Annotated in this window: 53 protein-coding genes (1 of these 53 running past the window's edge); 26 read left to right on the top strand and 27 right to left on the bottom strand. The window is 68.1% G+C overall.

Features of this window, described 5'->3' with window-relative positions; genetic code table 11:
* On the bottom strand, positions 1 to 652 hold the 5' portion of the coding sequence (murI, locus tag HB724_RS11845; RefSeq protein ID WP_213981148.1) for a glutamate racemase. The gene continues 146 nt to the left of window position 1, outside the view; only the first 652 of its 798 coding nucleotides appear in the window; its start codon is at positions 650 to 652; its stop codon lies beyond the left edge, outside the window.
* Between the two features lie 81 nt (positions 653 to 733).
* Between murI and plsY the strand changes: the two genes are divergently transcribed.
* From plsY to topA, 4 genes are all read left to right on the top strand, one after another.
* Positions 734 to 1,339, top strand: a complete 606-nt coding sequence (gene plsY, locus HB724_RS11840; protein ID WP_213981147.1) for a glycerol-3-phosphate 1-O-acyltransferase PlsY — start codon at positions 734 to 736, stop codon at positions 1,337 to 1,339.
* The gene (gene dprA / locus HB724_RS11835) at positions 1,332 to 2,414 is read left to right on the top strand and encodes a DNA-processing protein DprA (RefSeq protein WP_213981146.1); all 1,083 of its coding nucleotides are present in this window, start codon (positions 1,332 to 1,334) and stop codon (positions 2,412 to 2,414) included. Before plsY ends, dprA begins: the two co-directional genes overlap by 8 nt.
* 11 nt (positions 2,415 to 2,425) lie before the next feature.
* Positions 2,426 to 3,076 carry a glycerophosphoryl diester phosphodiesterase membrane domain-containing protein gene (locus HB724_RS11830; RefSeq protein WP_213981145.1) on the top strand — a complete coding sequence of 217 codons (651 nt, stop codon included), beginning with the start codon at positions 2,426 to 2,428 and terminating at the stop codon, positions 3,074 to 3,076.
* 90 nt (positions 3,077 to 3,166) lie between these two features.
* Positions 3,167 to 5,695: a type I DNA topoisomerase gene (gene topA / locus HB724_RS11825; RefSeq protein ID WP_213981144.1), complete on the top strand. Its 2,529-nt coding sequence runs from the start codon at positions 3,167 to 3,169 to the stop codon at positions 5,693 to 5,695.
* Positions 5,696 to 5,835: 140 nt separating this feature from the next.
* Here the strand turns inward: topA and HB724_RS11820 are convergent, their stop codons facing one another.
* Both HB724_RS11820 and panC read right to left on the bottom strand, forming a co-directional pair.
* Positions 5,836 to 6,132: a hypothetical protein gene (locus HB724_RS11820; RefSeq protein WP_213981143.1), complete on the bottom strand. Its 297-nt coding sequence runs from the start codon at positions 6,130 to 6,132 to the stop codon at positions 5,836 to 5,838.
* An 88-nt stretch (positions 6,133 to 6,220) separates the two neighbouring features.
* Positions 6,221 to 7,054, bottom strand: a complete 834-nt coding sequence (panC, locus tag HB724_RS11815; RefSeq protein WP_213981142.1) for a pantoate--beta-alanine ligase — start codon at positions 7,052 to 7,054, stop codon at positions 6,221 to 6,223.
* Between the two features lie 78 nt (positions 7,055 to 7,132).
* On the opposite strand from panC, the gene HB724_RS11810 reads away from it, so the two are divergent.
* From HB724_RS11810 to HB724_RS11800, 3 genes are all read left to right on the top strand, one after another.
* Positions 7,133 to 7,927 (top strand): division plane positioning ATPase MipZ, encoded by a 795-nt coding sequence (locus tag HB724_RS11810; protein ID WP_213981141.1) that lies wholly within the window; start codon positions 7,133 to 7,135, stop codon positions 7,925 to 7,927.
* Positions 7,927 to 8,196, top strand: coding sequence for a J domain-containing protein (locus HB724_RS11805; RefSeq protein ID WP_213981140.1), 270 nt, complete (start codon positions 7,927 to 7,929; stop codon positions 8,194 to 8,196). Before HB724_RS11810 ends, HB724_RS11805 begins: the two co-directional genes overlap by 1 nt.
* Positions 8,197 to 8,267: 71 nt before the next feature.
* On the top strand, positions 8,268 to 9,656 hold the full coding sequence (locus HB724_RS11800; protein ID WP_213981139.1) for a phosphomannomutase/phosphoglucomutase: 1,389 nt from the start codon (positions 8,268 to 8,270) through the stop codon (positions 9,654 to 9,656).
* Between the two features lie 201 nt (positions 9,657 to 9,857).
* On the opposite strand, the gene HB724_RS11795 is transcribed toward HB724_RS11800, so the two are convergent.
* Complete coding sequence (locus tag HB724_RS11795) at positions 9,858 to 11,351, bottom strand: AarF/UbiB family protein (protein ID WP_213981138.1); 1,494 nt, start codon at positions 11,349 to 11,351, stop codon at positions 9,858 to 9,860.
* 110 nt (positions 11,352 to 11,461) lie between these two features.
* Here HB724_RS11795 and HB724_RS11790 point away from each other — a divergent pair, with 110 nt between their 5' ends.
* Positions 11,462 to 12,226, top strand: coding sequence for an exonuclease domain-containing protein (locus HB724_RS11790; protein ID WP_213981137.1), 765 nt, complete (start codon positions 11,462 to 11,464; stop codon positions 12,224 to 12,226).
* On the opposite strand, the gene HB724_RS11785 is transcribed toward HB724_RS11790, so the two are convergent.
* The 4 genes from HB724_RS11785 to HB724_RS11770 all read right to left on the bottom strand — a co-directional run bounded on the left by HB724_RS11785 (position 12,223) and on the right by HB724_RS11770 (position 18,711).
* Positions 12,223 to 12,831 carry an alpha/beta hydrolase gene (locus tag HB724_RS11785; RefSeq protein ID WP_213981136.1) on the bottom strand — a complete coding sequence of 203 codons (609 nt, stop codon included), beginning with the start codon at positions 12,829 to 12,831 and terminating at the stop codon, positions 12,223 to 12,225. The genes HB724_RS11790 and HB724_RS11785 overlap by 4 nt on opposite strands.
* 85 nt (positions 12,832 to 12,916) lie before the next feature.
* A complete protein-coding gene (locus tag HB724_RS11780) occupies positions 12,917 to 14,323 on the bottom strand; it encodes an efflux transporter outer membrane subunit (RefSeq protein WP_213981135.1) in 1,407 nt (468 codons plus the stop codon).
* Positions 14,320 to 17,517 carry a multidrug efflux RND transporter permease subunit gene (locus HB724_RS11775; RefSeq protein ID WP_213981134.1) on the bottom strand — a complete coding sequence of 1,066 codons (3,198 nt, stop codon included), beginning with the start codon at positions 17,515 to 17,517 and terminating at the stop codon, positions 14,320 to 14,322. Before HB724_RS11775 ends, HB724_RS11780 begins: the two co-directional genes overlap by 4 nt.
* Before the next feature lie 9 nt (positions 17,518 to 17,526).
* Positions 17,527 to 18,711, bottom strand: a complete 1,185-nt coding sequence (locus tag HB724_RS11770; protein ID WP_256731473.1) for an efflux RND transporter periplasmic adaptor subunit — start codon at positions 18,709 to 18,711, stop codon at positions 17,527 to 17,529.
* Positions 18,712 to 18,895: 184 nt separating this feature from the next.
* On the opposite strand from HB724_RS11770, the gene HB724_RS11765 reads away from it, so the two are divergent.
* The 13 genes from HB724_RS11765 (at position 18,896) to HB724_RS11705 (ending at position 33,543) form a co-directional block, all read left to right on the top strand.
* The gene (locus tag HB724_RS11765) at positions 18,896 to 19,480 is read left to right on the top strand and encodes a TetR/AcrR family transcriptional regulator (protein WP_213981132.1); all 585 of its coding nucleotides are present in this window, start codon (positions 18,896 to 18,898) and stop codon (positions 19,478 to 19,480) included.
* Between the two features lie 163 nt (positions 19,481 to 19,643).
* Positions 19,644 to 20,285, top strand: a complete 642-nt coding sequence (locus HB724_RS11760; protein ID WP_213981131.1) for a PilZ domain-containing protein — start codon at positions 19,644 to 19,646, stop codon at positions 20,283 to 20,285.
* 70 nt (positions 20,286 to 20,355) lie between these two features.
* On the top strand, positions 20,356 to 20,739 hold the full coding sequence (locus HB724_RS11755; protein ID WP_213981130.1) for an OsmC family protein: 384 nt from the start codon (positions 20,356 to 20,358) through the stop codon (positions 20,737 to 20,739).
* 44 nt (positions 20,740 to 20,783) lie between these two features.
* Entirely contained in the window at positions 20,784 to 21,506 is a 723-nt protein-coding gene (locus HB724_RS11750) for a response regulator (protein ID WP_213981129.1), read from the top strand.
* The gene (locus HB724_RS11745) at positions 21,503 to 22,840 is read left to right on the top strand and encodes an ATP-binding protein (RefSeq protein WP_213981128.1); all 1,338 of its coding nucleotides are present in this window, start codon (positions 21,503 to 21,505) and stop codon (positions 22,838 to 22,840) included. The genes HB724_RS11750 and HB724_RS11745 overlap by 4 nt, the downstream gene beginning before the upstream one ends.
* An 85-nt stretch (positions 22,841 to 22,925) precedes the next feature.
* Positions 22,926 to 24,038, top strand: a complete 1,113-nt coding sequence (locus tag HB724_RS11740; protein ID WP_213981127.1) for a Gfo/Idh/MocA family oxidoreductase — start codon at positions 22,926 to 22,928, stop codon at positions 24,036 to 24,038.
* Positions 24,035 to 26,290, top strand: a complete 2,256-nt coding sequence (locus HB724_RS11735) for a glycoside hydrolase family 3 N-terminal domain-containing protein (protein WP_213981126.1) — start codon at positions 24,035 to 24,037, stop codon at positions 26,288 to 26,290. The genes HB724_RS11740 and HB724_RS11735 overlap by 4 nt, the downstream gene beginning before the upstream one ends.
* Positions 26,290 to 27,633, top strand: coding sequence for a gluconate:H+ symporter (locus HB724_RS11730; RefSeq protein ID WP_213981125.1), 1,344 nt, complete (start codon positions 26,290 to 26,292; stop codon positions 27,631 to 27,633). Before HB724_RS11735 ends, HB724_RS11730 begins: the two co-directional genes overlap by 1 nt.
* 11 nt (positions 27,634 to 27,644) lie before the next feature.
* The gene (locus HB724_RS11725) at positions 27,645 to 28,655 is read left to right on the top strand and encodes an SMP-30/gluconolactonase/LRE family protein (RefSeq protein WP_213981124.1); all 1,011 of its coding nucleotides are present in this window, start codon (positions 27,645 to 27,647) and stop codon (positions 28,653 to 28,655) included.
* A gap of 205 nt (positions 28,656 to 28,860) precedes the next feature.
* Positions 28,861 to 30,957: a TonB-dependent receptor gene (locus HB724_RS11720; RefSeq protein WP_256731476.1), complete on the top strand. Its 2,097-nt coding sequence runs from the start codon at positions 28,861 to 28,863 to the stop codon at positions 30,955 to 30,957.
* Between the two features lie 16 nt (positions 30,958 to 30,973).
* A complete protein-coding gene (locus HB724_RS11715; protein WP_213981122.1) occupies positions 30,974 to 32,032 on the top strand; it encodes a PepSY-associated TM helix domain-containing protein in 1,059 nt (352 codons plus the stop codon).
* 36 nt (positions 32,033 to 32,068) lie between these two features.
* Positions 32,069 to 32,815, top strand: coding sequence for an NUDIX domain-containing protein (locus tag HB724_RS11710; RefSeq protein WP_213981121.1), 747 nt, complete (start codon positions 32,069 to 32,071; stop codon positions 32,813 to 32,815).
* A gap of 26 nt (positions 32,816 to 32,841) precedes the next feature.
* Positions 32,842 to 33,543: an extensin family protein gene (locus tag HB724_RS11705; RefSeq protein WP_213981155.1), complete on the top strand. Its 702-nt coding sequence runs from the start codon at positions 32,842 to 32,844 to the stop codon at positions 33,541 to 33,543.
* A gap of 30 nt (positions 33,544 to 33,573) precedes the next feature.
* On the opposite strand, the gene HB724_RS11700 is transcribed toward HB724_RS11705, so the two are convergent.
* Complete coding sequence (locus HB724_RS11700) at positions 33,574 to 34,125, bottom strand: hypothetical protein (RefSeq protein WP_213981120.1); 552 nt, start codon at positions 34,123 to 34,125, stop codon at positions 33,574 to 33,576.
* 431 nt (positions 34,126 to 34,556) lie between these two features.
* Here HB724_RS11700 and HB724_RS11695 point away from each other — a divergent pair, with 431 nt between their 5' ends.
* Positions 34,557 to 35,108 (top strand): CHAP domain-containing protein, encoded by a 552-nt coding sequence (locus HB724_RS11695; RefSeq protein ID WP_213981119.1) that lies wholly within the window; start codon positions 34,557 to 34,559, stop codon positions 35,106 to 35,108.
* Positions 35,109 to 35,120: 12 nt separating this feature from the next.
* On the opposite strand, the gene msrB is transcribed toward HB724_RS11695, so the two are convergent.
* The 4 genes from msrB to HB724_RS11675 form a co-directional block, all read right to left on the bottom strand.
* Positions 35,121 to 35,603, bottom strand: a complete 483-nt coding sequence (msrB, locus tag HB724_RS11690; RefSeq protein WP_213981118.1) for a peptide-methionine (R)-S-oxide reductase MsrB — start codon at positions 35,601 to 35,603, stop codon at positions 35,121 to 35,123.
* Positions 35,604 to 35,776: 173 nt separating this feature from the next.
* Complete coding sequence (locus HB724_RS11685; protein WP_213981117.1) at positions 35,777 to 37,000, bottom strand: cytochrome P450; 1,224 nt, start codon at positions 36,998 to 37,000, stop codon at positions 35,777 to 35,779.
* 62 nt (positions 37,001 to 37,062) lie between these two features.
* The gene (locus HB724_RS11680) at positions 37,063 to 38,292 is read right to left on the bottom strand and encodes an ABC transporter permease (RefSeq protein ID WP_213981116.1); all 1,230 of its coding nucleotides are present in this window, start codon (positions 38,290 to 38,292) and stop codon (positions 37,063 to 37,065) included.
* Complete coding sequence (locus HB724_RS11675) at positions 38,289 to 39,209, bottom strand: ATP-binding cassette domain-containing protein (protein ID WP_213981115.1); 921 nt, start codon at positions 39,207 to 39,209, stop codon at positions 38,289 to 38,291. The genes HB724_RS11680 and HB724_RS11675 overlap by 4 nt, the downstream gene beginning before the upstream one ends.
* A gap of 43 nt (positions 39,210 to 39,252) precedes the next feature.
* On the opposite strand from HB724_RS11675, the gene queG reads away from it, so the two are divergent.
* Entirely contained in the window at positions 39,253 to 40,377 is a 1,125-nt protein-coding gene (queG, locus tag HB724_RS11670; RefSeq protein WP_213981114.1) for a tRNA epoxyqueuosine(34) reductase QueG, read from the top strand.
* Positions 40,378 to 40,485: 108 nt separating this feature from the next.
* Here queG and HB724_RS11665 read toward each other — a convergent pair whose 3' ends face one another.
* A complete protein-coding gene (locus HB724_RS11665) occupies positions 40,486 to 40,869 on the bottom strand; it encodes a hypothetical protein (RefSeq protein ID WP_213981113.1) in 384 nt (127 codons plus the stop codon).
* A complete protein-coding gene (locus HB724_RS11660; protein ID WP_213981112.1) occupies positions 40,866 to 41,549 on the bottom strand; it encodes an EI24 domain-containing protein in 684 nt (227 codons plus the stop codon). Before HB724_RS11660 ends, HB724_RS11665 begins: the two co-directional genes overlap by 4 nt.
* A 76-nt stretch (positions 41,550 to 41,625) precedes the next feature.
* On the opposite strand from HB724_RS11660, the gene HB724_RS11655 reads away from it, so the two are divergent.
* Positions 41,626 to 42,624 (top strand): adenosine kinase, encoded by a 999-nt coding sequence (locus HB724_RS11655; RefSeq protein WP_213981111.1) that lies wholly within the window; start codon positions 41,626 to 41,628, stop codon positions 42,622 to 42,624.
* 175 nt (positions 42,625 to 42,799) lie between these two features.
* Here the strand turns inward: HB724_RS11655 and HB724_RS11650 are convergent, their stop codons facing one another.
* The 9 genes from HB724_RS11650 to hisB form a co-directional block, all read right to left on the bottom strand.
* Positions 42,800 to 44,389 (bottom strand): amino acid permease, encoded by a 1,590-nt coding sequence (locus HB724_RS11650; RefSeq protein WP_213981110.1) that lies wholly within the window; start codon positions 44,387 to 44,389, stop codon positions 42,800 to 42,802.
* A 253-nt stretch (positions 44,390 to 44,642) separates the two neighbouring features.
* Positions 44,643 to 45,020, bottom strand: a complete 378-nt coding sequence (locus HB724_RS11645) for a histidine triad nucleotide-binding protein (RefSeq protein WP_213981109.1) — start codon at positions 45,018 to 45,020, stop codon at positions 44,643 to 44,645.
* Positions 45,010 to 45,330 carry a phosphoribosyl-ATP diphosphatase gene (locus HB724_RS11640; protein WP_213981108.1) on the bottom strand — a complete coding sequence of 107 codons (321 nt, stop codon included), beginning with the start codon at positions 45,328 to 45,330 and terminating at the stop codon, positions 45,010 to 45,012. Before HB724_RS11640 ends, HB724_RS11645 begins: the two co-directional genes overlap by 11 nt.
* Before the next feature lie 31 nt (positions 45,331 to 45,361).
* Positions 45,362 to 45,556, bottom strand: a complete 195-nt coding sequence (locus HB724_RS11635) for a hypothetical protein (RefSeq protein WP_213981107.1) — start codon at positions 45,554 to 45,556, stop codon at positions 45,362 to 45,364.
* Between the two features lie 77 nt (positions 45,557 to 45,633).
* A complete protein-coding gene (gene hisF / locus HB724_RS11630; RefSeq protein ID WP_213981106.1) occupies positions 45,634 to 46,392 on the bottom strand; it encodes an imidazole glycerol phosphate synthase subunit HisF in 759 nt (252 codons plus the stop codon).
* A 118-nt stretch (positions 46,393 to 46,510) separates the two neighbouring features.
* Entirely contained in the window at positions 46,511 to 47,242 is a 732-nt protein-coding gene (hisA, locus tag HB724_RS11625; protein WP_213981105.1) for a 1-(5-phosphoribosyl)-5-[(5-phosphoribosylamino)methylideneamino]imidazole-4-carboxamide isomerase, read from the bottom strand.
* Between the two features lie 142 nt (positions 47,243 to 47,384).
* Positions 47,385 to 47,987, bottom strand: coding sequence for an imidazole glycerol phosphate synthase subunit HisH (gene hisH, locus HB724_RS11620; protein WP_213981104.1), 603 nt, complete (start codon positions 47,985 to 47,987; stop codon positions 47,385 to 47,387).
* Positions 47,984 to 48,268: a YciI family protein gene (locus HB724_RS11615; RefSeq protein ID WP_213981103.1), complete on the bottom strand. Its 285-nt coding sequence runs from the start codon at positions 48,266 to 48,268 to the stop codon at positions 47,984 to 47,986. Before HB724_RS11615 ends, hisH begins: the two co-directional genes overlap by 4 nt.
* Positions 48,268 to 48,855, bottom strand: coding sequence for an imidazoleglycerol-phosphate dehydratase HisB (hisB, locus tag HB724_RS11610; protein WP_213981102.1), 588 nt, complete (start codon positions 48,853 to 48,855; stop codon positions 48,268 to 48,270). The genes HB724_RS11615 and hisB overlap by 1 nt, the downstream gene beginning before the upstream one ends.
* A 72-nt stretch (positions 48,856 to 48,927) precedes the next feature.
* Here hisB and HB724_RS11605 point away from each other — a divergent pair, with 72 nt between their 5' ends.
* Positions 48,928 to 49,413, top strand: a complete 486-nt coding sequence (locus tag HB724_RS11605) for a ClpXP protease specificity-enhancing factor SspB (RefSeq protein ID WP_213981101.1) — start codon at positions 48,928 to 48,930, stop codon at positions 49,411 to 49,413.
* Between the two features lie 94 nt (positions 49,414 to 49,507).
* On the top strand, positions 49,508 to 50,899 hold the full coding sequence (gene fumC, locus HB724_RS11600) for a class II fumarate hydratase (protein ID WP_213981100.1): 1,392 nt from the start codon (positions 49,508 to 49,510) through the stop codon (positions 50,897 to 50,899).
* A gap of 152 nt (positions 50,900 to 51,051) precedes the next feature.
* Here fumC and ppc read toward each other — a convergent pair whose 3' ends face one another.
* The 3 genes from ppc to HB724_RS11585 form a co-directional block, all read right to left on the bottom strand.
* Positions 51,052 to 53,724 carry a phosphoenolpyruvate carboxylase gene (gene ppc, locus HB724_RS11595; protein ID WP_213981099.1) on the bottom strand — a complete coding sequence of 891 codons (2,673 nt, stop codon included), beginning with the start codon at positions 53,722 to 53,724 and terminating at the stop codon, positions 51,052 to 51,054.
* Between the two features lie 76 nt (positions 53,725 to 53,800).
* A complete protein-coding gene (locus tag HB724_RS11590; protein WP_213981098.1) occupies positions 53,801 to 54,175 on the bottom strand; it encodes a UBP-type zinc finger domain-containing protein in 375 nt (124 codons plus the stop codon).
* Positions 54,176 to 54,244: 69 nt separating this feature from the next.
* On the bottom strand, positions 54,245 to 56,611 hold the full coding sequence (locus tag HB724_RS11585) for a TonB-dependent receptor (protein ID WP_213981097.1): 2,367 nt from the start codon (positions 56,609 to 56,611) through the stop codon (positions 54,245 to 54,247).
* Positions 56,612 to 56,657 lie beyond the last annotated feature (46 nt).

Here is a 56,657-nt window from a genome sequence, read left to right as displayed (position 1 = left end):
GGGCGATGCCCGGGCCGCCGTCGACGAAGCGCACCGGACGCGGCGCGGCGGCGGCAAGCTCGGCCTCCAGCAGCGGGAAATGGGTGCAGGCATTGACGATCACGTCGAGCCGATCGCCGCCGGGCTGCGCGAACAATCCGTCGAGCACGCCGCGCAGCCGCGCCGGGCCCGGCACCGTGCCGGCCAGCTTCGCCTCCGCCATCTCGACCAGCTCGGCCGAGCCGTGGCGCAGCACCGTGCAATCGCCCGCGAAGCGCGCCGCGAGATCGTCGACATAGGGCTGGCGCACCGTCGCATCGGTGCCGAGCACGCCGATCACCCGCGTCTCGCTCAGCAGCGCGGCGGGCTTGATCGCGGGCACGGTGCCGACGATCGGCAGGTCGAGCGCGGCGCGGACCGCCGGCAGCGCGATCGTCGAGGCGGTGTTGCACGCGATCACGATCAGCCGGGGATTGAAGCGCTCGGCCAGCCGGCCCAGCAGGGCAGGCACGCGCGCCGCGATCTCGGCTTCGCTGCGCGTGCCATAGGGGAAGCCCGCCGAATCGGCGACGTACACTAGCGGCGCGCGTGGGAGCAGCTTCGCCGCCGGCGCCAGCACCGATAGCCCGCCCACGCCGGAATCGAAGAACAACAGGGGCCGCGCGTCAGTCATCGGAAACGGATCGATCCAATAAATCCAGATTGTTGCACGCGCTTAACGGAGCGCCTAGCTAAGAGGCAAGAAGGGGGATCGGTGCAAAGCGACACACTCTGGCTCGGCCCCACCGCGGCGCTGCTGCTCGGCTATCTGCTGGGCTCGATTCCGTTCGGCGTGCTGCTGACCCGCATGGCCGGCGCGGGCGACCTGCGCCAGATCGGATCGGGCAATATCGGCGCGACCAACGTGCTGCGCACCGGCCGCAAGGGGCTGGCGGCGGCGACGCTGCTGCTCGATCTCGCCAAGGGCGCGGCCGCCGTGCTGCTTGCCGAAAAGCTGTTCCCGGGCATGGCGATGCTGGGCGGCATCGGCGCGTTCATCGGCCATTGCTATCCGGTGTGGCTCAAGTTCCGCGGCGGCAAGGGCGTGGCGACGCTGATGGGCATTGTCGTGGCGCTGCATTGGCCCTCGGGGCTGGTCTATGCCGCGGTGTGGCTGGGGCTGCTGGCGATCCTGCGCATCTCATCGCTCGCGGGCATCAGCGCGGCGATCAGCGCGCCGGTGAGCGTCGCGTTCTTCGGGCGGATCGATCTGGTGCTGATGCTGCTCGCGCTGGCGCTGATCGTGCTGTGGAAGCACCGCGACAATATCGACCGGCTGCTGAGCGGCACCGAGCCGCGCATCGGCCGAAAACGTGAGTGAGAGCCGCGAGGCACGGCTAAGGCTGCTGCGCTCCGCCAATATCGGCCCGGTCACCTATCGGCAGCTTGTCGCCCGCTTCGGCTCGGCGTCGGCGGCGCTGGAGGCATTGCCGATGCTCGCGGCGCGGGGCGGGGGCAGGGCGCCCGTCCTTGCCGATCCGGCCTTGGTCCGGCGCGAGATCGCCGCGGTCGAGCGGCTGGGCGCGCGGTATCTGTTCCTTGGCGATCCGGGCTATCCCGCGCTGCTCGCCGAGATGGAGACCGCGCCGCCAGCGCTGATACTGCGCGGCGATTTGGATCTCGCGCAGCGAACCTGCATCGCGATCGTCGGGGCGCGCAATGCTTCGGCTGCGGCCTGCCGTTTTGCCCGCCAGCTCGCGCTGGGGCTGGCCGAGGCGGGGGCAACGGTGGTCTCGGGGCTGGCGCGCGGCATCGATACGGCGGCGCATATCGGCTCGCTGGGCGGTGGGACGATCGGCGTGATCGCCAGCGGCATCGACGTGACCTTTCCGCCGGAGAATCGCGAGCTTCAGGAGCGGGTCGCGACCGAAGGCCTGTTGCTGGCCGAGCAGCCGCCGGGCACCGAGCCGCTCGCGCGCTTCTTTCCCTCGCGCAACCGGATCATCGCCGGGCTGGCGATCGGTACCGTGGTGGTGGAGGCGGCGCCGAAATCGGGTTCGCTGATTACCGCCCGCATCGCGGCGGACGCGGGGCGCGAGGTGATGGCCGTGCCCGGCTCCCCGCTCGATCCGCGTGCGCAGGGCTGCAACCTGCTGATCCGCGAGGGCGCGACGCTGGTGCAGTCGGTCGAGGACATCCTCGAAGCCGTGCGCCCGATCGATCCGCGCGCGGTGCGCTCGCCCGTCCGGGGCTTCGAAGGCCCGCCGCCCGAGGATGCGAGCGATGCACAGCGGCGTGCGATCGTCGCCCTGCTCGGGCCGGTGCCGGTGGCTGCGGATGAGCTGATCCGGCAATCGGGTCTGGCGCCCGCGGTGGTGCAGACGGTGCTGCTGGAGCTCGAATTGGCGGGGCGACTGGAGCGGCATGCCGGCGGGCGCATTAGCCGTATCGATTGACGGGGGTGCAAATGGAAGAACGGATGAAGCCAGGCGGGCTGATCGGCGTGACGCTCGAACTGTTGCGGAACAATGCGGCGGCGGCGATGGCGGCGTTCGCCGGGCTGGTCGCTGTCTCCACGGCATTCGATGTGCTGCGGCCGGAAAGCTACACCAATCTGCCGGCGAGCATCGCGGGTATGCTGGCGCAATTCATACTGACCAAGATCGCGCTCGATCGCCTCGGCGTCGTCCAGCGTACCTCGCGCGGCACCGGGCCGGCCTTTATCGGCCTGTCGATCCTAACCAATCTGGGCATATTGGCGGGGCTGGTGCTGCTCGTGCTGCCGGGCATCTATCTGGTGATGCGCTGGTCGGCGAGCGTGCCGATCCTGATCGCCGAAGAAAGCGGTCCGATCGAGAGCATCGGCGAGAGCTGGCGGCGCACCAATGGCCATGTCGTGCCGATCACGATCGCCTATCTGTTTTCGCTGCTGCCCCTGCTGGGCATTCTCGGTATCGGCTTGGTCGAGGGCGTTTTCCCCGACCTTGCCGGTCCGGCCACGGCGCTGGGGCTCAATCTGTTCGTCTATGCCTGGCTGATCCTGAGCTGGTATCTCTCGATCGCGATCTATCTTGCGGTCAGCCGCGTTCCGGACGATCTCGAACAGGTTTTCGCATGAGCCGTCGAAATGGTATCGCGCCGCCCGCTTGACGGCCCCTGCGAACCCTCCCCACCTTACACGCGTACACGTGAGGATCATCTTACCCCCATGCAGCTTGTCATCGTAGAATCGCCGGCCAAGGCGAAGACCATCGAGAAATATCTCGGCAAGGACTATCGCGTCCTGGCCTCCTACGGCCATGTCCGCGATCTGCCCGCGCGCGACGGATCGGTGAACCCCGACGAAGGGTTCGCGATGGAGTGGGAGACCTATGCCGACAAGTCGAAGCAGCTCAAGGCGATCTCCGATCTCGCCAAGACCGCCGATCGCCTGATCCTCGCGACCGATCCCGATCGCGAGGGCGAGGCGATCTCGTGGCACGTCCAGGAGGTGCTGCGGAACCGCAAGGCGCTACCCAAGGAAGTCGAGCGGGTCACCTTCAACGCGATCACCAAGCCCGCGATCCTTTACGCGATGGAGCATCCGCGCGAGCTCGATATCGACCTGATCGATGCCTATCGCGCCCGCCGCGCGCTCGATTATCTGGTGGGGTTCACGCTCTCGCCGGTGCTGTGGCGCAAGCTGCCGGGCGCCAAGTCGGCGGGGCGCGTCCAGTCGGTCGCGCTCAGGCTGATCGTCGAGCGCGAGCGCGAGATCGAGGGCTTCACCCCGCAGGAATATTGGTCGGTCATCGCCGACATGGAGCAGGACGGCACGCCGTTCCAGGCGCGGCTGGTCAAGTGGAAGGGCGACAAGCTCGACCGGCTCTCGATCGGCGACGGCAAGAGCGCCGAGGCGGCGAAGAAGGCCGTCGAGGAAGGGCGGTTCACGGTCGTCTCGGTCGAGACCAAGCCGGCGATGCGCAACCCGCCGCCGCCCTTCACCACCTCGACGCTCCAGCAGGAGGCGGCGCGCAAGCTCGGCTTCTCGGCCAGCCACACGATGCGGGTCGCCCAGGGGCTCTACGAGGACGGCGCGATCACCTATATGCGTACCGACGGCGTCCAGATGGACGGCGGTGCGATCCAGGAGGCCCGCAAGGCCGTCGCGACGCGCTATGACGGCAGCTATGTGCCGGACAAGCCGCGGGTCTATACCACCAAGGCCAAGAACGCCCAGGAAGCGCATGAGGCGATCCGGCCGACCGACTTTTCGAAGGACAAGGCGGGATCGGGCGATCATGGGCGGCTGTACGAGCTGATCTGGAAGCGCGCGCTCGCCAGCCAGATGGCCTCGGCCCGGATGGAGCGCACCACGATCGACCTGGAGGACGGCACCGGCCAGCACGGCCTGCGCGCCACCGGCCAGGTCGTGCTCTTCCCCGGCTATCTCGCGCTCTATGAGGAAGGCCGCGACGACGACGCTGATGAGGATGCGCGCCGCCTGCCGCGGATGAGCGAAGGCGCGGCGCCCGCCAAGAAGGCCGTGAACGCCGAGCAGCATTTCACCCAGCCGCCGCCGAGGTTCTCCGAAGCCTCGCTGGTGAAGCGGCTGGAGGAATTGGGCATCGGCCGCCCGTCCACCTATGCTTCGATCATCCAGGTGCTCAAGGACCGCACCTATGTCCGTGTCGAGAAGAACCGCTTCTTCGCCGAGGAGAGCGGGCGGCTGCTGACGGCGTTCCTCGAACGCTTCTTCCAGAAATATGTGAACTACGACTTCACCGCTGATCTGGAGGAGGAGCTGGACGACGTCTCGGGTGGCCGCGCCGCCTGGCAGGCGGTGCTCGAAGCGTTCTGGAAGGACTTCAAGCCGCGCACGGCCGAAGTGATGGAGCAGAAGCCGTCGGACATCACCGCGGCGCTCGATCAGTTCCTGGAGCCGTACCTGTTCCCGCCCAAGGCGGACGGCAGCGATCCGCGGCTCTGCCCGGTGTGCGGCAACGGGCGGCTGGCGCTTCGGGGCGGGCGGTTCGGCGCGTTCGTGGCCTGCTCCAACTATCCCGAGTGCAAATATACCCGGCGCTTCGCCCAGCCGGGCGGGGAGGGCGAGGAATCGAGCGGGCCGGAAGTGCTCGGCAACGATCCCGACACCGGGCTGCCGGTCGAGCGCAAATCGGGGCGGTTCGGGCCGTATATCCAGCTCGGCGAGGGCAAGGATGCGGCGCGGGCCTCGATCCCCAAGGATATCGAGCTCGACCTCGAATGGGCGCTGAAGCTGCTCAAGCTGCCGCGCACGGTCGGCAACCATCCGGAGACGGGCAACCCGATCACCGCCTCGATCGGCCGCTACGGGCCGTATCTGGCGCATGACGGCAAATATGCGCGGCTCCAGTCGACCGCCGAAGTGTTCGAGACGGGCATGAATGCGGCGGTGGTGAAGCTGGCGGAGGCGGCGGCAAACGGCGGCCGTCCGGCGCGGGGGGCAGCGCGTGAGCCGTTGAAGGTGCTGGGCAAGCATCCGCGCACCGAGGCGGAGATCAAGCTGATGGAGGGGCGCTACGGTGCCTATGTCACCGACGGCGAGACCAACGCGACCTTGCCCAAGTCGATCGACAAGGACCAGTTGACGCTGGAGGAGGCGGCACAGCTTATCGACGCCCGCGCCGCTGCGGCGCCCGCCAAGGGCAAGGCGAAGAAAAAGGCCGCGCCGAAGAAGAAGGCGCCGACGAAGAAAGCGGCTGCGAAGAAGGCGTAAAATTCCTCCCCGGAACGGGGAGAGGGACCATGCGCAGCATGGTGGAGGGGGAGAGCCGCGAGGGATTCTGGTGGGGAGAGCCCTCTCCGCCACGCGGCTTCGCGTCGCGGTCCCCCTCCCCGTGCCGGGGAGGATCGAAATTATGCCGCGCGCATCTCCAGCCCGCGCAGCCAGGCGCGGGCGGCTTTCTGGGCGTCGATGATCTCGCGTGCCGTCATGTCCTCGGCGATCTCGGCGCGGCAGAGCTGCGCTGCCGAGCTGCCGGTCACGGCCGCGATGTTGAACCATTTGTGCGCCTCGACCAGGTCGATACCGACTCCGTCGGCGCCGCTGGAATAAACCATGCCTAGATCGAAACAGGCGTCCGCATCGCCGCGTGCCGCGTCGCGAAGCCGGCTCTCGATAAGGAAACGCGCACTTCGAAGGCTATTGCCCATGTCGCCTACCCCCTGGTCAGTCTTCTTCTGACCTTGGGTTCTGGGGGCGAGTCGCGAATAAATAGTTAACGCGGTTAACCGTAGTTTTTCAGGCGACCGGGATATTGTCGATCAGCCGCGTGCCGCCGATGCTCGCCGCGGCGAGCAGGCGGCGCGGACGACCGGGCACCGGATCGCCCAGCGTCTCGGCATCGGTCAGCGTGACATAATCCACTTCGAAGCCCGCCGCGGCCAGCGTCTCGCGTGCCTGGGCAAGCGCGGCCTCGACATCGCCGCCCTCGGAGATCGTCCGCTCGGCGGCGCCCAGCGCGCGCGGCAGGGCGATGGCGCGGGCGCGATCCTCGGGCATCAGATAGGCGTTGCGCGAGGAGAGGGCGAGGCCGTCGTCCTCGCGCTGGACCGGCACGCCGATGATCTCCACGGGCATGTCGAGATCGGCGACCATGCGGCGGATGACGGCGAGCTGCTGCCAGTCCTTCTCGCCGAACAGCGCGACCTGGGGCTGGACCTGGTTGAACAGCTTGGTGACGACGGTCGCGACGCCGTCGAAATGGCCGGGCCGGTGCGCGCCGTCGAGCACTTCGCTGATGCCCGAGACGGAGACCTTGCTGGCGAAGCCTTCCGGATACATCACCTCGACCGGCGGCATCCACAGCAGGTCGATGCCTGCGCCTGCCAGCATCCGCGAATCGGCCTGCTCGCGGCGGGGATATTTGGCGAGATCCTCGTTCGGGCCGAACTGGATCGGATTGACGAAGATCGACACGGCGACTCGGCTGCCGGCGCGCTTGGCGGCCTCGACCAGCGCCATATGCCCGTCATGCAGCGCGCCCATGGTGGGAACCAGGGCCACGCTCTCGCCGGCTTCGCGATAGGCTCCGATCGCCTCGCGGAGTTCGGTTAACTGGCGGACAGTTTGCACGCTTGGTCTCTTTCGATAAGACAGAAAGCGCGGCCTTCTATGGGGGGCGGGCCGATCGATCAACAAAGGAAGTTTGCGTTGAGTGATGGATCGAAGCGGTTGCACGTTCTGGTGTTCGCCAATGAGAAGGGCGGCACCGGAAAGTCGACGACTGCCGTCCATGCCGCGATCGCCCTCGCCTTCAAGGGCGCGCGGGTGGCGTGCTTCGATCTCGACCACCGCCAGCGGACGATGGGCCGCTATCTCGACAATCGTGCCGCGACGATAAAGCGCACCGGCCGGGCGCTGCCGATGCCGGTCTATGAGACGCATGACGGCGAGACGATGGGCTTTTTCTCGGAAACGCTCGAGCGGCTGAGCGAGAATGCCGATTTCCTGGTGATCGATACGCCGGGCCGCGACGACAAGTTCGCCCGGCTGGCGGTCACCAATGCCGATACCTTGGTCACGCCGATGAACGACAGCTTCGTCGATTTCGACCTGATCGGCCAGGTCGATCCCGAGACGTTCCGGGTCTCGCGCCCCAGCTTCTATTCCGAGCTGATCTGGGAATCGCGCAAGCGCCGGGCCAAGGCGGACGGCGAGACGATCGACTGGGTGGTGCTCCGCAACCGCATGCAGCATATCGAGGCGCGCAACATGCGCCGCGTGTCCGAGGCGATCGACCAGCTTTCCAAGCGCGTCGGCTTCCGGGTGATCTCGGGCCTGTCCGAGCGCGTGATCTATCGCGAGCTGTTCCCCCAAGGGTTGACGATGCTCGATTCGCGCGAGTTCGGAGAGATGGGCCTCAGCCATGTCGCCGCGCGGCAGGAACTGCGCGAGATGATGGCGGGGCTCGCGCTGCCCGAGGCCGCGATGCCGCTGTTCGCCTGATGTTTCAGTTCCTGGTAGCGGCGCTGCTGGTCGGCGCGGTCTGGTATCATTGGGGCAAGCCGAAGAAGAAGCCGGCGAAACCCGCCCCGGCACAACCCGAGGAGGAGGCGCGCGCGATCCTGGGCGTGGGACCGGATGCGGGCGCCGAGGAGGTCCGCGCCGCGCACCGCCGGCTGGTGACCGCGCTCCATCCCGACAAGGGCGGATCGGCCGAACTGACCCGGCGTATCAATGCGGCACGGGACACGCTGTTGCGCGGGCGCGACTGAATTCACGCGCCGTGATTGAACTTTGCCCACCCTTGGGGGATTAGGCGGCGAACATTCCCCCGGGAGGCATCATGGCACATCGTTTCGACCCCACTTCGCTGCGTGAATATGATATCCGCGGAATCGTGGGGGAGGCGCTGGGGCCGGACGATGCCCGCGCGATCGGCCGGGGCTTCGCGACGCTGCTGCGCCGCGCGGGCGGCAAGCGAGTCGCGGTGGGCCGCGACGGCCGGCTTTCGTCGCCGATGCTGGAGGCGGCGCTGGTCGAGGGGCTGACCGCATCGGGCTGCGACGTCGTCCGTATCGGCATGGGGCCGACGCCGATGCTCTATTATGCCGAGGCGACGCTAGAAGTGGATGGCGGCATTCAGATAACCGGCAGCCATAATCCCGGCAATTACAACGGCTTCAAGATGGTGTTCGAGCACCGCCCGTTTTTCGGCGAGGACATCCAGACGATCGGCAGGCTTGCGGCCGCGGGCGACTGGGACGATGGCGACGGCAGCGAGACCGTCACCGATGCCGACGTCCTCGATCTCTATGTCGATCGGCTGGTCGCGGGCTATGCCGGCGGCGCCTATCGCATCGGATGGGACACGGGCAACGGCGCCGCCGGCCCGGTGGTCGAGAAGCTGGTGAAGCTGCTCCCGGGTGAGCATCACACGATCTTCACCGAAGTGGACGGCAATTTCCCCAACCATCATCCCGATCCCACCGAAGAGAAGAACCTCGCCGATCTGAAGGCGCTCGTCGCGAGCAAGAATCTCGATTTCGGACTGGCTTTCGACGGCGACGGCGATCGGCTGGGCGCGATCGACGGTCAGGGCCGGGTGGTGTGGGGCGATCAGCTTCTCTCCATATTGGCGGAGCCTGTGCTGCGCGTGGAGCCGGGCGCGACGATCATCGCCGATGTGAAGGCCAGCCAGGCGCTGTACGACCGGATCGCCGAGCTGGGCGGCACGCCGCTGATGTGGAAGACCGGCCACAGCCTGATCAAGACCAAGATGAAGGAGACGCACGCGCCGCTGGCCGGCGAGATGAGCGGCCATATCTTCTTCGCGCAGGATTATTACGGCTTCGACGACGCGCAATATGCGGCGGTGCGGCTGATCCAGGCGGTGCATGTGATCGGCAAGTCGCTCACCCAGCTCAAGGATGAGATGCCGGCGATGGTCAACACGCCGGAGATGCGCTTCCAGGTGGACGAGAGCCGGAAATTCGCGGTGATCGACGAAGTGCTCGACCGGCTGGAGGCCGAGGGCGCCGATGTGAACCGCACCGACGGCGCGCGGGTGAACACGCCCGACGGCTGGTGGCTGCTGCGCGCATCGAACACGCAGGACGTGCTGGTGGCGCGGGCGGAGGCGAAGTCGCAGGAGGGCCTCGACCGGCTGATGGCGATGATCGACGCCCAGCTCGCCGCGAGCGGGCTGGAGCGGGGGCCGCAGGCGGGGCATTGATCCGCCGGGCGGTACGGCCATCTCGATCGGATCGGCACCTGCGATGGGGCTGGTGAGCGTGAAAGCCTTCCCCGTCACCCCGGCCGCAGTGCCGGGGGCCACTCCTCCGCAAGCGAGCCCCTCACGCCTCCAGCGGCTCTCCCAGCATCCCGGTGGACCTCGGCACTGCGGCCGGGGTGACGGGAGGGGAGAGATGCGGCCCTAACGGACCAGTAGCGCCGCCGCGATCAGCGCGGCGGAGGCGAGCGCCGATGCGGCGAGCCAGCGGATCGCGCGGGCGATCGTCGGTGCGGAGGGTTCCGGGGCCGGCGCCGGCTCGCTCTCCAGCTTGCGCGCCAGCGCGCGGATCAGCCGTGGCGCATCGTCGCGCAGCCGTCCGAGTTCGAGCAGCAGCGCTTCGCCGCTCCGGCCCGGCAGGAGGCGCGACAGCATCAGCCGGCCCTTTGCGCGTTCGAGCGCGGCGGCCAGGTCGAAGCCGGGCTGGATCGCGCTCAGCACGCCGTCCATCGTGACCAGCGCCTTGAAGATCAGCAGCAGGTCGGGCGGCAGCACCAGCCCTTCCTGGCGCAGCAGCGGGAAGAAATCGGCGACGAGCGTGCCGAGCACCAGCGGGCCGCCGCCATGGCGCGCCGCCAGCCGCTCCGACGCGGCGAGGATGCGTTCACGCGGCGTATCGCTCGCGGCGGACCATAGCGCCAGCGTGTCGGCCAGCGCGGCCGAATCCCCCGAGCGGAGCGCCAGGATGAAGCCCAGGAACTCCTGCTGGCGGCGCGGGCTGACATGGCCGATCAGCCCCAGGTCGAGTAGCGCGAGCCGGTTGCTGGGCAGGCAGAGCAGGTTGCCGGGATGCGGATCGCCGTGGAAGCGTCCATGGACGAGCACCATTTCGAGCACCAGGTCCGCGCCCAGCTCGGCGATCACGGCCGGATCGATGCCGGCGGCGCGCAGCGTCTCGCCGTCGCGCGGCGGCACGCCGGCGACATGGTCCATCACAAGCAGCGAATCGCTGGTCCATTGCCAGTGGATTTCGGGGATCGCCACGCGCGGATCCCGGGCGAAATCGGCGCGCAGCCGATCGGCGTTGCGGCCCTCGATCGTGAAGTCGAGCTCGTCGAACAGATCCTGCGCGAGCTGCTGGACCAGCGCGGCAGGCTGGAAGCGGCGGGCCTCGCGGCTGCTCGCCTCGACGATTCCCGCCAGGTGCCGGATCAGTCGCAGATCGGCCTCCATGCGGCGGCGGATGCCGGGGCGGCGGATCTTCAGTACCACCTCGCGCCCGTCCTGGGTGCGGGCGCGGTGCACCTGCGCGATCGAGGCGGCGGCGAGCGGTTCGGGATCGAACCGGGCGAAGACCTGCTCGGGCGGTTCGCCCAGCGCGGCCTCGACCTGTTCGCGCAGCATGTCGAAGGGGAGCGTCGGCGCCTGGCTGTGGAGGTGCTCGAATTCCTCGATCCAGGCATCGGGCAGCAGGTCGCGGCGCGTGGCGAGGATCTGGCCGAGCTTCACATAGGTCGGCCCCAGCGCCTCGATCGCCTGGCGGGTGCGGCGGGGCAGGTCGATCGGCTCGGCTTCGCCGCCGCCGCTTTCCAGCCCCATGCGCGCGATCAGCATGCCGATGCCGAATCGCGCCGCCACGCTGCTGATCTCGGCGAGTCTTGCATGGTCGCGCGCTGCCACCGCTATCGTCTTGAGCATCGGTCCTCCGCTGTCGCCAGCAGGGCAACCCCTGCCCGGGCTTTCCGTTCCGGGAGGCGTCCGGGACTTTTGACTCGCTTTTCGGGCGCCGAGTCCCCACATCCGGGGCCATGGCGCCGCCACCTCCCTCCATCATCCGCGTCATCGATCTAGAGACCACCGGCCAGGCCCCGCCCGCGCATGGCGTGTGCGAGATCGGCTGGCAGGACGTCGGGCTGGGCAAGGACGGGCGTTGGGAATTGCAGGGCGAGGGGGGCAATCGGCTGGTCAATCCCGGCCGACCGATCCCGCCGCTCACCATGGCGATCCACCATATCCGCGACGAGGACGTCGCCGATGCGCCCTGGTGGCACGATGTCGCGCGGCCGATCCTGGACCCCTGGCCGCGCCGTGTCGCGCTCGCCGCGCACCGGGCGAGCTTCGAGGAGCAATTCTGCACGCCCTCGCTCACCCGCGGTGCCGACTGGATCTGCACCTGGAAATGCGCGCTGCGGCTATGGCCCGATTCGCCCGGATTCTCGAACCAGATGCTGCGATACTGGCGCAAGCCCGAGGGGATGGTGCATGAGCGGGGCCTGCCCGCGCACCGCGCCTTTCCCGACGCCTATGTGACCGCCTATCATCTGCGCGACATGCTCAACGAGGCGAGCGTGGCGCAGCTGGTCCAATGGTCGAAGGAGCCGGGGCTGCTGCCGCGCGTCCGCTTCGGCCCCGATCGCGGCAAGGAATGGAGCGAGATCGACGACGATTCGCTCGCCGGCTTCCTGAACGATCGCGACGAGGATGTGCGCCATACCGCCCAGACCGAGCTCGCGCGGCGCCGTGGCGGCGGTCCGGTGGGCCGCGATGCTTCCGAGGAACGGCTGCTGCTTTAACCCCGCCGCAACAGGAAGGGGCGCATTCCCAGGGCATCGGCGACGCGCATGTCGCGCTCGACCATGTTCGCGGTGAAGCGCTCGATCGCGCGGCGGGTGCGGCTGAGCGGACTGTCGATCGCGGCATGGCCGCCGATCACGACCCGGCTGCCCCAGCTCTCGGCGAGCGAACGGACCTGCGGGCGCAGCCCCGCGCGCACGGTCTCGCCGCCCAGCACGATCGAGGGGAAGGGCAAAGCCGAACGCGGCGAGGCGAAGGTATCGAGCAGGCCGTCGACGCTGCCTTCGTCCTTCTCGATCGGCTCGAAGAACAGCGCGCCCGCGACGCGCGAGACATAGGAAGTGGGGGACAGGCGCGCCCACCAGGCGGTCGCGAAGCAGCCCGCGCCCTGGGCGAGCAGCAGCACGGCGCGATCCGCCTGCATCACCGCGGCGTCCAGCTTGGCGGCTAGCACGTTGCGCTCGGCCGTGGTGCGCGCCTTGAAGGGGATGTGCGCGTCCGGCTGCGGACCCGATTCGAACAGGGCGCCCCATGCCGATGGTCTACCCTCGGCGATCGTCACGATCGAAAAGCCGCCCGGCAATGCCAGCGCACCGTTTCCCATAGCGCACCCTCATCTGGAGTCGCCGCAAAATCTATATCGACTCGATCGGATATCAAACCGGTTTTGCGACAAGGCGCCGCCGCGATCAGCCGGGGCTCTGCCAGCCGCCTCCCAGCGCGAGGAACAGCGTGATCGTGGAGTCCGAGAATTGCGCCTGGGCCTGGGCGAGCAATGCCTCGGTGGCCGCGAGGCTGCGTTCCGAATCGAGCACGATCTGGAAGTTCTCGGCGCCGGCACGGTAGCGCAGGCGGGCGATGCGCGCGGCTTCCTCGCCCTGGGCGGTGGCGCGGCGCAGCGTCTCGACCCGGGTGCCCGCCGCGACATAGTTGGCGAGCGCGGTCTCGGTGTCCTGCAGCGCGGTCAGCCAGGTGCCGTCGAAGGTGGCGAGCGCGGCGTCGGCGCCGGCCTCGGCCTGCGCGATCTGCGCCTTGGCGGCGGCGATATTGGGGAAGGTCCAGGAGATCAGCGGCCCGATGCCGAAACGGAAGCCCTTGTTGGAGAACAGGTCGTCCGGCGACAGCGCGGTCGAGCCGATCGAGCCGCCCAGGCTGATGCTCGGATAGAGATCGGCGGTCGCCACGCCGATCCGGGCGGTGGCGGCGGCAAGGCGGCGCTCGGCGGCCCTGACGTCGGCGCGGCGCTTGAGCAGGCCCGCGCCGTCGCCGACCGGGATCGGGCTGGTGACGGTCGGCAGCGTCTCGCAGGCGGCGACGTCGGCGGGGAATTCCGCAGGCGGCTTGCCGGTCATCACCGCGAGGCGGAACAGGGCGCCCTTGCGGGCCGCCTCGAAGCTCGGCACGTCGGCGCGGGTCTGCTCGAGCTGGGCCGAGGCGCGGCTGGTGTCGAGCCCGGTGCCGCGGCCGCCCGCTTCCAGGCGGCGGGTGAGGTCGAACGTCTCTTCCTGCACGCGCAGGCTCTCCTGGGCCACCTTGAGCTGGCGGCCGGCGGCGCAGGCATCGGCATAGGCGCGGATCGTCTCGGCCACGACGGTCACGCGGGTCAGGTCGTAGGTCGCCTGGCTCGCGGCGACGTCGGCGCGGCCGGCCTCGATCGCGCGGGCAATCTTGCCGAACAGATCGATCTGGTAGCTGGCGTCGAGCCCGGCGTCATAAACGTCCAGATCGCTGCCCGGCGCGCTCTGGCCAAACGAGGCGCCCGATTGGCGGGTGCGGGTGTAGCCGCCGCTGAGCGTGGTGCTGGGCAGCCGCTGGGTGCGGGTCTCGCGCAGCACCGCGCGGGCCTGGCGCAGATTGGCCGCGGCGACGCGCAGGTCGGTATTGGCGGCCAGCGCCTCGCCCACCAGCCGGTCGACCACCGGCTGCTCGAACAGGTGCCACCATTCGACCGGCGGCTCCTCGCCCGCGAAGCTCGGCGCGGCGGATTCGGCGAGCGGCGCCTGGGCCGGGGCCTTGGGGGCGGGCGAGTGATAGTTCGGGCCGACCATGCAGCCCGAAAGGGCGAAGGCGGCCGTGAGGGTCAGGCGGCGCTTCATTGCGCTTCTCCCGCGATTGCGACCGGTGCTTCGGGCGGCGGAGTCTCCTCCTGGCCGCGCGGCTTCGGGCTGAACCTGCGCAGCAGCACGTAGAAGACCGGGGTGAAGATCAGGCCGAACACCGTGACGCCGAGCATGCCGAAGGCGACGGCGGTGCCGAGCGACTGGCGCATCTCCTGGCCCGGACCCGAGGCGATGGCGAGCGGGACTACGCCGAAGATGAAGGCGAAGCTGGTCATCAGGATCGGGCGGAGGCGCGAGCGCGCGGCGTGCACCGCGGCGTCGAACCGGTTCATGCCTTCTTCCTCGCCCTGCTTGGCGAACTCGACGATCAGGATCGCGTTCTTCGCGGCGAGCGCGATCAGCACGACCAGGCCGACCTGGGTGAGGATGTTGTTGTCCATGCCGCGCAGATTGACGCCCAGCAGCGCCGCCAGGATGCACATCGGCACGATCAGGATCACCGCCAGCGGCAGGTTGATGCTCTCATATTGCGCCGCGAGCACGAGGAACACGAACACCACCGCGAGGATGAAGATCAGCGCGGAGCTGCTCCCCGCCGCCTTCTGCTGATAGGCGAGGCCCGTCCATTCGAAGGTGTAGCCCGGCGGCAGCGTCTTGGCCGCCATCGTCTCCATCGCCGCGAGCGCGTCGCCCGAGGAGACGCCCGGCGCGGCCTGGCCCTGCAATTCGACCGCGGGCAGCAGGTTGTAGCGCACCACGCGGGCCGAGCCCGAATCGCGCCGGAAGGTCGCGACCGCGGAGACCGGGACCATCTGGCCGCTCGCCGAGCGCACCTGGAGCCGGCCGATATCGGTCAGGTCGTCGCGCGCCGAAGGCTCGGCCTGGGCGGTGACGCGGAAGGTGCGGCCCAGCAGGTTGAAGTCGTTGACATAGGTCGAGCCGATATAGGTCTCGATCGCCGCGAACACCTGGCCGGGATCGACGCCGAGGAGCTGCGCCTTGTCGCGGTCGATATCGGCGCGGATGCGCGGATTGGCGGTGTTGAACAGCGAGAAGACCTGGCTGACCTTATGCTCCTGCATCGCGGCGCCCATCATCGCGCCGGTCGCACCCTCCAGGCCGCGCCAGCCGGCATTGGCCGAGCGATCCTGGATCATCATCACGAAGCCCGAACCGTTGCCCAGGCCCTGCACGGCAGGCGGCGAGATCATGAAGATGTTCGCGCCGTCGATCGCACCCGCCAGCGCGCCGGTCAGCTTGCCGGCAAGGGCAGTGGCGGAGAGCGCGCGGCCGCGTTCGGACCAGTCCTTGAGCTTCAGGAAGATCACGCCCGCGTTCGACGCCTGGCTGAAGCTCGCGCCGTCGAGGCCGGCGAATGCCGCACCGTCGGTCACGCCTTCGGTCTTGCTGGCGATGTCGTAAGCCTTGTCGACCACCGCGCTGGTGCGGTCGAGCGAGGAGCCCGGCGGCAACTGGACGACGCCGATCAGGAAGCCTTGATCCTGCTCCGGGATGAAGCCGGTGGGCGTCGCGGTCAGCCGCCAGCCGGTCAGCGCGAGCAGCCCGGCATAGATCAATATCATGATGAGGCCGAGCCGGATCAGCCGCGCGGTCACCCGGCCATAGCGATCCGAGAGCCATTCGAAGCCCTGGTTGAACTTGTCGGCGCCGACGCGCACCGGCCGCAGCCAGCGCGGCCCGTCATCGACATGGCTCGTGTGATAGGGCTTGAGCAGCAGCGCGGCGAGCGCGGGCGACAGGGTGAGCGACACCAGCAGCGAGATCGCGGAGGCCGCGGCGATCGTCACCGCGAACTGGCGGTAGAAGATGCCGGGAATGCCCGAGACCATCGCCGTCGGCACGAACACCGAGATCAGCACCAGGCCGATCGCGATCAGCGCGCCGGAGACTTCCTTCATCGTGCGGTGCGCGGCCTCGCGCGGGGGGAGCCCCTCGCGGATATGCTTCTCCACCGCCTCGACCACGACGATCGCGTCGTCGACGACGATGCCCACCGCGAGCACGAGCGCGAACAGCGACAGCGAGTTGATCGAGAAGCCGAGCGCGAGCTGCACCGCGAAGGTGCCGACCAGCGCGATCGGGATCGCGACGATCGGGATCACCGCCGCGCGCCACGTCTGGAGGAAGACCATGACGACGATGACGACCAGCACCACCGCCTCGAACAGCGTGTGCTGCACGGCCTCGACCGATGCCGAGACATATTCGGTGGGATTGTAGGGGATCGAATATTTCAGGCCCTGGGGGAAATCCTTGGCCATCGCGTTCATCTCGGTGAGCACGCGCTCGGCCGCGGACAGCGAGTTGGCGCCCGGCTGCTGGACGATCGCGAGCGCGATGCCGCGCTTGCCGCCGAACGAGCCGCGGATCGAATAATCCTGGCTGCCCAGCTCGACGCGGGCGACGTCGCCCAGCCGAGTGATCGAGGCGCCGGTGGGATCGGCCTTCACCGTGATGTTCGAGAATTGCTCGACCGTGGCGAGGCGGCCCTGGACGTCGACCGGAACCTCGAACGAGGGATTGCCCTTGCCCGAGGGCGCCTGGCCCAGCGCGCCGCCGGCGACCTGGACGTTCTGGCCGCGCAGCGCGGCGACGATCTCGGCCGAGGTCAGGTCGCGCGCGGCGGCCTTGTCCGGATCGATCCAGACGCGCATCGAATAATTGCCGCCGCCGAACACCTGCACGGTGCCGACGCCCTCAAGGCGCAGCAGCCGGTCACGGATCGAGGTGTTGGCATAGTTGCCGATATAGTCGGTATCGAGGCTGCCGTCGGGCGAGGTGAGCGCCACGATCATCAGGAAGCCCGATTCCTGCTTGTTCACCGTCACGCCGATCTGGCGGACCTGATCGGGCAGGCGCGGCACGGCCAGGTTGACGCGGTTCTGCACCAGCACCTGGGCGGCATCGAGATCGGTGCCGGGCCGGAAGGTGACGGTGATCGTCGCCTGGCCCTGCGTCGACGAGGAGCTCATGTAGAGCATGCCCTCGACGCCGTTGATCTCCTGCTCCATCGGCGCGGCGACGGTCTCGGCGATGTTCTCGGCCGATGCGCCGGCATAGCTGGCGGTGACCGCGATCGTCGGCGGCGCGATCTCGGGATATTGCGAGAGCGGCAGCAGCGGATAGCAGAACGCGCCGATCAGCGTGATGAAGACCGCGATCACGCCCGCGAAGATCGGGCGCTCGATGAAGAAGCTCGAAATGTTCATGGCGCTGCCTCAGCGGCCGCCGGCGGGGAGCGCGGTGCCTGCGGGCGGTGCCTCGCTGGAAGGCGGCGCGACGGCGGGTGCCTGGCCCTGCTGGATCTTGCCGGGCTGCGGCGTGACCTTCTGGCCTGGCCGCGCGCGCTGGCCGCCGCCGATGATGACGCGATCGTCGCGGGCGATGCCGCTGCGGATCACGCGCAGGTCGCCGCGCAGCGGGCCGGTCTGCACCGGCTTGGCGGTGACGGTATTGTCCTTGCCGACCACGAGCACGACCTGGCGCGCAGCATCGGCCTGCACCGCGGTATCGGGCACGAGCATCGCCGGATAGGGGCGCGACGCCTCCAGCCGGAGCGAGCCGAACATGCCGGGCTTCAGGAAGCCGCCGGGATTGGCGATGATCGCGCGGGCGCGGATCGTGCCGGCGCCGGCATCGAGCGCATTGTCGATGAAATCGAGCTTGCCGCTGTGCAGATAGTCGCTTTCGTCGCTCAGCTTGACGCGGACCGGCGTGCCCGGGCGGACGCCCGAATCGTCACGCTGATATTTGAGCAGCAGCGCCTCCGATCCCTGGAACACGAAGTGCAGCGGATCGACCGAGACGATCGTGGTGAGGATGGTCTGATCGGCGCTCACCGAATTGCCGACATCGACGCGGCGCTCCGAGACGCGGCCGGAAAGCGGCGCATAGACGCTGGTGAAGCCGAGATCGAGCTTGCGCGCGCGGACGTTCGCCTGGGCCGCGGCGACCTGGGCCACGCCCGAACGCAGCGTTGCCTGGCGCGATTCGACTTCCTCCTGGCTGGCGGCGCGCTGGGCGACGAGCGTCTGCGAGCGCGCGAGCTCGGTGCGGGCATTGGCGAGCGCCGCCTCTGCCTGGGCGAGCTGCGCCTGGGCCTGGGCGAGCGCGGCCTGGGCCGGTCGCGGATCGATCGTGAAGAGGAGCTGGCCCGCGTGGACGGTTTCGCCGTCGCGGAAATGGACGCCCTGGAGATAGCCCGAGGCGCGGGGGCGCACTTCGACATTCTGGATCGCCTCGAAGCGGCCGACATATTCGTCCCAATCGACGACGTCCTGCACCAGCGGCGCGGAAACCGTTACCGGCGGCGGGCCGGGCGGCGGGGGCGATTCGCCCGCTCCGCACCCGCCAAGCAGAAGCGCACCAGCCAGAGTCGCGGCGATAACCGTCTGAGCTTTCATCGAAAACATCCGTATGTTCCTGGTCCAGCGGCCGCCGGCATCCTCCCTCGGGAGGCCTCCTCTGACAAGGGAAACCTTACCGCAGGCTGTGGTGGCTAGGCCGGTGTTTCTCCTTTGTCAACGAGCGTGGACATGCTATGCGCTCGATCATTGACCGGCCATGCGCCGATGGTAGGGAGCGGCGATGATCCCACCGACACAAGGCCCGCGCGTGCGCAACGCGGCTGCGACGCGCGCCGCGATGCTCGAATCCGCCCGGCGCCATTTCGCGCGCGAAAGCTACGAGAATGTGGGATTGCGGGAAATCGCCGGCGACGCGGGCGTCGATCCGGCGCTGGTCGGCCGCTATTTCGGCAACAAGGAAAAGCTGTTCAAGGAAGCGCTGCGCGGCGACGACGAGCATATCATGCACGATGTGGCGCGCGGGGATCTCGCCGCGCATTTCGTGACGCTGATCCTCGACGGCAAGGGTGGGGATGCCGTCGATGAGGAAGCCAAGATCGATCAGTTGCTGATGCTGCTGCGATCGGCTTCGTCGCCCAAGGCGTCGCAGATCATCCGCGAGGCGATCGACGAGGACATATTGGAGCCGGTGGCCGCGACCCTGGGCGGCGCGGACGCGGAGCTTCGCGCCAGCCTGTGCCTCGTCGTGCTGATGGGCACCGGCATATTGCGCTCGGCGATGGCGATCGAGCCGCTATCCAGCGTGGATCCGGATCTCCTGCGCGGGCGGCTGATGGCGCTGTTTTCGGCGGCACTCGCCGATTAGGAGCAAAGTACAATATAAACAGCGCCTATCATTGGATCGTTTCGATGCCCTATTGATGGCGTATTCAATGTTAACCAATATTTTCCTGTAATTTCGGTGAATTACGCAACTTAACGTGCGTTCATGCGTAATGCGTTCTCTGGTAACAGTTGAAGGGGGAGGCATGTGCGCTCAGCTTCACGACTGGTCCCAGTTGGGCGACGACCACGCGACGAACCCGATTGTCGGGGAGCGGCGAAAAAGCCAACGACACATCACGGTTCTGCAAGTCGCCAAGCTGGTGACCGATCATTGCGAAGAACTGTGCATCGTCCGGGACATCTCCGGCGGTGGCCTGAAGGCCGAGTTCTATTGCCCGATGGAAGTCGGCGAGACGGTGGAAATCCAGTTCAAGAGCGGGCAGAAAGTGCGCGGCCATGTCGTCTGGGTCGAGGATCGGCAGGCGGGCATCGAGTTCGAGCAGCCGGTCGAGACCGAGCTGCTGCTGGTGCGGCGCGACCATGATCCCGAGGGACATCCGATCCGCGCGCCGCGGCTCAAGGTGGATATGCCCGGCATGCTGCGGGTGCATGGCGAGCAGGTCTGCGTCCGGGTCAGCGACATCTCGCAGGACGGGTGCAGGCTACGCAGCGACCTGATGCTCAAGCCCGGCACCGGATGCGAGATATCGCTGCCGGGGCTCGGCTATCGCCTCGCCTCGATCCGCTGGTTCCGCGACAATGAGGCGGGCGTGCGGCTCGACGAGCGGCTGAGCTACCAGGATTTCGCGCTCTGGCGCCATCGGCTGATAAGCGGCGGGATCTGAGCGGGGTGCCAGGCGGGGGAAACCCGGCTATGGCGGCCGTCGAACCATCATCGAACGGCCGAGCCTCAGGATGACCCATGCGATTGCCCGGATCGGGCGCGACAAATATGCGACTTCCATCGATTTCGGCGCGCGCGGGCTGACCGCGGACGAGCCGCCTTCGCGCGGCGGCGGCGATGCCGGGCCGGCGCCCTATGAGTTGCTGCTCGCCAGCCTGGGCGCCTGCACGGCGATCACGCTGCGCATGTATGCCGATCGCAAGCAATGGCCGCTCGAATCGATCGAGGTCCAGCTCAGGCTCCACGGCCAGGGCGAGACGTTGCGCATCGAGCGGGTGCTTGCGCCGGTGGGCCTCGATGCCGAGCAGGGGGCCCGGCTGGCCGAGATCGCCGAGCGGACTCCGGTCACGCTGACGCTCAAGAACGGCGTGCCGATTGATACGCGGCTCGGCTAGGCCCATAAGCGCCTGAACACAGACAAGATCAGCACGAGGGCCGCATGTTGAGCGCAAACACCGCAATGGACGATTCGGCGACGCTGCTCGTCGTCGACGACGATCGCGACATCCGCCTGTTGCTCGCGAATAGCCTGGGCGCGCGGGGATATCGTGTCGAGACCGCGTCCAGCGCGCGCGACATGGACCAGATCATGGCGCGCACGCCGATCGACCTGGTGATCCTGGACATCATGATGCCGGGCGAGGACGGGCTTTCGGCCTGCCGCCGCATCGCGCGCCAGGACGGGCCGGAAGTGGTGCTGCTGAGCGCGCTGGGCGAGGAGCAGGACCGCATCCTGGGGCTCGAAGTGGGCGCGAGCCATTATCTGCCCAAGCCGTGCAGCCCGCGCGAGATCCTCGCGACGGTGCGCGCGGCGCTGCGCAAGCGCGGCGCGATCGCGGCGCCGGTGGGCGATGTCTATGCCTTCGAAGGCTGGCGGATCGACCTGGGCAGCCATGAGCTGTTCGATCCCAACGGCGTGCTGGTGGGGCTGACCGACGGCGAGTTCGCAGTGCTGCGCGTGTTCATCGAGCGGCCGCGCCGCGTGCTTTCGCGCGAGGCGCTGCTGGCGGCGGCGCGCGGCCCGGATTCGGACGCCTATGATCGCGCGATCGACGTGCAGGTGAGCCGCCTGCGCCGCAAGCTGCGCTCGGGCGGCGACGAGATCATCCGCACCGTCCGCAACGAAGGCTATCTGTTCGTGCCGCGAGTCGTGCGCGCATGACGCGAGACGGGGGCGCGGCACGTTCGCCGCTGTTCCTGCGCATCTTCCTGCTGATGCTGATCTGCGTCGCGGTGACGCAGCTCCTCAACCTGCTGCTGCTCGTCGCGATCCAGGAGCCGACCGCCAAGCTCTATACCGTGGGGCAGGTCGCCGGCGCCTTGCAGCAGCATCCCGACGACGGCGGCGAGGCGTTCGAGGTGTCGCACGTCGCCAGCGTGACGCCCGCGCCGTGGAATCCGCGCAGCGAGCGTACCCAGATGGCGCTGGCGATGCTGCTGGGTGTGCCGCCCGAGGCCATCGATGTCCGTTTCCCGCTGCCGCTGCTGATGCGCGAGCAGATGTACGATCGGTCGAGCGTGCCGCGTACCGTGCCGCCCGCCAGCCACGCCGCCGCGCGCGACCTTCCCATTGTCGGCGATTTCACTGCTTCGATCCGCCAGCCCGACGGGCGCTGGCTCCGGATCGAGCCGGTGCACGGCTTCGAGCCGTGGCGCTGGTTCGTGCTCATCTGGCTTGTTCTGTCGGCGATCGCGGTGGTGCCCTTCGCCTGGGCGCTGGCGCATCGGCTCGCCAAGCCGATCGGCGCCTTCGCGCAGGCGGCCGAGCGGCTGGGCCGCGATCCCCGCGCGCCGCCGCTCGAGCTCCAGGGGCCGGCCGAGATCGCCGAGGCCGCGCATGCGTTCAACCAGATGCAGGCGCGGCTCAATCGCTATGTCGACGATCGCGCGATCGTGATCGCGGCGATCGCGCATGATCTGCGCACGCCGCTGATGCGCCTGGGGCTGCGGCTCGAACAGGCGCCGCCGGCGCTGCGGACGGCATGCGAGAACGACCTGCGCGAGATGCAGGCGATGATCTCGGCGGCGATGACCTATGTCCGCGACACCAGCAAGCCGGGGGTGCGCCGGCCGCTCGACCTGCGCTCGCTCGCCGAGACGGTGGTCGACGACCTGAGCGACCGCGGCCAGGCGGTGGTGCTCGATACCGGCGAGCCGGTGGTGCTCGACGGCAATCCGGTCGCGCTCAAGTCGATGCTCAGCAACCTTGTCTGCAACGCGGTCAAATATGCGGGGAGCGCCGAAGTCTCGCTCGGCCGGATCGACGGGCATGTCGTGATCGAAGTGCGCGACCAGGGCCCGGGCATTCCGTCCGAGGATCTGGAGCGGGTGTTCGAGCCCTTTTTCCGTGGCGAGCGCTCGCGCAACCGCGATACCGGCGGGATCGGGCTGGGCCTGGCCAGCGCCCGCGCCACGGCGCGCGCGCATGGCGGCGACGTGACGCTCGAAAATCGCGACGATGCCGGATTGCTGGCCCGGGTGACGCTGCCCGTCTGAGTTTCGCTGGCCTGCGGGCGGCTTTGCTGGTAGCGCTATCAACAACGCGGCGGAGACACGTCGGTAGAGCTAGAGGAGCCGGAATATGGGGACTCGTCGAGAGGTGCTGGGCGGAATAGGCGCGGGGCTGGTGGCCGGCGCGATCGGACCCGCCGCCTGGGCCCAGGACAAAAGGATGCCGGGCAAGCGCAAGCTGGGCTATGCGATCGTCGGCCTGGGCTATTACGCCACCGCCCAGATCATGCCGCGGATCAAGGACTGCGAGTTCGCCGAGCTGCGCGCGCTGGTAAGCGGCACGCCGGAGAAGCTGGAGCGCTACGGCGCGCAGTACGGCATTCCGAAGACGCACTGGTATAATTACCAGAATTACGACAGCATCCGCGACAATCCTGACATCGACATCGTCTATGTCGTGCTGCCCAACAGCATGCATGCCGAATATTCGATCCGCGCGAGCAAGGCGGGCAAGCATGTGCTGTGCGAGAAGCCGATGGCGATCTCCCCGGCCGAATGCGAGGCGATGATCGCGGCCGCCAAACAGGCCGGCAAGAAGCTGATGATCGGCTATCGCTGCCATTTCGAGCAGCATAATCTCCATGTGATCCAGCTGGTGAAATCGGGGCTGATCGGCACGCCCAGGGTCATCACGTCCGAGAGCGGCTTCTATGCGCAGCCGGGCATCTGGCGGCTCGACAAGCCGATGTCGGGCGGCGGATCGATGATGGATATCGGCATCTACAGCCTGAACGCCGCGCGCTATCTCTCCGGCGAGGAGCCGATCGAAGTGAGCGCGATGGAATCGACCGACCGCAGCGATCCGCGCTTCAAGACCGTGGAGGACCAGATCGATTTCCAGCTCCGCTTCCCCTCGGGCGTGATCGCGAACTGCATCTCCAGCTACTCCACCGGCCATAATGCCTCGCGCGTGACGGGCACCAAGGGCTGGGTGGGGATGGAGCCGGCCACGCCCTATGAAGGGCATCAGATCTGGCAGCGCATCGCCGGCAAGACCGAGCAGATCATGCTGCCGCCGCCGGCCAAGACCCAGTTCGTGGGGCAGCTCGATCATCTCGCCGAATGCGTGATGACCGGGCGCGAGCCGATCGTATCGGGCGAGGAAGGGCTGCGCGACATGCGGCTGATCGAGGCGATCTACAAATCGGCGCGCGAGGGCCGTGCGATCAAGCTGACCGCATGAGGCGGCGCGATGTGGTGAAGGCGGGCGCGCTGCTGGCGGCGTCCGCCTGGGCGCCGGTTGCGGTGGCGGCGCAGGGCAGCGATCATGGCGCCCGGATCAAGGCGCTGATCGGCCGGATGACGCTGGCGGAGAAGCTGGGCCAGATGACCCAGATCCCCGGCGGGCGGCAGAAATCGCTCAATTCCCGGCTCGATGCGGCGATGCTCGATCGGGTGCGCAAGGGCGAGATGGGTTCGTTCCTGCACGTCGCCGGGGCCGAGCCGCTGCGCGAATTGCAGCGCGTCGCGGTCGAGGAATCGCGGCTGAAGATCCCGCTGCTCTTCGCGATGGACGTGATCCACGGCTATCGCACGATCCTGCCCGTGCCGCTGGCGCTGGCGGCGAGCTGGGATCCGGCGGTGGCCGAGGCGGCGGCGCGGCTGGCAGCGGAGGAAGCCTGGGCGGCGGGGCTGCACTGGACCTTCACGCCGATGGTCGACATCGCCCGCGATCCGCGCTGGGGCCGGGTGGTCGAGGGCGCGGGCGAAGACCCCTATCTCGGCGCGCGCATGGCCGAGGCGCAGGTGCAGGGCTTCCAGGGCGCCGATCTGGCGAAGGGCATGCGCCTGATGGCCTGCGCGAAGCATTTCGTCGGCTATGGCGCCGCTATTGGCGGGCGCGATTATGACAGCGCTGACATGAGCACGCGGACGCTCAACGAAGTCTATCTGCCGCCCTTCCACGCGGCGGCGCGGGCGGGCGCGGCGAGCTTCATGACCGCGTTCAACGATCTGGGCGGCGTGCCGATGACCGCGAACGCGCCGCTGGTGCGCGGAACGCTGCGGGAGGATTGGGACTATCAGGGGCTGATCGTCAGCGACTGGAACGCGATAAAGGAACTCATCAACCACGGCGTGGCGGCGACATCCGCCGAAGCTGCCGCGCTGGCGCTGCGCGCGGGCGTGGACATGGACATGGCGAGCGCCACCTATTCCGAGCATCTGGGCGAAGCGGTGGCGGCCGATGCGACGCTGCTGCCGCTGGTCGACCAGGCGGTGGGGCGGATCCTTGCGGCCAAGGCGCGGCTGGGGCTGTTCGACGATCCCTATGGCTTTGGCGATTCCGCACGCGAGAAGGCGCCGCTGAACCGGCCGGCGGCGCGCTACCTGGCGCGGCGATCGATCGTGCTGCTCCGGAACGAAGGCGGGCTGCTGCCGCTCAAGCCGGGGGCGAAGGTGGCGCTGATCGGCGCGCTGGCGGACGATGCCTCCTCTACGCTCGGTTCGTGGCGCGCGCGGGGGCAGGCGGAGGACGGCGTCACGCTGCGCGCCGCGCTGGGTAATGCGGTGGAATATCAGCCCGGCGTGAAGCCGCGCGGCAGCGATGGATCGGGCATCCCAGCCGCCATCGCCGCCGCGAAGCGCGCGGACGTGGTGCTGCTCGCGATCGGCGAGGATTATGACTTCACCGGCGAGGCGCGGAGCTATGCCGAGATCGGCCTTCCGGGGCTCCAGATCGCGCTGGTCGAGGCGCTGAAGGCGACCGGCAAGCCGATCGTCGCGATCCTGATGGGCGGGCGGCCGCTCGCGCTGGAGAAGGCGCTGACCGGCATCCCGGCGGTGCTCCAGACCTGGCTGCTGGGCGTGGAGAGCGGCCCGGCGATTGCCGACGTCTTGACCGGCAAGGTCTCGCCCGGCGGACGGCTGCCGATCGGGATGCCGCGCGTCACCGGCCAGTCGCCGATCCCCTATGCCCATGCCCCGACCGGGCGCCCGGCCAATCCGGACCTGAGCATCGACAGCGCGCGCTACCGCGACGTCGATATCGGGCCGCTGTTCGCGTTCGGGCATGGGCTCGGCTATTCCGAAGTGACCTATGGCGACTTGTCGCTGAGCGCGGCGGAGATTGCCGCCACCGGCGCGCTGACCGCGACGGTCGCGGTCACCAACACCGGCAAGACGGCGGTGGATGAGGTCGTCCAGCTTTACGCCAACGATCCCGTCGCATCGGTATCGCGGCCGGATCGCGAGCTTCGCGGGTTCGTGCGGGTAACGCTCAAGCCCGGCGAGACGCGCACGGTGCGCTTCACGCTCGCCGCTGCCCAGTTCGGCATCTGGCAGCCGGGCAAATGGGTGGTCGAGCCGGGCGAGATCAAGCTGATGGCGGGTGCCTCTTCGGCGGATATCCGCAGCGAGGCGAGCTTCCGGATCACCGGCAGCGCGACGGGCGACGTGCCGGCGACCTCGCTCGCGACCGGCGTGAAGCTCGGCTGATGGCCGAGCCCTGGCATACGCTGCTGCTCGTCGCGGCGAGCATTGCGGCGGTGATCCTGCTGGTGCTCAAGCTCAAGCTCCAGCCCTTCGTCGCGCTGTTGCTGGTGGCGCTGGTGACGGGCCTTGCGTTCGGCGGCGACCCGCAGGCGGTGATCGGTGCGATCCGCAAGGGCACGGGCGAGGCGCTGGGCTTCGTCGCGGTGGTGATCGGGCTGGGCGCGGTGCTGGGCGGGCTGCTGGAGGCGTCGGGCGGCGTCAATGCCATTGCGCACCGGCTGCTCGATGTGTTCGGGGAGAAGCGTATCCCCTGGGCGCTCACCGCGATCGGCATTGTCGTGGGCGTGCCGCTGTTCTTCGACGTTGCCTTCATCATCCTCGCGCCTTTGCTCACCACGCTTGCGATCCGATCCGAGCGGCGGGTGACCTATTTCGCCTTGCCGCTGCTCGCCGGGCTGATGACGATGCATGCGCTGCTGCCGCCGCATCCCGGGCCGGTTGCGGTCGCCGAACTGCTCCACACCGATTACGGGCGGATGGCGTTCTATGGCCTGATCTGCGGCATTCCCTCCGCGATCCTGGCGGGGCCGGTCTTCGCGACGCTGGCGCATGGCGCGCCGGGGTTCGGCACGCTCGGCCCGCCGCCGATGCTCGACGAGGGCGCGCCGCAGACGCGCCCGATCGGCTTCTGGCCCGCCTTGCTCGCGATGCTGTTTCCGCTTGCGCTGATCCTGATCGCGGCGGTGGCGGGGCAGGCGATGGCGGCGGGGCCGGCGAAGACATTGCTGCTGTTCCTCGGGCATCCCTTTACCGCGCTGATGCTTGCGGCGCTTTCGGTCACGGCGTGGCTGCGGATCGTCGAGAATGCGCCGTTCGCCACGCTTTCGAAGATCATGACCCGCGCGCTCGAACCCGCCGGGTTGATGGTGCTCATCATCGGTGCGGGTGCGGCGTACAAGGAAGTGCTGATCGAATCGGGTGCCGGCACCCAGATCACCCATGCGGTGAGCGCGGCGCAGGTATCGGTGCCGGTCTTCGCCTTCCTGCTCTCGGCGTTCGTGCGGGTGGCGCAGGGATCGGCGACGGTGGCGATGGTCACGGCCGCGGGGCTCGCCGCGCCGCTCATCACCGCCGCGGCGCTCAGCCCCAATCGCATCGCGCTGGTGACGGTGGCGATCGGCGCGGGGGCGACGGTGGCGAGCCATGTCAACGACACCGGCTTCTGGCTGGTGAAGCAATATCTCGGGCTGACGGAGGCGCAGACCTTCCGGAGCTGGACGATCGGCGCGACGATCGCGGGGCTTTCCAGCTTCGCGATGGCGCTGCTGCTCTGGCCCTTTGCATGACGGAGAACAGGATGATCGAGACGACGCGCCGCACCGTGCTGGCCGGCATGGCCGCATTGCCCTTCGTGCCTGCCCTGGCGCGCGCCGACACGGTGGGCGGCATCACGCAGCTTGATCCCGAGCTCGACACGATCCTCGACGCGAACGCGCCGATCGAAGTGATCGCCGACGGCATCCAATGGGCCGAGGGGCCGGTTTGGGTGAAAGAGGGCGGCTATCTGCTCTTCTCCGATCCGCCGGCGAACATCGCCTGGCGCTGGAAGGAAGGCGAAGGGAAGAGCGTGTTCCTCAAGCCCTCGGGCCTGGCCGGGCCGGTCCCCAAGGCGATTCGCGAGGCTGGCTCCAACGGCATGGTGATGGACGCGCAGGGCAGGCTGGTGATGGCCGACAGCGGCACGCGCGCTATCGCCCGGGTGGACCTGGCGACGAAGAAGAAGACAATCCTCGCCGATCGCTATCGGGGCCAGCGCTTCAACAGTTGCAACGACCTGGTGATCGCGAAGTCCGGCGCGATCTATTTCACCGATCCGCCTTATGGGTTGGCCGAGGGCGATGCCTCGCCGCTCAAGGAGCTGAAGTTCAACGGCGTCTACCGGCTGGGCACCGACGGCAAGGTGGCGCTGCTCGATCCCGGCCAGACGCGCCCCAACGGCATCGGCCTCTCGCCCGACCAGAAGACGCTCTACGTCTCGGTCTCCGACGACAAGGCGCCGTATATCCACGCCTATCCGCTGGGCGAGGATGGGCTGCCGCGCGGCTCGCGCGTGTTCGCGGATTTTCGCGACGGCGTCGCCAAGGGGCTGCCGGGCCTGCCCGACGGGATGAAGGTGGGGGCGAGCGGGCATCTGTTCGCCAGCGGTCCCGGCGGCATCCATGTCCTTGCGCCCGATGGCCGGCGGCTCGGGCTGATCTCCACCGGCAAGGCGGCCGCCAATTCGGCGTTCGGCGAGGACGGGCGGACGCTGTTCATCACCACCAGCGACAAGGTGGTGCGCGTGCGGCTGAGGATTTCGGGTTGGTAAGGGGCTTTTGATAAGCATTATCATTCGTTGTCCCCGCGCAGGCGGCTTGCTAGCTGTTGCGATTGACTTGCATTAGAATTTGAGCGCTGCTAGCCGGCGCGCGACAGACCCGCGGGCATGGTGCCGAGCGGGCGGGGGGAACACCATGTCGCGCCGCATTCATCTTTCGCTGCCCTTGTTGGCGCTCGCCGCCACCCTGCCGGGCATGGCCTTCGCCCAGGATTCGGACAAGCAGGAGACGAGCGATGCGAGCGACGAGATCGTCGTCACCGCCGCGCGCACGATCCTGCCGCCCAACGCGCTGCCGCTGACGATCGACGTGATCGACAAGGCGACGCTCGACCAGCAGATGGCGATCTCGGGCTCGGTGACCGATGCGGTGGCGAACCTCACCCCGTCCTTCTCGCCCACCCGCCAGAAGCTGTCCGGCGCCGGCGAGAGCCTGCGCGGCCGTTCGCCGCTCTATGCGATCAACGGCATCCCGCAATCGACCCCGCTGCGCGACGGCAGCCGCGACGGCTTCACGATCGACGGCTTCTTCGTCGACCGGGTCGAGCTGATCTACGGCTCGAACGCGCTCCAGGGGGTCGGCGGCACCGGCGGCATCGTCAACCAGGTGACGGTCGGCGCGCCCAAGCAGGAGGGCATCAGCGGCCGCGCGCTGGTCCAGGGCAGCGCGGACAACGACTTCAGCAAGGACGGCATGGGCGGCAAGGTCGCCGGACTGTTCCAGTACAAGGCGGGCCGTTTCGATGCGACGATCGGCGCCGCCTATGAGAAGCGCGGCGTCTTCTACGACGGCGACGGGCGCCGCATCGGCCTCAACCTCACCCAGGGCGAGAGCCAGGATTCGAAGACGCTCTCGCTGTTCGCGCGGCTGGGCTACCAGGTCGGCGAGACCGGACGGATCGACCTGATCGCCAGCCGCTTCGAGCTGAAGGGCGACGGCGATTATGTCGCGATCCCTGGCAATCGCCTGACCGGCCTGCCGACCAGCGCGGTGCGCGGCGACCCGCCGGGCATCCCCGCCGCCAACCGCACCGAGAGCGTCGCGCTTTCCTATACCGACACGTCGCTGTGGGGCGGCAATTTCGTCAGCCAGCTGTTCTTCAACCGCAGCCGCGACACGTTCGGCGGCGAGATCGCGCCGATCGCGACGTTCCAGGATCCGCAGATCGATCCGACGCTGAACCTGTTCGATCAGTCGCAGAACCGTTCGCGCAAGATCGGCGGCAAGATCAGCTATGAGCGCGCGATCCCCGGCTTCGAGGCGCTGACCGCGACGGTCGGCTTCGACGTGCTGACCGATTCGACCCAGCAGCGGCTGATCGCCACCGATCGCGTCTGGGTGCCGCCCAGCGACTTCCGCAGCTATGCGCCCTTCGCCCAGGCGAACCTCGCGCTGTTCGACAAGAAGCTGCGTCTCGCCGGCGGCGTCCGCTACGAGAATGTCCAGATCAAGATCGACGACTATACGACGCTGGCCTCGGCCGGGCGCACCTTCGTCTCGGGCGGCAAGCCGACCTTCAAGGATGCGCTGCTCAACGGCGGCGTGATCCTGGAGCCGGTGCCCGGCATCCGCGCCTATGCGAGCTATGCCGAAGGCTATACAGTGCCCGACATCGGCCGCATCACCCGCGCGATCAACAAGCCCAATGTCGATCTCGACAATTATCTCGATATCGCCCCGATCGTCTCGAACAACCGCGAGATCGGCGTCGAGGTGAAGCGCGGGCCGCTCGATGCCTCGGCCACTTATTTCTGGTCGTCGAGCGACAAGGGGCAGCTCCTGATCGCCAATCCCGGCGGCATCTTCGACGTCCAGCGGCTGCGCACCGAGATCCAGGGGCTGGAGCTCAATCTGGGCGTGCGCCTGCCGGTGGACGGCCTGCGCGTGTCGGCGGGCTATGCGCATCTCGACGGACGCTATGACAGCGACACCGTGCCGGACGGCAAGGTCGATACCGATCTCGACGGCACCAACATCTCGCCCGATCGCCTCAACCTGGCGGCGGATTATTCCAAGGGACCGTTCTCGGCGCGCATCCAGACGCAATTCTATCTGTCGCGCAGCTTCCAGGGGAGGGTCCGCGACCCGCGCAACGATTTCGGCGGCTACACGCTCACCGACGCCTATCTGCGCTACCAGACCAAATTCGGCGGGCTGACGCTCAGCGCCTCCAACCTCTTCGACAAGCAATATATCGATTACAGCAGCGACACCCGGCTGCCGACGGATAACCTCAGCTATTTCGCGGGGCGCGGCCGCTCGTTCACCCTGGGCTGGGACTATCGTTTCTGATGGATCGGCGTTTCTGATGAAATGGATCGACCTCGCGCATCGCTGGACCGGGGGCGTGCTCGGCCTGGTGCTCGCGATCATGGGGCTGACCGGCGCGATCCTGGTGCATGAGGAGAGCTGGCTGTCGCTGACGCTGCCGCACGCCGCCGATGCGCGCGTCGCCGATCCGGCCGCGATCGCCGCGACGACCGAGAGACTGATGGCGACGCCCAAGGCGCAAGGCATCGTCTATGCGGGCGACCGGTTCGGGCTGCACCAGCTCCGCTTGCCCAAGGGCGCCGGCGCCTATGCCGATCAGGCGGGCAACATCGTCACAAGCTGGAAGAGCCAATGGGCGCGGCCCGAGCTATGGATCTTCGACCTGCACCACCATCTCTTCACCGGCGATATCGGCGAGACGGTGATCGGCGTGGCCGGGCTGGCCGGAATCCTGTTCGTCGTCACCGGCTCGATCCTGTGGTGGCGCACGCGGCGCACCTTCAAGTTCCGCCTCTGGCCCAAGCGAATGAGCCGGCCGATGATCGTGATGCAGCATCGCGATCTGGGGATCGTCGTCGCGCCGCTGCTGCTGCTCTCCGCAGTCACCGGCACGATGATGATCTTCAAGCCCTTCGCGGCGATCGTCGTCGCGCCGTTCGGCTCGCTCGCGCAGGGCAGCGTCGTGCCGAAGGTGAAGAGCGGCCCGCTGTCGCCCGCGCCCGACTGGCGGGCGATGATCCTCGCCGCGCATGCGCGCTTTCCCGACGCGCAGATCCGCCTCCTCTCGATCCCGCGCAAGCCCGGCGATCCGATCACGATCCGGATGAAGCGGGCAGGCGAATGGCTGCCCAACGGTCGCTCGACGCTGTCGTTCGACGCCGCCGACGGCCATCTGCTCGCCGCCAACGATGCGCTGGCATTGCCCAGGGCCGCGCAGGTCTTCAACGGCGCCTATCCGCTCCATGCCGCCAAGGTGGGCGGGCTGGCCTATCGGCTGCTGATGACCTGTTCGGGGCTGGCGCTGGCGATGCTCGGCAGCCTCGCCGTGTGGAGCTTCTGGTTCAAGCGACGGAAGCCGAAGCGCCGGCCCGGCTGACTCGCGCTTTCCCGGGCCATCGCCTAGACCCGGGCCATGTCCGAGCCTGAGGCGATTCCCGCCGCCACCGTGATCGTGATGCGCGAGGTTCTCGGCGGCCCGCCCGAGCTGCTGATGGTCGAGCGGGCGCGGGCGATGAAGTTCGCGGGCGGCGCGCTGGTCTTTCCCGGCGGGCGGATCGATCCGGGCGACCGGGCGCTGGCGGCGCTTCATCCCGGCGATCCCGACGACATCGCCGCGCGGATAGCGGCGGTGCGCGAGACGCTGGAGGAAGCGGGCGTCGCGGTCGGGCTCGATGTGGACGGCGCCGCGATCCCTGAGCTCAAGCGCCGGGTCTATGCCGGCGAGCCGCTGGGCGCGCTGATCGAGGAGGCGGGCGGGGCGCTGCGGCTCGACGCGCTGGTGCCGTTCGCGCGCTGGCTGCCGCACGGAATGCCGCATCGGCTGTTCGACACGCGCTTTTATCTTGCTCGCGCGCCGGAGGGTGCGGCGCCGATGGTGGACGGCAACGAGAATGTCCGCGTCTTCTGGGCGAGCGCGCGGGCGGTGCTCGATGCGGCGGATGCGGGCGAGGCGACGATCATCTTCCCGACGCGGCGCAATCTGGAACGGATCGCGCTGTTCGGCGCGTTCGACGAGGCGGTGGCGCATGCGAACGCGCATCCGATCCGCGCGGTCACCCCCTGGATCGAGACGCGCGACGGGGCCGATCATCTCTGCATTCCCGACGATCTCGGCTATCCGGTGACGGTGGAGCGGCTGGACCGGACCTTGCGCGCGTGAAGGCCATCAAGCAGACGATCCTGGTGATGCTCGCCTTCGTGCTGTTCGCGGGCGGCGCGTTGATCGTCGTGGCGCTGGTGCGCGAACGGCCGCAGGATCTGCCCTGGACCCGGCTCGACCTGAGCCAGCCGGTGGGTGCCTTCACCGGCCGCAAGATCGCCGGGTTGACGAGCCGTTTCGCCGAATGCCGCGCGCTGCTCCGCGCCGCCGGAGTCCATTACACGGTGCTGCCGCCGGTCCCGGCACAGGGGCAATGCGGCTATGCCGACGGCGTGCGCTTCGCTCCCGGCGGATCGCGCACGATCACGTTCAGCCCGGCCAATCCCGGCGTGTCGTGCCCGGTCGCGGCGGCGCTGGCGGTGTGGGAGTGGAATGTGGTCCAGCCCGCCGCGCAGAAGCATTTCGGCAAGCAGGTCGTGGGAATCGAGCATCTCGGCAGCTATTCGTGCCGCCGCATCTATGGCCGCAGCTCGGGCGACTGGAGCGAGCATGCGACGGCGGACGCGATCGACGTGGCGGCGTTCCGCCTGTCGGACGGAACCCGCGTCAGCGTGTTGCAGGACTGGTCGAAGGGCGGGGAGAAGGCCCGCTTCCTGCGTGCGGTGCGCACCGGCGGGTGCAGGCTGTTCTCGACGGTGCTCTCGCCGGATTATAACGCGGCGCATCGGGATCACCTGCACCTGGACGAAGCGGCGCGGGGCGAGATGGGGTGGCGGACCTGCCGCTGAACCCCTCCCGCGAGCGGGAGGGGCGGGAACTCAGTTGGGCAGTGCCTGGGCGTCGACCTTCTCCACCCATTGCGGGAAGAAGGCCGGCTGGCGGTTCGACCAGCCCGAGGCAGTCGCCGCGGCTTCGCTGATCGACTGGAGCAGTTTCCGGCGCAGGTCCGGGTGGAGATGCGGCAGCGCCGCCGCCGAGCAGAAGGCCGAAGGCAGCCAGGGGCGGACCTCGGCGCCGATCAGCCTCTCGTAGAGGAAGCGATAGGCCGAAAAGGTGGTGAGGCGACCCTGGCCGAGATCGAAGGCGGAGATGGTGACGAGCGGCGCCATGAACGGCTCGATCGAGCCGAGATCGGCATCGTCCGGCATCAGCGCGCGGACTTCGGGGAGCCGCTCGTAGATATTGGCCTGGGCGCGGATGCTGGCGGCCTCGACCACGTCGCGCGACCAGCGCTCGAGCGCGTCGCTGCGCTCCAGCCCGATATCCAGCGAGCGGCGGATATAGCGCTGCGTCGATGCCGCGAACCCCGCGAATTCCTTCATTTCGGCCAGCGTCATCGCGCCTTCGGCCGGTTTCATTCTGGAAGCCATTCCACCTAATCTCCCGCCCACGCAGCCCCTTTGGATCGGATCATGCGGCAGATTGGTTAACGCGCCGCTTAATCCTTCGTCGTCCCCCGTTCATAATAGGAGACCAGAAGGTGTTGCGGCGCAACATAAGTTGCGACGAACCGAGTCAGTGCGATCGAAATCGGCGTGGGCGTGAGGCTTTCGCGCAACAAAACTGCCCGATTCCAATGGGCGTGCGGCTCGCCTTACCCATGGCGGGAGGGCGGCTACCGTATATTTCCGGGTATCGGGGCGGCGCAATTTTCGAGTTGGTTCCTGCCGATCCGCGCAAGTTTCCGCGCTCCATCGGCTCAGCGCAACGGTTCGTCCCATCGACGGGCTGCGACGGTGTACTCGTAATCTTCGATCTGGTTAGCAGGCTTCAACAGATTCGCTTCCTGACCGGGGGGTCTATGAATTTTCGTGGTTTCGCAGCGCGTTTTGCGCTGGTGGCGGCTTGCGCCCTGATGACTGCAGTCCCGGCCCAGGCGAAGGGCATGTTCTGGCAGTGCGCCACCTATGCCCGTGCGATCTCCGGCGTCGACATCCACGGTGATGCCTGGACCTGGTGGGACCAGGCTGCCGGCCGCTACGAGCGCGGCGAAGCCCCCAAGCTCGGCGCGGTCATGTCGTTCCAGCGCACCGCCCGCATGCCGCTCGGCCATGTCGCGATGGTGTCGAAGGTGGTGAGCGACCGCGAAGTGCTGCTGACCCATGCCAATTGGTCGCACCGCGGCGGGGTCGAGCGCAACGTCCGCGCGGTCGATGTGTCGGCGGCGGGCGACTGGAGCGAAGTGAAGGTGTGGTTCGCGCCGAAGGGCGATCTCGGCACTTCGACCTATCCGGTCAACGGCTTCATCTATTCGAACGGCGAGCCGAAGGGCGACTGGGCCGATAAGCCCGAGCAGATGGCTTCGCTCGATCTCGACCTGAGCGATCTCGTCCCGGAAGCCGGCATCAACTGATCCGCTGCTGCCTCACGCTTTCGGCGTGAACTTCAGCGCCACGCCATTCATGCAATAGCGCTTGCCCGTGGGCGGCGGGCCGTCGTCGAAGACATGGCCCAGATGCCCGCCGCAGCGGCGGCACAGTATCTCGGTCCGCGACATGCCCAGCGTGCTGTCGCTTCGCGTCGTCACGGCATTCTTGAGCGGCGCATAGAAGCTGGGCCAGCCGGTACCGCTCTCGAACTTGGTCGCCGAGGCATAGAGCGGCAGGTCGCATCCCGCGCAGGAGAAGACGCCCTTGCGGTGCTCCTTGTTGAGCGGGCTCGTGAAGGGGAATTCGGTAGCGCCCTTGCGCAGCGTCGCATAGGCGGCGGGGCTCAGCCGCTTCTTCCATTCGGCATCGCTGAGCGTGAACTCGAAATGCTGCGCGGCCTCGGCCGGCTGTCCTCCGCACGCGGCAGTGAGCGCGCCGAGTCCGGCGACGGTGAGGAAGGTACGGCGATCGGTCTGCATGCTTGGTGATGTGGGGATCCGGCTCCCCTCCCTGCAAGGGAGGGGCTGGGGGTGGGTGCGAGCGAAGCGAGCCGCAACGGCCGAGGTAAAAGCGAAGGACAGGGCATCGAGCCCTGTCCTTCGCTGAACCCACCCCTTGATCCCCTCCCTTGCAGGGAGGGGAGATGTGAAGATCAATAGTGCGACAGCTCCACCGGCATCTTCCGATAGCCATGGACGAAGCAGGCCGCGACGCGCTCGGGCTCGCGCAGCACGTTGGCGCGCAGCCGGCGCTTTGCCATCTCCTCCATCAATATGCCGACCTGCAGCTCGGCCAGCCGCGCGCCGACGCAGCGGTGGATGCCATGGCCGAACGCCAGGTGCCGCCGCGCATTCTCGCGCTCGACGATAATGCGGTCGGCATCCGGGAAGACGCTCTCGTCGCGATTGGCCGAGAGGAACCAGAGGATCAGCTTGTCGCCCTCGCGGATCTTCTGCCCCTCCAGCTCGGTATCCTGGGTCGCGGTGCGGCGCATATGCGCGAGCGGGGTCTGCCAGCGGATGATCTCCTGCGTGGCATTGGCGATCAGTCCGGGATTCGCCTCCAGCTTCGCGCGCTCCTCGGGGAATTGCTCGAGCGCCCAGGCATAGGCGCTCATCGAGTTGCGGGTGGTGTCGTTGCCGCCGACGATCAGCAGGATCAGGTTCCCCAGGAACTCCATCTGGTCCATGTGCGCCATCGCGTCCGAATGGATCATCATCGAGATGAGATCGGGCGTCGGCGCCTTGCCGACCTTGCCGTTCCACAGATTGCCGAAATAGGCCGCGCATTCGAACAGGATGTCGCGCCGCTGCTCCTTGCGCACCGGATCCTTGGCGATCTCGATGTCGCCCGCCCAGTCGGACCAGAAGGTGAGCTTGCGGCGCTCCTCCCACGGAAAGTCGAACAGGATCGCGAGCATCTGGGTGGTTAGTTCGATCGAGACCCGGTCGACCCAGTCGAATTCCTGCCCCACCGGCAGCGAATCGAGGATCTCGGAGGTGCGGGTGCGGATATTCCCGCTCATCCGCACCATCTCGCTGGGCGTGAAGGCGGGCGAGACGGTGCGCCGCTGGCCGGTATGCTTGGGCCGGTCCATCGCGATGAACATCGGCATCTTGATATCGCCTTCCTGCATATCGGCGATGGTGATGCCGCCAGCCTCCGACGAATAGATGTCGGGCAGCGATTCGACATGGACGATCGGCTTGTAGCCGGAGATCGACCAATAGGGGCCGAACGCGCTCCGTTCGGTATAATATACCGGCGCCTCGGCGCGCAGCCGGGCGAAGGGCGCGTGCCAGATGTCGTCGCGATAGAGCTCGGGACGACTCACGTCGAGCGGATCGACCGCTGCATCACTGGCGAGCGTGGCCATGCGCATCCTCTCCTGCATTTTCGTGCAGGAGGCCAGTAACTGACACGAATGTCAATAGTGCGTCAGGCCATGGCCTTGCGCTTCGACCGGCGTTTGGGGCCACCCGACTTGAGCACGCCGCGGCGGAACAGCCGGGCGGCGATGGTGACGATGATCGCGACCCAGAGCGCCTGCCAGGCGAGCGCGAGGAAATGCGGCCAGATCTCGGGCGCATTGGCGGCGTGCGCGGCCATCGCCAGCGGCGAGCTGAACGGGAAGATCTCCGCCGCCAGCGCGATCCAGCTCCCGGCATGGCCCGCCGCATAGGAAGCGAGTCCCAGCATCGCGAACTGGAACACCGTGATCGGCAGCGACAGCATCTGGATCTCGCGCTGCGACGATGCGAGCGAGCCCAGCCCCAGGAACACCGCGCTCTGGAGCATATAGGCCATGGTGAAATAGGCGACGAACAGCAGCGGGAAGACCGGGCCGACCGCGGTGCCGATATCGTCGAAGAAGAAGCTCGCGCCCGACGGCAGCAGCCTGGGCAGGTTGACCAGCAGCGTGAACCAGAAGCCGACGAACAGCAGCGCGGAGCCGAACGCGCCGATCAGCTTGCCGAAGAACACGCTCTCCAGCGGCACGGCGGCGGCGAGCACTTCGATCACCTTGTTCGATCGCTCCTCGGCCATCGCGCCGACGACCTGGCCCGACAGCATCAGCGTGAGGAAGAAGATGCCGAGCGCGGCGAAATAGGCGGCCTGGCTCATTCCGCTCGACGTCGCCTGGACGCGGTTGATGACCTCGGTCTCCGCCTTGCTGAGCGGGGCGGTGCCGCCCGCCTTTTCGGCGCGCAGAGTCTGTTCGGCGAGCTGGGCGAGGTAATTGGCCTCCGAGCGTCCCGAAGCCGTGCGCAGGATGTGCGGGCGACCGAGCGGGCCGTAGAGCACCGCGGCCACCTCGACATCGTGCCGGTCGAACATCGCGCGCGCCTGGCCGGCGGGATTGTTGCCGATCGGCGCCTCGACGCGCAGCTCGGGGCGGGCCGAGACGGTGGAGAAGACGGTGCGCATCTGCCGGTCGACGGCGGCGATCGTGGCGGCGCGATCGTGGGTGGCGATCACGACGATGCGCTCCTTGCCTTCGCCGCCGCTCGCCGCGGTCGAGGCGCTGAGGCTGCCGACCACGCCGAAGCCGATCATGAACAACGGGCTCAGCAGGAACAACAGGAAGGTGGGCGTCATCACCGTGGCGGTGAAATCGCGGCGGGCGATCGTGAGCGCCTGGCGCGCTGCGTGCCGGAAATCGCTCATGCCGCGGCCTCTTCCAATGCTTCGGCGCCGACGATGCGCACAAAGGCGTCGTGCAGTCCGGGCCGTTCGATCGACAGGCCGGAGATGCCGTAGCCCGCGTCGATCAGCTTGACGAGCAGCCCCTCGATCCCCTCGGGCGGCACGGTGAAGCGCCAGCTTCCGTTCTCGCGCTCGGCATCGGCGGGGAGCAGCGCGCCGGCGCTCTCGACATGCTGGTGCGGCGTATACTGCGCCTTGAAGGGGAGCATCGAGCGCGCCTCGTCCACCGTGCCTTCGAAGCGGACCTTGCCGCCGGCGATGATCGAGAGCCGGTCGCACAGCCGCTCGGCATGCGCCATGACATGGGTGGAGAACAAGATCGTCGCGCCGCGGTCGCGCTGGTCGCGGATCAGCTTTTCCAGCCGCTCCTGGTTCACGGGATCGAGGCCCGAAAAGGGTTCGTCGAGCACGAGCAGATCGGGCTCATGGACGACGGCGCCCAGGAGCTGGACCAGTTGCGCCATGCCCTTGGAGAGCTTGCGGATCTTGTCGTCCGCCGCAGGGCCCAGGCCCGCCGCCTCCAGCAATTCGCCCGCGCGCTTGCGGCCGATATTCCAGGGCAGGCCCCGGAGCGCGCCCATGAAGGCGATCGCCTCGCGGCATTTCATGTTCGGGTAGAGGCCGCGCTCCTCGGGCAGATAGCCGACATGATCGCTCATCTCGCGCGGGCGATCGGTGCCGAGCATCGTCCGCTCGCCCTCGTCGGGCTCGATGATGCCGAGCAGCATGCGCAGCGTTGTCGTCTTGCCGGCGCCGTTGGGGCCGAGCACGCCGTAGATCAGCCCCTTGGGCACGGCGATGTCGACGCCGTCGACCGCGCGGCGATCGCCGAAGCGCTTGACGAGTCCCTTGGCGCTGACGGCCAGACCGCTGCTCAAATTTGCACCCCTCCCAATTGGGAGTTCGTGGTAGCGGGTGCCTGTGCGCGAAGACAAGCCATTGGAAGAACGATTGCAGGCGAAAGCGGCGGAAATCGGGTTCGCCGCCTGTGGGATCGCCCATGCCGATGCCGCGCCGCTGGCGGGCAGGCGCCTGCGCGAATGGCTGGCCGAGGGCGCGCACGGATCGATGCTGTGGATGGAGGAGCGCGCGCATCACCGCGAAGCGCCCCGGGGGTTGTGGCCCGAAGTGCGTTCGGTGATCTCGCTCGGCATGAGCTATGCCCCCGCGCTCGATCCGCTGGCGCTGGCCGGCGAGGGGGAGCGCGGCCGCATCTCGGTCTATGCGCAGGGCGCGGACTATCACGACGTGATGAAGCGGCGGCTGAAGGAACTGGCGCGCTGGCTGGTGGGTGCGGCGCCGGGGGCGGACGTCAAGGTGTTCGTGGATACCGCGCCGGTGATGGAGAAGCCGCTGGCCGAGGCGGCGGGGCTCGGCTGGCAGGGCAAGCACACCAATCTGGTCAGCCGCAGCCATGGAAGCTGGCTGTTCCTCGGCGCGATCTACACGACGCTGGAGCTTGCGCCGGACGCACCGGTCCGCACGACCTGCGGAAGCTGCGACGCCTGCCAGACGGCGTGCCCCACCGATGCGTTTCCGGCGCCCTATCGGCTCGATGCGCGGCGCTGCATCTCGTACCTGACGATCGAGAACAAGGGGCCGATCCCGGCTGAATTCCGGGAAGGAATAGGCAACCGCATCTATGGCTGCGACGATTGCCTGGCGGTGTGCCCGTGGAACAAGTTCGCGGCGGCGGCGCAGGCGAACCTGGCCTTTGCGCCCCGCGCCGAGCTGGCTGCGCCGATGCTGGCGGAGCTGCTGGCGCTCGACGATGCGGGGTTTCGCGAGGTGTTCTCGGGCTCGCCGATCAAGCGGATCGGGCGCGACCGGATGGTGCGCAACTGCCTGGTTGCGGCGGGGAACAGCGGCAGCGCGGCGCTGGTGGGGCCGGTGGCTGCGCTGCTCGGCGATCCCGATCCGGTGGTGCGGGGGGCGGCGGTTTGGGCGCTTGGGCGGCTGGATGCGGGGCGGTGGGAGGCCGAGCGCGCGGTGCGACTGGATGTCGAGACGGACGAAGTGGTTCGGGGGGAATGGCTCTCCCGATAAGCCCCTCTCCTTCAGGGGGGGAAGGGGGGGCTGTGTCTCACCGAGACCGCCGCCCGTGATTGAGTCCTCCACCCCAACCCCTCCTCTGAAGAGGAGGGGCTTAAGCGCTCAGCGCACCCCCGGCCGCTTGGTCAGCGCCGCCACGCAACTCGCCTGGTCGATCGGCGCACCGTTGCGCTGGCGGGTGTCGAGCCAGGTGACGACCTGCTCGCCGCGCCCGTTCGCGGGGGGATAGAGATAGGCATCGAGCACGCAGATCGGCCCGGCGAACTGGAGCTTCCGCGCGCTGCCCTCGCTCACGTCCATGGCCGGCGTGCCGAATTGGGCGATCAGCTTGGGCGCCGTCTCGCCCTTGATCGCGACGATGCTGGGCGGCGTGTTCACCGCCGGCGCGGCGGTGGGCACCGGAACATAGGAAGCCGGACGCACGGGCGGCGTGGTCTCGCCGCATGCGGCCAGCGCCAGCGCACCGAGGAGTATCCAGCCCCTCATCGCCGGCCCCGGTGGAAGACATGGGTCGCCATCGCGGCGCCGAGCACGGGTGCGGCAAGGTTCAACACCGGCACCACGAACAGGCCCGTGCCCGTCAAGCCAAGCGCGAAGCGGCGAGCCGCAGTCTGCCTGCGCCATTCCGAGAGTTCGCGCGCGGGCATGTGCCGTGCTGCGACCATGTCGCCGAGGTCGCGGCCGAGCAGCCAGCCATTGACCGCGAAGAACAGGATCGGCGTGCCGATGCCGGTGACGATCAGCAGCAGATAGATGGGCAGCAGCAGCAGATTGATCCCGATCGTCCGCACCGCCGATCCCACGCCCATCGCCAGCGCCCGGCCGAACGGCACTGCGCGGGCCGTGGCATGCGCGGCCGGATAGTGGCGCGCCTCCACTGCGGCGACCACTTCGTCCCCGAACAGGCCGATCACCGCCACCGCGACGGCCCGGAACAGCAGCCACCAGCTAAGGGCGATCACCACCAATGTCGCGATCACCGGGATCACGCCGCCGCCCAACTCCAGCCGTGCGGCATAGGCGCGGGTCCAGGCATCGAGCGCGAACCATAGTCCCACGCCGGCCGCCGCGAATAGCAGCAGCGTCACCGCCAGCGATTTGGCGAACACCAGCAGCACCGGCCGGTCGCCGATCTGGCCGAGCGAAAGGAAAAATGCTTGGATCAAGGGCAGGCGGTTCCTTCGGTTGCACAATGTCTTGCCCCTCTCTAGGGCGTCCGCGCAACCCAATTGGAGCCCAGACTTGACCAGCCCCACTTTCGACGTGGTCGCGATCGGCAATGCCATCGTCGACATCCTCGCCCAGGCCGAAGACAGCTTCATCGAGGAGATCGGCGTCACCAAGGGCTCGATGCAGCTCATGTTCTCGCCCGAAGAGGCGGATGCGCTCTATGCCAAGATGGGGCCGGGCCGCGAAGTCTCGGGCGGATCGGCGGCCAACACGGTCGCGGGCGTCGCTGCGCTGGGCGGCAAGTGCGCGTTCATCGGCCAGGTCGCCGACGACCAGCTCGGCACGGTCTTCGGGCACGACATCCGCGCCGCCGGCGTGCATTTCGATACCGCCGTCCGCCAGGGCCAGCCGACCACGGCGCGCTGCCTGATCTTCGTGACGCCCGACGGCCAGCGCACGATGAATACCTTCCTCGGCGCGTCGCAGTTCCTGCCTGCCGCCGCGCTCGACCGCGACCTGATCGCGAACGGCGCGATCCTCTATCTCGAAGGCTATCTCTGGGATCCCGAGGAGCCGCGCGCCGCGATGCGCGCCGCGATCGACATCGCCCGCGCCAACGGCCGCAAGGTGGCCTTCACACTGTCCGACGTCTTCTGCATCTCCCGCCACGGCGACGATTTCCGCAAGCTGATCGAGGACGGGCTGATCGACATTCTGTTCGCCAACGAGAACGAGCTGCTGGCGCTGTGCGAGCATGAGGAATTCGAGGCCGCCGTGCAGCATATCCACGGCAAGGTGCCGCTGCTCGTCGTCACGCGCAGCGAGAAGGGCGCGATGGCGCTCCAGGGCAGCGAGCGGGTGGAGGTGAAGGCCGAGCCGATCGGGAAGCTGGTCGACACCACCGGCGCCGGCGACATGTTCGCGGCGGGCTTCCTGCACGGCCAGGCGCAGGGCCGGGGGCTGGAGGAATCGCTCCGCCTCGGTGCGATCTGCGCGGCCGAGGTGATCCAGCATTACGGCGCCCGCGCCGAGGTGGACCTGAAGAAGCTCGCCGAAGAACGGCTGGGCTGAACCGTCAAAAAGCCCCTCCCCTTCAGGGGTGGGGTTGGGGTGGGGCAGTCACCGCGGGCAGTCTCGATGAGATTTCCCCCACCCCCAACCCCTCCCCTGAAGGGGAGGGGCTTAAGCAAAAAAAGGGCCGGGGGAGCGATCCCCCGGCCCTTTTTCTGCTCGCGGAAACCGAGCCTCAGTGCGTGCCCGGCACGCTCGGCGCGATTTCCTCATAAGCCTCGGGCTCCGAGACATCGAAGATGCCGCGGCCGACATGGCTCTTGCGATAGCCATAGGCGAAATAGAGGATCAGGCCGATGCCGCCCCAGACGGGGAGCACCAGCATCGCTTCGAGCGGCAGGTTGAAATAGAGCGCGGCGCAGCCGACGAGCGACAGCGGCGCGACCACCCAGATGAACGGCGTCCGGAACGGGCGGTGGCGGCCCGGATCCTTCACGCGCAGCACCAGCACCGCGATCGAGACCATGAAGAACGCGAACAGCGTGCCCGAATTGGAGATGTCGGCGAGCTGGCCGACCGGCAGCAGCGCCGCGGCGATCGCCACGCCGACGCCGGTAATCATCGTCACGATGTGCGGAGTCTTCCACTTCGGGTGGATGCTCGCCAGCTTCTCGGGCAGCAGGCCGTCGCGCGCCATCACGAAGAAGATGCGGGTCTGGCCGAACAGCATCATCAGGATGACCGAGGGCAGCGCCAGATTGGCGGCGAGGCCGAGCGCGTTGCCGACGACCGGCCAGTCGATCTGGCGCAGGACATGCGCCAGCGCCTCGTTCGAGCAGACCAGCAGCTCCTTGTTGGCGGCGAGCTGGCAGGCGGCGGTGAAGCCCGCGGAACCCGGCTGGACCACCGAGCCGTCGATGCCCGCGACCGGCTGCGCGCCCATCGCGCCGACCGCGCCGGCGGCGACGAGCAGATAGAAGATGGTGCAGATCGCGAGCGATCCGATCAGGCCGATCGGCACGTTGCGCTGCGGGTTCTTGGTCTCCTCGGCCGCGGTCGAGACCGCGTCGAAGCCGACATAGGCGAAGAAGATCGATGCGGCGGCGCCGACCACGCCCATGCCGCTGGTGCCCGCCGGACCGAACCAGCCATTGGGGGTGAAGGGCGAGAAATTGCCGGTCTTCAGCACCGGCAGGGTCAGCGCGATGAACACGGTGAGCGCGACCACCTTGATCGCCACCAGCACGGCGTTGACGCGGGCGCTCTCGGTGGTGCCGATCATCAGCAGCAGCGTGACCGCAAGGGCGACGACGATCGCCGGCACGTTGACGATGCCGGTCGAGAAATCGAGCGTCGGCATCCAGCCGTTCAGGCCCCAGGTGGGGCCGGCGGCGAGCATTTGGGGTATCTCGAGTCCGGTGACGCTTTTCACCAGCCCCATGAAATAGCCGGACCACCCGACCGACACGGCGCTTGCCGCCACTGCATATTCGAGGATCAGCGCCCAGCCGACCATCCAGGCGAGCAACTCGCCGACCACGGCATAGGTATAAGTATAGGCGGAGCCCGAGACGGGCACCATCGAGGCCAGCTCGGAATAGCAGAGCGCCGCGACCGCGCAGACCGCGCCGGCGATGATGAAGCTCCACATCATGCCCGGCCCCGCCTTTTGCGCGGCGGCCGCGGTCAGGACGAAGATGCCGGTGCCGATGATCGCGCCGACGCCCAGCAGCGTGAGCTGCACAGGGCCGAGCGAGCGGTGGAGCGCTTTCTTTTCGGCTGTCGCCAGAATGGCATCGAGTGGCTTTACGCGCCCGAATATCATTAAGTGATCCCCTTCGCGGCGGTCGTCGCGCCGCCCCCATTGGTGAAAGCCCGCGAGCCTAGTCCCAAATCGGGGCCGCGCAATCCCTTTGCTGCATCTGCGCGGCGGAGGGGCCCCAAAGCGCACGCGTTCCGCCGATACGAAGGAGAATTGACTATTTTCACGACAGGGCACCGCATCGTGCAACATTATTGCGCACGGGAAATGTGAGGCGCCACGGTTTCAAGGAGCGGCCGGCAGCGGAAGGCGACCCCTATCGGACCAGCATCGGCCCGAGCTGGCGTCCCGCGAAGATGTGGACGTGGAGATGCGGGACTTCCTGATGGGCGTCCAGGCCGGTATTGGCGAGCAGCCGGTATCCCGGTGCGACCAGCCCGGCCTCGCGTGCAACCTTGCCCACCGCGCGGACGAATCCGGCGATTTCCGCATCCGATGCGCGCGCCGAGAAATCGTCCCAGCTCACATAGGCGCCCTTGGGGATCACCAGGATATGCTGCGGCGCCTGCGGATTGATGTCGTGGAAGGCGAGGGCGAAGTCGTCCTCATAGACCTTCTTGGACGGAATCTCGCCGCGCAGGATCTTCGCGAAGACGTTCTGGTCGTCATAGGGCTGGGTGGCGTCAATCGGCATGTCGGCGTGCTTTCTCCTCAAGGCCCGACACGCCTTCACGGCGGGCCAGCTCGGCGCGGATATCGTCGAGGCTCAGCCCGGCATCCGCGAGCAGGACGAGCAGGTGGAAGACGAGATCGGCGGCCTCGCCGGTGAGCGCGGCCTTGTCGTCCTGGATCGCGGCGATCACCGTCTCCACGGCTTCCTCGCCGAGCTTCTGGGCGATCTTGGCGCGGCCGCGCGCGGTCAGCTTGGCGACATAGGAGGTCGCGGGATCGCCGGTGCGGCGTTCGCGGATCGTCTGTTCGAGCGCGTCGAGGGAGTCGGCCATGTGCGCGGGCTGCGGGAGGCGCGCGCGCCTGTCAATCCTCGGAGCGGCGACGGAAGCGCGCGCGCATCCGGCTGCGCACGAACCAGATGCCGCCCGCCGCGACCGCCGCGAGCGCGAGGTCCGAAAATTCGGGCATCGAACGGCTGCCGGCGACGCCGGTGTGCGGCGGCTCGTCGGCGGCGAAGGCGGGCGCGGCGATCAGCAGGGCCAGGGCGAAGCGGAGCATGGCGATCGGTTTAGTGCGGGGGGATTGGGGAAGGGTTAAGCCCCGTCCCGTCACCCCGGCCGGGGTGACGGAGATGGTCAGGCGCGAACTGGAATCCCTACCGCCGCCAGCGCGGCATGGGCGTCGGCGATGCTCGCCTCGCCGAAATGGAAGATCGAGGCGGCGAGCACGGCGCTGGCATGGCCGCGCGTGATGCCCTCGACCAGATGCTGGAGATTGCCGACGCCGCCCGATGCAACCACCGGCACCGTCACCTGATCGGCGATGGTGCGGATCAGCGCCAGGTCATAGCCGTCGCGGGTGCCGTCGCGGTCCATCGAGGTGACGAGCAACTCGCCCGCGCCCAGTTCGGCGAGGCGCAGCGCATGTTCGATCGCGTCGATGCCGGTCGCCTTGCGGCCGCCATGGGTGAAGACTTCCCAGCGGTCCCCCGTCCGCCGCGCGTCGATCGAGGCGACGACGCACTGGCTGCCCATCCGATCGGCGATCTCGGCGACCACTTCGGGGCGCGACACCGCGGCGCTGTTCACCGCCACCTTGTCCGCGCCGGCGAGCAGCAGCGCGCGCGCATCCTCTACGGTGCGCACCCCGCCGCCCACGGTGAGCGGCATGAAGCAGACTTCGGCGGTGCGGCGGACGACGTCGATCATCGTGCCGCGCGCCTCGTGGCTGGCGGTGATGTCGAGGAAGCAGAGTTCGTCGGCGCCGGCCGCATCATAGGCGCGGGCCTGCTCGACCGGATCGCCGGCGTCGATCAGGTCGACGAAATTGACGCCCTTGACGACACGGCCATTCGCCACGTCGAGACAGGGGATGACGCGCGCGCGGACGGTCATAAAGCCCTCTCCCCTCCGGGGAGAGGGTTGGGAGAGGGGCAGTGAGGAGAGGTAACGGCTCTTGCCCCTCTCCCCAACCCTCTCCCCGGAGGGGAGAGGGAGCTAAGAAATGCCGTCCTCATCCCTTCGCCACCTCGATCGCCCAGCCCAGGTCGAGCCGTCCGTCATAGAGCGCGCGGCCGGTGATGACGCCTTCGACGCCGTCCTCGACATGCGCGGCGAGGGCGTGGATGTCGGCGATGTCGGTGACGCCGCCGCTGGCGATCACCGGGATCGCCACGGCGCGGGCGAGGGCTACGGTCGCCTCGACATTGCAGCCCTTGAGCAGCCCGTCGCGGCCGACATCGGTGAAGAGCAGGGCGGCGACTCCGGCATCCTCGAAGCGGCGGGCGAGATCGACCACCGAGACGTCCGACACGTCCGCCCAGCCGCGCGTCGCGACCAGCCCGTCGCGGGCATCCACCGCGACGACGATCCGGCCGGGATTGTCGCGCGCCGCCGCGCGGACGAGATCGGGGTTCTCCAGCGCCGCAGTGCCGATCACGACGCGCTCGACGCCGAGATCGAGCCAGCGCTCGATCGACTCCCGGTTGCGGATGCCGCCGCCGAGCTGGACCTTGCCGCCGAAGCGCTCGAGGATCGCAGCCACCGCCGCACCGTTGACCGACTCGCCCGCGAAGGCGCCGTCGAGATCGACGACGTGCAGCCACTCGGCGCCCGCGTTGGCGAAGATTTCGGCCTGGGCGGCGGGATCGTCGCCATAGATTGTGGCGCGGTCCATATCGCCCTCGGCGAGACGGACGACCTGGCCGGCCTTCAGGTCGATGGCGGGGAAGATGATGAGGGGCATGTTCAGATCCTCCCCGACACGGGGAGGGGGACCGCCGCGCAGCGGTGGTGGAGGGGGAGTGCCGCAAGGGAGTCGCGGGTGGAGAGCCCCCTCCACCAGCCTGCGGCTGGTCCCCCTCCCCGTTCCGGGGAGGATCTATCGGTTATGGCCGCCATTTCAGGAACCTCTCCAGCAGCGCGATGCCGTAGCGCTGGCTCTTTTCGGGGTGGAATTGCACGCCGGCGATGTTGTCGCGGCCGATCGCGGCGGTGACCGGGCCGCCATGCTCGGTGGTGGCGAGTACCGACTCGCCCTCGAACGCGAAGCTGTGGAGGAAATAGGCTTCGCCCGGCTCGATCAGCGGATGATCGGCGGACGGGATCACGTCGTTCCAGCCCATATGCGGCACGCGGACTTCGGCGGAGGGTGTCAGATGGCGCACCGTGCCGGGAATCCAGCCGAGGCCGGCATGGCTGCCGAGCTCCTCGCCGGTGGTCGCCAGCAATTGCATGCCGACGCACACGCCGAGGAACGGTGCGCCTTGCCCGCGCACCCGCGCCTCCAGCGCCGCGACCATGCCGCCGATGCCGCGCAGCCCGGCCGCGCAGGCGCCGAACGCGCCGACGCCGGGCAGGACGATGCGATCGGCCCCGGCCACGACATCGGGATCGGCGGTGACGCGAATGTCCGCTGCGCCTGCCGCCTTCAGCGCGTTGTGGACCGAATGGAGATTGCCCGCGCCGTAATCGATCAGCGCGACGTTCACTGGCCGAGCGGCTCCAGCCCGGGCGCGAACAGGCTCGGCGCGACTTCGGTGAAGTCGTAATCGGCCAGGCCCTGCACCGCGAAGGGATCGCTCGCGCACCAGGCGCGCACGTCCTCGATCGTGCCGCGCGCGATCAGCAGGCCGCCGGTCGTCGGCACCTTGCGTCCGGCGGCGAGCAGCTTGCCGTCGGCCAGGCCCTGCTTGAGCCAGTCGATATGCGCGGGCCGCGCGGCGTCGATCGTGGCGGCATCGACCTTGTAGTGCAGCGAGACGACGATCATCAGAGCACGCCTTTCGTGGAGGGAATGGCATCCGCCTTGCGCGGATCGATCTCGATCGCCTCGCGCAGCGCCCGGGCGAGGCCCTTGAACGCGCTTTCGGCGATATGATGGTTGTTCACGCCGTACAGCGTCTCGACATGGAGGGTGATGCCGGCAGCCTGGGCGAACGAATGGAACCAGTGCTCGAACATCTCGGTGTCCATCTCGCCGAGTCGCTTCTGGCTGAACTCGGTCTTGAAGACCAGGAAGGGCCGGCCGGAGATGTCGACCGCGACGCGGGTCAGCGTCTCGTCCATCGGCGACAGGGCATCGGCGTATCGCCGGATGCCCTTCTTGTCGCCCAGCGCCCTGGCCACCGCTTCGCCGATCGCCAGCCCGGTGTCCTCCACCGTATGGTGCTGGTCGATATGGAGGTCGCCCACCGTCTTCACGTCGAGGTCGATCAGCGAATGGCGGCTGAGCTGCTCGAGCATGTGATCGAAAAAGCCGATGCCGGTGGAAACGGCATATTCGCCCGTCCCGTCGAGGTTGACGGTGACGTCGATCGAGGTCTCGCTCGTCTTGCGGCTGATCGTGGCGGTGCGCATCTGCAACCCACATAGCGATGGTTGCCGTCCATGCAATCTTGACCGGTCGGCACGAAGCGCTACCCAAGGCGAATGACTGGTGCCGTACCCGATAGCCTGATTCCCTATGACGAGATCGTCCAGGAAGCCCTGCGCGCCGTTGTCGGGCGTGTCCTGGGGTCGGTCGCGGCCACCCAGGCGCTGCCCGGCGCGCATCATTTCTACATCACCTTCAAGACCCATGCCCCCGGAGTCGACATCCCGCAGCGGCTGATCGAGCGATTCCCGGACGAGATGACGATCGTGCTCCAGCACCGATTCTGGGACTTGAAGGTGGACGGCGAGAAATTCTCGGTGGGCCTGAGCTTCAACCAGGTGCCGGCGATGCTCAACATCCCCTTCTCGGCGATCACCGGCTTCCACGATCCGGCGGTCAATTTCGAGCTGCGCTTCCAGGCGCAGGAAGGCCCCGACGGCCCCGAGCCGCACGATGAGGCGGAGAATGATGGCGCCGTCACGGTGAAGCCGGTCGATGACGGGTCGAACGTCGTCTCGGTGGATTTCAAGCGCAAGAAGTAATCCCGCCGGGGGATCGCTTCCCGGCTGCCGATCCGAACTTGTCGAAGCGCGGTTCTTGGTCCTAGAGCGCCCGCAAACGCTCTCGGAGGATCTTGTGACCGATACCCGCACCGAAACCGATTCGCTTGGCGCCATCGAAGTTCCCGCCCAGGCCTATTGGGCCGCGCAGACCCAGCGCTCGATCGAGAATTTCCCGTTCGGCCCGCAGGAGCGCATGCCGATCGGCATCGTCCATGCCCAGGCGATCGTGAAGCAGGCCGCGGCGCGGGTGAACGTCAAGCACGGGCTCGACCCCGAGATCGCCAAGGTGATCGACCAGGTCGCGCAAGAAGTGATCGACGGCAAGCTCGACGACCAATTCCCGCTGGTGATCTGGCAGACCGGCTCCGGCACCCAGACCAACATGAACGTCAACGAGGTGATCGCGGGCCGCGCCAACGAGATCCTGACCGGCAAGCGCGGCGGCAAGTCGCCCGTCCACCCGAACGATCACGTCAACATGGCGCAGTCGTCGAACGACTCGTTTCCCACCGCGCTCCACATCGCCGCGGCGCGCGCGGTGACGCTGAAGCTCTATCCGGCGCTCGACCGGCTGTTCGGCGCGCTCGACAAGAAGGCGAAGGACTGGGACGGCATCGTCAAGATCGGCCGCACCCACCTGCAGGACGCGACGCCGCTGACGCTGGGCCAGGAATTCTCGGGCTATGCGGCGATGCTGGCCTCGGCCAAGGCGCGCTTCGCCAGCGTGCTCGATCTCGACATCTTCAAGCTGGCGCTGGGCGGCACCGCGGTCGGCACCGGGCTCAACTCGCCGCCGCATTATGCCGAGGACGTGGCGGCGGAGATCGCCAGGATCACCGGGCTTCCGTTCATCACCGCGCCGAACAAGTTCGAATCGCTGGCGACCAAGGACCAGCTCGTGAACCTCTCGGGCACCTGCAACACGCTGGCCGTGTCGCTCACCAAGATCGCCAACGACATCCGCCTGCTGGGCTCCGGCCCGCGCTCGGGCCTGGGCGAGCTGGAGCTGCCGGCCAACGAGCCGGGCAGCTCGATCATGCCGGGCAAGGTCAATCCCACCCAGTGCGAGATGCTGACGATGGTCGCGGGCCAGGTGATCGGCAACCATGTCGCGGTCACCGTGGGCGGCATGCAGGGGCATATGGAATTGAACGTGTTCAAGCCGCTGATCGGCTCGAACGTGCTGCGCTCGATCGAGCTGATGTCGACCGGCATGACCAGCTTCGCCGAGCGCACGGTGGACGGGATGAAGGCGAACGAGGGCCGGATCAAGGAACTGGTCGATCGCTCGCTGATGCTGGTGACCGCGCTGGCGCCCGAGATCGGCTATGACAATGCCGCGAAGATCGCCAAGAACGCGCACGAGAAGGGGCTGACGCTCAAGGAATCGGGCCTGGCGCTCGGGCTGGTGGACGAGGCGACCTTCGATCGCGTCGTGCGGGCCGAGGATATGGTCGGGCGGTAACTACCAATTCCTCCCCGAGCTTGCTCGGGGAGGGGGACCATGCGCAGCATGGTGGAGGGGCGCCGTCGAAGACGGCGGCTGCGCCGCCGCCCCTCCACCACTCGCTTCGCGAGCGGTCCCCCTCCCCCAGCTTCACTGGGGGAGGATTTGAATCACCCGCTATTCCTTAGCGCCGTCGCGATCGCGTTGATCGAGAGGAGGATGCCTTCGCCGATGCCGGGGTCTTCCTCGCCGGCGCGGTGGCGCTTCATCAGCTCGATCTGGAGCAGGTTGAGCGGCTCGATATAGGGCAGGCGCAGCAGGATCGAGGTCTCCAGCGCGGGATGCTTTTCCAGCAGCCGCGTCTGGCGGGTGATCTGGAGCAGTCCGTCATGGGTCTGGCGCCAGCCGTCGCGGATGCGGCCGAACACCGCGTCGCGCAGGGATACGTCCTCGACCAGCGCGGCATAATGCTCGGCGATGCCCATGTCCGACTTGGCGAGCACCTGCTCCATATTGTCGAGCGTCGCGCGGAACAGCGGCCAGGCGCTTGCCATCTCGCGCAGCAGGCCCTTGTCCGCGAACGCCTCGATCGCGGCGCCCACGCCGTACCAGCCGGGCAGCATCACCCGCGCCTGCGCCCAGCTGAACACCCAGGGGATGGCGCGCAGATCCTCGATCGCGTCCGATTTCTTGCGGCTGGCCGGACGCGATCCGATCTTGAGCCCGGCGATCTCGGCGATCGGCGTCGCCTGGCGGAAGAAGGTGGTGAAACCCTCGGTCTCATAGACCAGCCCGCGATACGCCTTGAACGCGGTATCCGAGAGCGTGTCCATCGCCGCGGCGAAGCGCGCCGCATCGGCATCCGCGAGCTTTTCGGGCTCTAGGCTGGCGAGCAGCGTGGCCGACGCCATCGCTTCCAGATTGGTCATCGCGCTCTCGCGCGTGCCGTATTTCGCGGCGATCATCTCGCCCTGCTCGGTGATGCGGATGCGGCCCTGCACGGTGCCGCGCGGCTGGGCGAGGATCGCCGCGAAGGAGGAGCCGCCGCCACGCCCCACCGCGCCGCCGCGGCCGTGGAAGAGCTGCATGCCGATATCGGCCTTCTCGAACACCGGCTTGAGCGCCGTCGAGCCGCGCGAGAGCTGCCAGGTGGAGGTGAGGTAGCCGCCGTCCTTGTTCGAATCGGAATAGCCGATCATCACTTCCTGATGGCCGCGCGCCTTGGCGATCGCGGCTACCTCGGGGAGGCCGAGCCAGGCCTCCATGATCGGCGGCGCGGCTTCCAGATCGGCGATCGTCTCGAACAGCGGGATCGCCATGACGTGCGCCTGGGGATGGTCGCCGGGGATGTAGAGCCCCGCCTCTTTCAGCAGCACATGGACTTCGAGCAGGTCCGACACTGACTGCGCCATCGAGACGATGTAATGGGTGATGCACTGGTTGCCGTATTTGGCGTGCGCATCGGCGGCGGCGCGGACGATCGCCAGCTCGGAGGCGGTCTCCTCCGAATATTCGGCATAGGGGCTGGTGAGCAGGCGTGGGCTGGCGAGCTCGCGGCGGAGCAGGGCGATGCGCTCCTCCTCGCCCAGCGCGGCATACTCCCCGGCGACTCCGGCGGCCTTGAGCAATTCCCCCACCACGCGCTCATGGACGGCGCTGTTCTGCCGCATGTCGAGCGTGGCGAGGTGGAAGCCGAACGTCTCGACCGCGCGAATGAGGCGCCCGAGCGCGCCGCCGCTGGCGAGCGGTCCCGGACCCTCGGCGGTAAGTCCGCGCGCGATCGCGGCCAGTTCGTCGCGGAGTTCGCTGGGATGGGCATAATGCGCGCCCGAGATCGGGGCGGGGCGCGCGGGCGGCTTGCCGGTCAGATGCTCGTGCGTCGCGGAGAGCCGGGCATAGATGCCCGAGAGCGCGCGGCGATAGGGTTCGTCCGCGCGGCTGCGGCCGGTGTCGTGGCTCGCCTCGGCCAGCTTGAGCACGGCGTCGCTCACCGAGACATGCTCGGTCGAGATCGAAAGCTCGGCGCCCAGCGCGTGGACCGCGTCGAGATAATAGCCGAGCACCGCCTCGGCCGAACGCGCCAGCGCCAGCCGCAGCGATTCGGCGTTGACGAAGGGATTGCCGTCGCGGTCGCCGCCGATCCAGCTTCCGGCGCGCAGGAACGAAGGCGCGCGCTCGCCCAGCGCGCGGTCCCAGCGGGCATAGAGCGCGGGCAGCACGGGCAGGAACACGTCGCGCAGATAGGAAAGCGCGGTCTCCACCTCGTCCGCCACGCCCAGCTTCTCGCGGCGGAGCACCCGCGTCTGCCAGAGCAGGGCGATCTGGCGCAGGATCGCCTCGTCGACCTTATCGCCGTCCTCGGTCTCGGTCGTCCCCCGATCCTTGAGCTGCATCAGCTCGGCGATCCGGTTCTTGTGGTCGATCATCGATTTGCGGCGGACTTCGGTGGGATGCGCGGTCAGCACCGGCACGATCAGCGCATGATCGAGCAGCGCCATCACCGCGTCATGGCCGATGCCCTCCGCCTTCAGCCGCTCCAGCGCGCTGGCGACATCGGCATCCTTCTCCGTCTCCACGCCCTGCCGGTCCTCGGCGAGGTTGGCGAGCATCGAGAACAGCATGAAGCCGCGGACGAAATCGAGCGTCTCATCGAGCGTCAGCCGGTCGAGCCCGCGATCGATCGCGCCGGCGCCCGCCACGCCGCGATGGCGATCGACCGATGTCGCGCGGATATATTCGATGCGCTTGAACAGCTCGTCGCCGCCATAGGCGCGGATCACGTCGCCGAGCAGTCGGCCCAGGAAGCGGATATCGGGATTGTTCGCGATCGCACGGCTAGCCATGGAGCGAGTTGCTGCACCGCGAAATGATTCAGGTCAACGGTAACCTTCGAGAGCAATTTTGTTGCTCGCCCGCCTGTCACGCCTGCCCGGGATCGCCCTGCCGCAATCGCCGGATCGCCTCCGGGATTAGCTGGCCATAGGCGTCGATGAAGCGCGGGATCGGGCCGCGCTGCGGCGTGGTGTCGCCGTCCAGATCGATCTCGACCTGGTCGACATAGCACCAGCCCCAGCCCTCGGGCGGATCATAGCCTTCGATGATCGGATGCCTGGTGGCGTGGAAATGCGCGGTCGCGTGGCGCGAGGGCGAATCGTCGCAGCAGCCGACATGGCCGCAGCTCCGGCACAGCCGCAGATGCACCCACCAGCCGCCGTTCGCCAGGCATTCCTGGCAGCCGGGCGATCCGGGTGTGACCTGGTTGATCGTGTCGACATGGTCGCAGCCCGATGCCATCGTTCAACTCCCCGTGCCGCCCGTCTTTCGGGTGGAGGCGGGCACGCTCCCAGAAAAGCGGCGGGGGCGTCAATAGGAGAGGCTGAGCGTCGCGCGCAGGGCGCGGCCGAATTCGGGCCGGGCAAGGAAATAGCTGGAGCCCATGCCGCCGACATCGAACGATCCCGCCCTTGGATTGCCCTCCGTCAGGCCGAGCGTGTTGGTGACGTTGGTGGCGCGAAGCGTGAACGTCACGCGATCGGTGATCCCGGCGTTCACGTCCAGGTTGAGCAGCGAGAAGGGCGGCAGCCGCTGCGTGTTTGCGATGTCCGCGAATCGATCGGAATGGTGGACGAACTCCGCGCCGATGCGCAGCCTGCCGGCGAGCAGGTTCAGGCTCGGGGTGATGCGGACCGAGAGCCTCGGCACGCGGATCAGCTGATTGCCGGTGACGTCGTAGGTGACGGGCAGGCCGCCGACGAGATCGACATAGCTGAAGTTGCGGTATTTCGGATCCTGGAGCGTCGCCTGCACGTCCAGTTGCAGGGGGCCGGGCAGATCGGCATGGCCGGCCAGCTCCAGCCCGATGGTGGAGGTGTCGGCGATCGACGTGCGGTCGACATAGGTGCTCGATTCGGGATCGAAGCGGTGATCGGTGAACGGCAATCGCGCGAAATGGGTCTTGAAGGCGACGGCGGACAGGTTCCAGCGCCGATGCCGCACGATCAGGCCGGCCTCCGCCATCGTGATCGGGACGATCGCCTCATCGGTGCGGTCCGGCAGGGCGTAGAACTCGCTTGCGCTCGGCAGCCGGGCGATGCGCGTGATCCGCGCGAACAGCCCGGTGCTCGGGACCGGATTGAAATTGGCGCCGGCGGTCCAGCTCAGGCCGGAGAAGCGGCGGCGGATCGGCGCGACGGCGCCGTTGCCGGTGAGCACGGCATCATCGGCCAGCGTATCCGGGTCGCCGAGATCGATCGGTATCGAACCCTCCATGCCGCCGCCGATCCGGACATGCTCCCATCGCCCGCCCAGATCGATGCGCCAATGCGGCGCCACCTTCCACTCGTCGGCCAGGTAGAATGCGATATTCGAGGATCGGACATCGACGCCGTCGAACAGCGAGCCATAGCGCACGAACCCGTTGTCGGTCAGCGCGCCGACCTGCCGGCCGCCGGAATCGAGGGCGACGACGTCGAGCCGCCGTGCCTGGCCGCGCACGTCGAGCAGCACGGTTCCCATCGTCCGGTCGAAGCTCAGCCGGGCATCGTCATAGGTCAGGCCCAGGGCGATATCGTGATGGCCCAGCGAATCGAAGCCGTGCGTCAGCCGCGCATCGGCGATGAATTCCTGCATCGGCATCCAGACCGACAGCAGGTTGCCGCCGACCACCAGCCCATTGCCGTTGCTGCCGGGCAGGAAGGGCTTGCCGGTATCGGCATAGCGGATCTGGGTGGTCGCGGCGCCGGGAAAGGCCGCCGCCAGTTGCGGCCGGACGCTGTCCAGATAATCGTCCGCGGACATCGGCCGGCCGATCGGGAACAGGCCATTGCGCAGCGTGCTGCCGGTGCGCAGCCGCGCCTTGACCTCCAGCGCGCTCTGCTCGCCGAGCGCGAGCCGGCCGAGCATCGTGTAGAAGGTGACGCGGCTGTGCGTGCCCTGCGACAGGTCGAAATCCCGCAGGCCCGTCGCCGTCTTGAACGGGACTTGGACATTCTCCGGCCCGGCCAGCGTGTCGAACAGCGGATCGAAGCCGGGGATGCCATGGACATCGCCCTTGCCGTCGAACTGGAGCGGGACCGGCAGATAGAGGATGACGCGATCGTCGAGCCGCTTGACGTTGAACGACAGGCGGGCATGGCCGTCGTCATACTCGATCCCGGCGCGAAGCTGTCCGCCGCGATCGGCGGTGAAGCCGGGATCGCGCAGGCCATCGTCCTGGCGATAGAAGCCGCCCAGCGACACGCCCAGATGCGGCGCGATCCGCGCGCCGGCGAAACCGTCGATCCGCCGATAGCCGAAGCTGCCGAGGGTGGTCGAAAGCGTATAGCCCGGCTGGTGCAGCCCGGTGCGCGTGAGGAAGTTGACGCTGCCGCCGGGCGCGTTCGGCATGAAGACCGCCGAGGGGCCGCCGCGCACCGCTTCCACTCGATCGACGGTCGAATCGGCGCGGTACACCTGATCGGTGTTCAGATAGCCGAGGCCGCCGTCATACTGGACCGGCAGGCCGTCTTCGAGCAGCGCCACCGAGGAATAGCCGTCGGTCGGAATGCCGCGCGAGCGGACATTGTTGCTGGCCTCGCCGCCGGTCGATTCGACCCAGAAGCCGGGGATCTGGGTGAACAGGTCGGCCGTCGACAGGGGACCGTTGCGCGCCAGCGTGGAGGCGTCGATCCGGGTGACCGCATAGCTCAGCTCGGTTTCGCCGAGCGGCGCTTCGACGGCGCGTCCCGTCACGACGATCTCGGTTGGTGGAGGCGGTGGGGGTGGTGGCGCGGGTGTA

Origin of the sequence: Sphingomonas sp. dw_22 (assembly GCF_018449795.1) — a bacterium.
GTDB lineage: Bacteria > Pseudomonadota > Alphaproteobacteria > Sphingomonadales > Sphingomonadaceae > Sphingomonas.
Note: the sequence above shows the minus strand (reverse complement) of the source record. Positions and strands in the feature narration are given on the sequence as shown.

Coding starts and splice junctions, on each gene's coding strand:
- HB724_RS11830 (WP_213981145.1), top strand. CDS start 2,426: ATGGAAGAACGGATGAAGCCAGGCGGGCTGATCGGCGTGACGCTCGAA.
- topA (WP_213981144.1), top strand. CDS start 3,167: ATGCAGCTTGTCATCGTAGAATCGCCGGCCAAGGCGAAGACCATCGAG.
- HB724_RS11820 (WP_213981143.1), bottom strand. CDS start 6,132: ATGGGCAATAGCCTTCGAAGTGCGCGTTTCCTTATCGAGAGCCGGCTT.
- HB724_RS11805 (WP_213981140.1), top strand. CDS start 7,927: ATGTTTCAGTTCCTGGTAGCGGCGCTGCTGGTCGGCGCGGTCTGGTAT.
- HB724_RS11800 (WP_213981139.1), top strand. CDS start 8,268: ATGGCACATCGTTTCGACCCCACTTCGCTGCGTGAATATGATATCCGC.
- HB724_RS11795 (WP_213981138.1), bottom strand. CDS start 11,351: ATGCTCAAGACGATAGCGGTGGCAGCGCGCGACCATGCAAGACTCGCC.
- HB724_RS11790 (WP_213981137.1), top strand. CDS start 11,462: ATGGCGCCGCCACCTCCCTCCATCATCCGCGTCATCGATCTAGAGACC.
- HB724_RS11785 (WP_213981136.1), bottom strand. CDS start 12,831: ATGGGAAACGGTGCGCTGGCATTGCCGGGCGGCTTTTCGATCGTGACG.
- HB724_RS11780 (WP_213981135.1), bottom strand. CDS start 14,323: ATGAAGCGCCGCCTGACCCTCACGGCCGCCTTCGCCCTTTCGGGCTGC.
- HB724_RS11775 (WP_213981134.1), bottom strand. CDS start 17,517: ATGAACATTTCGAGCTTCTTCATCGAGCGCCCGATCTTCGCGGGCGTG.
- HB724_RS11770 (WP_256731473.1), bottom strand. CDS start 18,711: ATGAAAGCTCAGACGGTTATCGCCGCGACTCTGGCTGGTGCGCTTCTG.
- HB724_RS11765 (WP_213981132.1), top strand. CDS start 18,896: ATGATCCCACCGACACAAGGCCCGCGCGTGCGCAACGCGGCTGCGACG.
- HB724_RS11760 (WP_213981131.1), top strand. CDS start 19,644: ATGTGCGCTCAGCTTCACGACTGGTCCCAGTTGGGCGACGACCACGCG.
- HB724_RS11755 (WP_213981130.1), top strand. CDS start 20,356: ATGACCCATGCGATTGCCCGGATCGGGCGCGACAAATATGCGACTTCC.
- HB724_RS11750 (WP_213981129.1), top strand. CDS start 20,784: ATGTTGAGCGCAAACACCGCAATGGACGATTCGGCGACGCTGCTCGTC.
- HB724_RS11745 (WP_213981128.1), top strand. CDS start 21,503: ATGACGCGAGACGGGGGCGCGGCACGTTCGCCGCTGTTCCTGCGCATC.
- HB724_RS11740 (WP_213981127.1), top strand. CDS start 22,926: ATGGGGACTCGTCGAGAGGTGCTGGGCGGAATAGGCGCGGGGCTGGTG.
- HB724_RS11735 (WP_213981126.1), top strand. CDS start 24,035: ATGAGGCGGCGCGATGTGGTGAAGGCGGGCGCGCTGCTGGCGGCGTCC.
- HB724_RS11730 (WP_213981125.1), top strand. CDS start 26,290: ATGGCCGAGCCCTGGCATACGCTGCTGCTCGTCGCGGCGAGCATTGCG.
- HB724_RS11725 (WP_213981124.1), top strand. CDS start 27,645: ATGATCGAGACGACGCGCCGCACCGTGCTGGCCGGCATGGCCGCATTG.
- HB724_RS11720 (WP_256731476.1), top strand. CDS start 28,861: ATGGCCTTCGCCCAGGATTCGGACAAGCAGGAGACGAGCGATGCGAGC.
- HB724_RS11715 (WP_213981122.1), top strand. CDS start 30,974: ATGAAATGGATCGACCTCGCGCATCGCTGGACCGGGGGCGTGCTCGGC.
- HB724_RS11710 (WP_213981121.1), top strand. CDS start 32,069: ATGTCCGAGCCTGAGGCGATTCCCGCCGCCACCGTGATCGTGATGCGC.
- HB724_RS11705 (WP_213981155.1), top strand. CDS start 32,842: ATGCTCGCCTTCGTGCTGTTCGCGGGCGGCGCGTTGATCGTCGTGGCG.
- HB724_RS11700 (WP_213981120.1), bottom strand. CDS start 34,125: ATGGCTTCCAGAATGAAACCGGCCGAAGGCGCGATGACGCTGGCCGAA.
- HB724_RS11695 (WP_213981119.1), top strand. CDS start 34,557: ATGAATTTTCGTGGTTTCGCAGCGCGTTTTGCGCTGGTGGCGGCTTGC.
- msrB (WP_213981118.1), bottom strand. CDS start 35,603: ATGCAGACCGATCGCCGTACCTTCCTCACCGTCGCCGGACTCGGCGCG.
- HB724_RS11685 (WP_213981117.1), bottom strand. CDS start 37,000: ATGGCCACGCTCGCCAGTGATGCAGCGGTCGATCCGCTCGACGTGAGT.
- HB724_RS11680 (WP_213981116.1), bottom strand. CDS start 38,292: ATGAGCGATTTCCGGCACGCAGCGCGCCAGGCGCTCACGATCGCCCGC.
- HB724_RS11665 (WP_213981113.1), bottom strand. CDS start 40,869: ATGAGGGGCTGGATACTCCTCGGTGCGCTGGCGCTGGCCGCATGCGGC.
- HB724_RS11650 (WP_213981110.1), bottom strand. CDS start 44,389: ATGATATTCGGGCGCGTAAAGCCACTCGATGCCATTCTGGCGACAGCC.
- HB724_RS11645 (WP_213981109.1), bottom strand. CDS start 45,020: ATGCCGATTGACGCCACCCAGCCCTATGACGACCAGAACGTCTTCGCG.
- HB724_RS11640 (WP_213981108.1), bottom strand. CDS start 45,330: ATGGCCGACTCCCTCGACGCGCTCGAACAGACGATCCGCGAACGCCGC.
- HB724_RS11635 (WP_213981107.1), bottom strand. CDS start 45,556: ATGCTCCGCTTCGCCCTGGCCCTGCTGATCGCCGCGCCCGCCTTCGCC.
- hisF (WP_213981106.1), bottom strand. CDS start 46,392: ATGACCGTCCGCGCGCGCGTCATCCCCTGTCTCGACGTGGCGAATGGC.
- hisA (WP_213981105.1), bottom strand. CDS start 47,242: ATGCCCCTCATCATCTTCCCCGCCATCGACCTGAAGGCCGGCCAGGTC.
- HB724_RS11615 (WP_213981103.1), bottom strand. CDS start 48,268: ATGATCGTCGTCTCGCTGCACTACAAGGTCGATGCCGCCACGATCGAC.
- hisB (WP_213981102.1), bottom strand. CDS start 48,855: ATGCGCACCGCCACGATCAGCCGCAAGACGAGCGAGACCTCGATCGAC.
- HB724_RS11605 (WP_213981101.1), top strand. CDS start 48,928: ATGACTGGTGCCGTACCCGATAGCCTGATTCCCTATGACGAGATCGTC.
- ppc (WP_213981099.1), bottom strand. CDS start 53,724: ATGGCTAGCCGTGCGATCGCGAACAATCCCGATATCCGCTTCCTGGGC.
- HB724_RS11590 (WP_213981098.1), bottom strand. CDS start 54,175: ATGGCATCGGGCTGCGACCATGTCGACACGATCAACCAGGTCACACCC.